We start from the raw sequence: 56,265 nt of genomic DNA on the forward strand, positions 1-56,265 counted from the left end.
CGATGCGCGCGGCGTGGTGCGCTGGAAGCATGCCGGCCCGCTGACCGATGCGATCATCCGCGACGAACTGCTGCCGGCGTTGGAGAAGGCCGAGCGCGACGCCCCGCCGACGCGCACCCAGGGCAAGGCCACGCCATGAGCCAGCACCGCCGGCCTGCGCTGCGGCTGGGCCTGCTGGCGCTGCTGGCGTGGTCCACGCTCGCTGGCGCCGAACCGGTGTCCGATCCGACCCCGCTGGCCTACCGCTCCGCCGCCGAGGAGGCGCGCTTCCATGCGCTGACCGCGGAACTGCGCTGCGTGCAATGCCAGAACCAGTCGCTGGCCGACTCGCACGCGCAGATCGCCATGGACCTGCGCCGCGAAGTGCTGGAGCTGATGCACCAGGGCAAGTCGGATGCGCAGATCAAGCAGTTCCTGGTCGATCGCTACGGCGAGTTCGTGCTGTACCGGCCGCAGCTGGAAGCGCGCACCTGGCTGCTGTGGTTCGGCCCTTTGCTGCTGCTGGCCGGCGGCGCCGTGGTGCTGATCCGGATGGTGCGGCGACGCGCGCCGGCAGCGACCGCACTGCCGCTGCAGGACGAACAGGAATGGTGAGGCGATGCTGAGTTGGGGCATGTCGGCCGCGGCGGTGGCGCTGGCGGCGCTGGTGTTCGCGGTGGTGCTGTGGCCGCTGCGCAGCCGCGGCCGCAAGGGCGCGGTGCTGGCGGTGGCGATCCTGGCACTGGGCGTGGCGACGTCGGCGCTGTATGCGCTGGTCGGCACGCCGCGCGCGCTGCAGGCGCAGAACCGCGAGGCACCACGCACGCTCGAGGACGGCGTGAAGCAATTGCAGGCGGCACTGGCGAAGGATCCCAACCGGGCCGACGGCTGGACCTTGCTCGGCCGCAGCCAGATGTCGCTGGGCCACCACGCCGAGGCCGCGGCCGCATTCGCGCGTGCGGTGCGCCTGGCGCCGGAGCAGGCGCCGCTGCTGATCGAAGCAGCAGAGGCGCGTGCGATGGCCAACCCGCAACGACAGTTCGACGACCAGGCGCTGGCCTGGCTGCAGCATGCCCTGCAATTGGCGCCGGGCAGCGAACGTGGCGCCTGGTTCCTGGGCATCGCCCAGCGCCAACGCGGCCAGGACGCCGCCGCCGCGGCCACCTGGGAAGCGCTGTTGCCGCGCGTGGACGCGGCCACCGCCGCAGCGCTGCGGCCACAGATCGATGCGGCGCGCAGCGCGGCCGGCCTGCCGGCGCTGCCCGCTGGCGGCACCGCCGCCACGGCGCAGATTGCGAAGGTGCCGGCGAGCACCGGCCTGACCGTGGCCGTGTCGCTGGACCCGGCGTTCGCCGCCCGCGTGCGCCTGCGCGGCGACGCCAGCGTGTTCGTGATCGCACGCGTACCGGGCGGCCCGCCGATGCCGGTGGCGGTGCAGAAGCATCCGCTGCAGGCGCTGCCGTTGCGGGTGACGCTGAGCGACGCGGACAGCCCGATGCCGACGCAGAAGCTCTCGCAACTCAAGCAAGTGCAGGTGGTCGCGCGGCTGTCGACCAGCGGCAACGCGATGCGCCAGGAGGGCGATCTGGAATCGGCGCCGGTGACGGTGACCCTGCCGGCGGCCGCGCCGGTGGAGCTGGTGATCGGCAAGCCCTGACCACTGCGACCTCATGCAGATGCGGTGGATGTCGACCGCCGCCAGAGGCGCCTCCAACGGCGGGAGCATCGCGTAGGAGCGGCTTCAGCCGCGACGCGCGTTACCTGCAATGCCGTCGCGGCTGAAGCCGCTCCTACGCGGCAAAAACGGTTCGTACAAGCCGGGCCGGCGTCTGCGCAGCCAGCGGCGGCCATCGCCATCGCCATGCCGCATCTCGCACCACGCATACGCCGGATGCGCGATGGCGCGGCTAGAATCGGCGCATGACCGAATTCATCCCGCCCGGCAGCCGCTTCCTCGCCCTGCCCTCGCCATTCCCGATGAAGCGTGGCGGCCAGTTGCACGACGCGCGGGTCGCTTACGAAACCTGGGGCACGCTGTCGGCCGCACGCGACAACGCGATCCTGATCGTCACCGGGCTCTCGCCCGACGCGCATGCCGCGGCCAATGCCGACGATCCTACGCCCGGCTGGTGGGAAGGCATGCTCGGCCCGGGCAAGCCGATCGACACGCAGCGCTGGTTCGTGATCTGCGTGAACTCGCTGGGCAGTTGCAAGGGTTCGACCGGCCCCGCCTCGCCGCACCCGGACGACGGCCAGCCGTACCGCCTGCGCTTCCCGGAACTGTCGATCGAGGACGGCGCCGATGCCGCAGCGCAGGTGGTGCGCGCGTTGGACATCGCGCAACTGGCCTGCGTGATCGGCAACTCGATGGGCGGCATGACCGCACTGGCGCTGCTGCACCGGCATCCCGGCCTGGCGCGCAGCCACATCAACATCTCCGGCAGCGCGCAGGCGCTGCCGTTCTCGATCGCGATCCGCTCGCTGCAGCGCGAGGCGATCCGGCTGGACCCGAACTGGAACGGCGGCGACTACGACGAGGCCACCTATCCCGAGTCGGGCATGCGCATGGCGCGCAAGCTCGGCGTGATCACCTACCGTTCGGCGCTGGAGTGGGACGGCCGCTTCGGCCGCGTGCGCCTGGATTCGGACCAGACCGACGACGACCCGTTCGGCCTGGAATTCCAGGTCGAAAGCTATCTCGAAGGCCATGCCCGCCGCTTCGTGCGCCGCTTCGATCCGAACTGCTATCTGTATCTGAGCCGCTCGATGGACTGGTTCGACCTGGCCGAGCCTGCTGGCGGCGATGTGCTCGCCGGCATCGCCACGATCCGCGTCGAGCGCGCACTGGCGATCGGCGCCAACACCGACATTCTGTTCCCGGTGCAACAGCAGCAACAGATCGCCGACGGCCTGCGCGCCGGCGGTGCACAGGCGCAGTTCCTGGGGCTGGATTCGCCGCAGGGGCACGATGCGTTCCTGGTGGATTTCGCGCGGTTTGGGCCGGCAGTGCGTGCGTTTCTGGACGCGTTGTAGCGGCTGCGCGCAATTGCACGTCCGCCATGGCGCGAGGGCGATGACGCACTTCGCTCGTCGTAGCTGATCCCACGCAAGGGAACACGCTCCGCTCCTGCACGCGCAATGGTGCGAAAAGCCAGGGGGCGTGCATCCCTGATTCCATCTCAGACCTCGGCCTGAAAGGCGCCAGATGGCGCTGTAGGAGCGGCTTCAGCCGCGACCGGCGTTCCCGGTCAGGCCGGGGCGCGGCTGAAGCCGCTCCTACAAAGCGCTGCGCAGTAGCGCTATGTTTCGACCTGCAGCCGCCCCTCCTGCAACCGATAACGCACATGCACCACGCCCTCGGGCAGCGCATCGTGGCTGATCAGCAGCAGGCTGCGCGGGCCCAGCGCTTGCGCCAGGTCGCGCAGCAGCGCTTGCGCGGTGTCCACGTCCAGGCCTTCGGTGGGTTCGTCCAGCACCAGCAGCGGTGCCTCGCGCAGCAGGGCGCGGGCCAGGGCCAGGCGCCGGGCCTGGCCGGCGGACATGGTGGCGCCGTTTTCGCCGAGCCAGGCGTCGAGGCCGCCGACTTCGTGCAGCCAAGCGTCGAGCCGCACGTCGGCCAGCACCTGCTGCAGGCGCGCATCGTCGGCCGCGGGATCGCCCAGGCGCAGGTTGTCGCGCACGCTGCCGGCGAACACCGGCGCGCCCTGCGGCAACCAGGCGATGCGTCGGTGCCACTGCGCCTCGGCCACGTCACGCAGGTCGACGCCGGCATAGCGAACGCTGCCGTGTTGCGGATCCCACAGCCGCAGCAGCAAGGCCGACAGGGTGGTCTTGCCGCTGCCGCTGTCGCCGGAGAGGGCGATGCGCTCGCCCGGCGCGATGCGCAGGGTCAAACCGTCGAGCACGCGCCGGGTCTCGCCCGGCCAGGCGAAGACGACGTGGTCGAACTGCACCTCGCCCGTGGTCGGCAGCGCCTGCGGATGCGCCGGGTCGAGCACCGGCGGTGCCTGCCCGGCGATCGCCTGCAGGCGCCGCGCGGCGACGCGGCCGGACTGCAGCGCCTGCCAGGCCAGGCCGGCCCCGGCCCAGACCTCGAGCAGGGCCACGGTCAGGAACACCAGGCCCGCCGCCTGTTCGCCGCTGATCGCATCGGCACGCGCTGCGCCCAGCGCCACCCACAGCATCGCCAGCAGGCCCAGCGCCGCGCACAGCGCGTGCAAGGCATTACCGCCGATCAGCCGCTGCCGCTGGCGTCGGTCCTCGGCACGCACGGCCTGTGCGCTGGCGTCCACGCGCGCGATCCAGGCGGCCTGCGCCTCGAGCGCGGCCAGGTCGGCGGCGCCCTCCAGGCCTTCGTAGGCCAACGTGCGCAGAGCTTCGCGCTGCTGCGCGCGCGCATGTTCGCGGGCCTCGCCGCCGCGCGCGACCACCCACGGCACACCGATCCCGATCGCCAGCGCCAGCGCGGTCAGCACCAGCGCCGCCGGCCAGTGGATCGCCGCCGCCGCGGCGATGCCGATCGCGCCGACACCGAGCAGCGCCGCCAGCGGCGCCAGCGCGCGCACCACCAGGCCGTCGACCTCGCCGATGTCCGACATCAGCCGCGCCAGCAACTCGCCGGTGCGGCTGGCGCCGAGCCGCGCCGGCGCCAGCGGCAGCGCGCGGCGGAAGAACCACACGCGCAGGTCGCGGGCGATGCGCAGGGTGGCGTCGTGCCCGACCAACTTTTCGCCATAGCGCGAGGCGATGCGGGCGAAGGTCAGTGCGCGGATGCCCGCCGAGGGTGAGAAGAAATTGAACCCGCTGCCCATGCCGACCGCGCCGGCCAGCGCCGCGGCGGTGAGGAAGCCGCCGGACAGGCCGAGCAGCCCGACTCCGGCCAGCATCGTGCACAGCACCAGCAGCGCGGTCAGCAGCAGCCGGCCGAGATGCCGGCCGAACACGCCGCGCAAGGTGTCGCGGGTGCCGCCGCTCATGACAGCGTCTCCTGCGTCGCGGTGGACGCGTCGCGTGCGGGCAGTCGCAGCAACGCATCGGCCCAGCGCATCGCCGCCTCGCTGTGGGTGGCGACGATCACGCTGCGGCCGCGGGCGAACTCCGCCAGCGTGCGCAGCAGCTCCGCTTCGGTGTCCGCATCCAGGAACGCAGTCGGTTCGTCCAGCAACAGCAGTTCCGGATCGCGCAGCAACAGCCGGGCCAGGCCGATACGGCGCGCTTCGCCGCCGGACAGGCCGAAACCGCGCTCGCCGATCGGCGTGTCCAGGCCCTGCGGCAGGCGTGCGGCGAAACGCAGCACCTGCGCCGCCTCGGCCGCTGCGTGTACCTGCGCAGCGCTGGCCTGCGGATCGGCCAAGCGCAGGTTGTCGGCGATGCTGCCGTGGAACAGATACGGGCGCTGCCCCGCGTAGCCGATGCGCAGCCCTGCGCGCACCTGCAAGGCGCCCGCACGCGGCGGCAGCCATCCGGCCAGCGCTTCCAGCAGCGTGCTCTTGCCGCTGCCGCTGGGCCCGACCAGGGCCAGGCGCTGGCCGGCGTGCAATTCGAAGTTCAGATCCTGCACCGCATCGCAACGCGCGCCCAGCGGCCGCAGATGCAGCGTGCGTGCACGCAGCAATGGCTCGGTACGCGCTGCGTCCGCTGCGGGCACGGAAAACGTCGCTGCAGTGGCATCGGTCTCGATGGGCGTCGCGGCGGCAACAGCGTTCGGTACGGCCACGCCCGCGTCGCGCGCGACCGGCGCCTCCGCATCCTGCGGCAGGCCTTCCAGCAGGCGCTCCACCTCCGCCGCCGCGGCCAGCGCATTGGCGCGGTCGTGGTAATGCGCGGCCAGGCGCCGCAGCGGCGCGTAGAACTCCGGCGCCAGCAGCAGGCAGAACACGCCGGTGCCCAGGGTCGGCACGCTGGCGTGCAGGGCGATCATGCCCAGGTAGCTCAGGCCCAGGTACAGCGCGACGATCGCCACGCTGACCGAGGCGAAGAACTCCAGCACGGTGGACGACAAAAACGCGATGCGCAGCACTTTCAGCGTGCGCTCGCGCACGCCTTCGGCGGCGGCGGCAATGCCGCGCAGTTCATCCTCGCCGCGCCCGTACAGGCGCAACAGGCCCAGGCCCTTGAGCCGGTCGGCGAAGTGTCCGCCCATCCGCGCCAGCTCGCGCAACTGACGGCGGCCGGCGGCCTCGGCGCCCCAGCCCACCAGCATCATGAAGATCGGCACCAGCGGCGCGGTGAACAACAGGATCAGGCCGACCACCCAGTCGCTCCACGCCACCGCCAGCACGATCAGCAGCGGCACCACGCTCACTTCCCAGCGCGCAGGCCGGTAGCCGGCGTAGTAACCGTCCAGCGCATCGCCATGCGCCAGCAGCAGCTCGCCCAGTTCGCCGTTGCGCTGCCCGCGCAGCCACAGCGGCCCGCGCTGCAGCAGTTGCCGGTACACGCGCCGACGCAGCGCGAGTTTGGCCGCATCGGCGACATCGCCGGCGGCACGCTGCGCAGCGGCGCCGAGCCCCGCGCGCAGGACCAGCATCAGCGCCAGCAGGCCGAAGGCCGGCAGCGCCTGCGCCAGGTCGCGCCGCTCGACCAGCAGCGCCTGCACCAGCCAGGCGATGGCGCCGGCCTGCACGATCAGCAGCGCGCCGGACACGCTGATGGCCGCTGCGGCCAGGCGCTGGCGGCCACGCGCCGCGGCGGCCAGGGCCTCCAGCCAACGCATGCGCTGCTGCCGCTGCTGCGGCGTGTCGGCGGGCAGTGCGGCGGACGGCTCGGCGGAATCGGTCAAAACGGGCTCGGCGCGGCGAACGAAGCCGCCAGTTTAGCGGGGAAGGCGCTTCCGGGCCGGAACCACCGTGGCCGCCACGATGCCGGGTACGCCGGTTCCGCACATTGATCTGAATCAAGGTCGAACGCGCTCAAGCGGCGGAAGATCGCCTCCAATCTCCCGCCACTCGGCCACCCAGATGCACATTTTCCACGAGGTAGCACAGCCATGATCGACACCACTGTCGTAGAGCTGTCGCGGCTGCAGTTCGCCATGACCGCGATGTACCACTTCCTGTTCGTCCCGCTCACCCTGGGCCTGTCCTTCATGATCGCGATCATGGAGAGCGTGTACGTCATGACCCGCAAGGACGTGTGGCGGCGCATGACCCTGTTCTGGGGCGTGCTGTTCGGCATCAACTTCGCGATGGGCGTGGCCACCGGCATCGTGATGGAGTTCCAGTTCGGCATGAACTGGTCCTACTACAGCCACTACGTCGGCGACATCTTCGGCGCGCCGCTGGCGATCGAAGGGCTGATGGCGTTCTTCCTGGAAGCGACCTTCATCGGCCTGTTCTTCTTCGGCTGGAGCAAGCTCACCCCGGTCAAGCACCTGATGGTGACCTGGCTGATGGCGCTGGGCACCAACCTGTCGGCGGTGTGGATCCTGATCGCCAACGGCTGGATGCAGAACCCGACCGGCGCGGTGTTCAACCCGGACACCATGCGCATGGAAGTGGTCGACTTCATGGCGGTGGTGTTCAACCCGGTGGCGCAGGCCAAGTTCGTGCACACGGTCAGCGCCGGCTACGTGACCGGCGCGGTGTTCGTGATGTCGATCAGCGCGCTGTACCTGCTGCGCGGCAAGCACCGCGACATCGCCCGGCGCTCGTTCGCGGTGGCCGCCGCGTTCGGCCTGGCGTCCTCGCTGTCGGTGGTGGTGCTGGGCGACGAGAGCGGCTACGCCGCCAACGAACACCAGAAGATGAAGCTGGCCGCGATCGAGGCGATGTGGGAAACCGAGCAGGCGCCGGCCGACTTCACCGCCTTCGGCATCCCCAACCAGGCCACGGGCAAGAACGACTACGCGATCAAGGTGCCGTACCTGATGGGCCTGATCGCCACGCGCTCGCTGCACACGCCGGTGCCCGGCATCCTGGAGCTGGTCAAGCGCGCCGAGCACCGCGTGCGCGGCGGGCAGATCGCCTACGGCGCGCTGCAGCGGCTCAAGGCCAACCGCAACGACGCCGAGGCGCGCGCGGTGTTCGATCGCCACTGGCAGGACCTGGGCCACGGCCTGCTGCTCAAGCGCTACCGCGAGGACATCCTCAACGCCACCCCGGAGGAGATCGCCAAGGCCGCGCTGGACACGGTGCCGCGGGTGCTGCCGCTGTTCTGGACGTTCCGGGTGATGGCCGGCCTGGGCTTCTACCTGATCGCGTTCTTCGCCGCCGCGCTGTGGTTCTCGTGCAAACACAACTTCGAGGACAAGCGCTGGTTCCTGAAGCTGGCGCTGTGGACCCTGCCGGCGCCGTGGATCGCGATCGAGTGCGGCTGGTTCGTCGCCGAGTACGGCCGCCAGCCGTGGGCGGTGGAAGGCGTGCTGCCGACCTTCTATGCGGCCTCCGGCCTGGCCCTGCACGACATCCTGATCACCCTCGCCGGCTTCGTGGCGATCTACACCACGCTGCTGATCATCGAGATCAAGCTGATGCTCAAGGCGATCCGCAAGGGACCGGACGACCTGCCCGCCCTGCTGCAACCCGCCCCGCGTCCCGTCACCCCGATCGCCGCACCTGCGGCCGCCGGCCACCTCTGATTCCGGCAGGAGACACACCATGGACTTCATTGCATTGGACTACACCACGCTGCGCGTGATCTGGTGGCTGCTGCTGGGCATCCTGCTGATCGGCTTCGCGGTGATGGACGGATTCGACCTGGGCGTCGGCGCGCTGCTGCCGTTCGTGGCCAGGAACGACGCCGAACGCCGGCTGGTGGTGAACACCATCGGCCCGGTCTGGGAGGGCAACCAGGTCTGGTTGATCCTGGGCGGCGGCGCGATCTTCGCCGCTTTCCCGCCGCTGTACGCAGTCAGCTTCTCCGGCTTCTACCTGGCGATGTTCGTGATCCTGTTCGCGCTGATCCTGCGCCCGGTCGGGTTCAAGTTCCGCGGCAAGCTGCCCGGCCAGCGCTGGCGCAACGGCTGGGACTGGGCGCTGTTCCTCGGCGGCTTCATCCCGGCGCTGATCATGGGCGTGGCGGTGGGCAACGTGCTGCTGGGCGTGCCGTTCCATTTCGACGACACCCTGCGGGTGTTCTACACCGGCAGCTTCTTCGGCCTGCTGATGCCGTTCGCCCTGCTCGCCGGCCTGCTCAGCGTGAGCATGCTGGTGGCGCACGGCGCGGCGATGCTGGTACTGAAGACCGACGGCCCGGTGGCCGAGCGCGCGGGGCGCTACGGCAGCGTCGCCGCGCTGGTGGCGTGTGCGCTGTTCGCCGGCGCCGGGGTGTGGGTGGCCACCGGCCTGCCCGGCTACGCGGTCACCTCGCAGGTGGTCACCGACGGCGCCACCAACCCGCTGCTGAAGACCGCCGTGCTCGGCGAGGTCGGCGGCTGGATGCACAACTACCAGACCATGCCGCTGACCGCCCTGGCCCCGGCCGCCGGCCTGCTCGGCCTGCTGCTCAGCGCGGTGCTGCTGCGCAAGCGCCGCGGCGGCCTGGCCTTCATCGCCTCCGGTGCGGCCATCGCCGGCATCATCCTGACCGTGGGCTTTGCGATCTTCCCGTTCCTGCTGCCGTCCTCCAGCCAGCCGGGCTCCAGCCTGACCGTGTGGGACGCCTCCAGCAGCCACCTGACCCTGTGGATCATGCTGCTGGCCACCGTGCTGTTCCTGCCGATCATCCTCGGCTACACCACCTGGGTGTACCGCGTGCTGAAGGGCAAGGTCACCGCCGCCTCCCTGGACGACAACCCCAACGCGTACTGACGCGCCCGCAAGGAGAAACGATCATGTGGTACTTCGCCTGGATTCTCGGTGTGGGCCTGGCCTCCACCGCCGCCATCCTCAACGGCATGTGGTTCGAGGCGCGCGAGCGCAACGCGGCGGATGCCGCGGACGCGGCCGCCGCGGGGGACTGAAATTTTTTTGCAAAGGCGCTTGCCGAATGCGGAAGACCTCCGTATCATGTGCGGCTCCTTCGGGGTGTAGCTCAGTCTGGTAGAGCGCTACGTTCGGGACGTAGAGGTCGCAGGTTCGAATCCTGTCTCCCCGACCAGTTTCAAGGTCACAAAAAGCCTGGAAAACCATCGTTTTCCGGGTTTTTTTGTGCCCGCAATCCGGCAGCTGCCGCGCATCGCGGCAACCGGTCGTTCGCGCCGGCTTGCCCCTCCCTTTTTTCTCTGGGCAACCGGACCTTGACGCCGTGTCTCGCCACAATGGCGACGGGGAAACCGGCGCATTCATCACGACCTGCGTCCTCGGCAACGACACGCGCCGAAGCAAGGCGGCGGGCATGTCCGTTTCGACGCTCACGGCTCAGACAAACGGACACGACACCATGAAACTGCAGGCGACGCTCTGTCTCTCACTGATCGCGCTCTACTGCGCGCCGGCGGCCGCGGTGACCGAAACCGACAAGGCGGTGGACCGCCTCGGCGTGCACGGCGGTACCGCCTACTTCAGCATCAAGGATCCGTTTTCCACCAACTGCAAGTTCGACGTCGTCTATTTCAGCATCGGCGACGATTTCGGCAAGGCCGCCTATGCGAGCCTGCTCGCCGCACAAACCTCGGGCAAGAAGCTTTCTCGCTTCGACTACGCGCAATCCGCTCCCGGCGAAACCTGCACCCTCTCGCTGGTCGAATCGCGCAGCTGACCACGCATTCGCGGCATGCCGAACGCCACACGCCGGCGCATCACGCGCCGGCGTCCGCTTCGCTCACTCCACCGGCAGGCTGATGTAGCTCGCCTGCTGCGGCGTGTGCCAGATCCGCTGCGTCGCCTTCTGGTAATCGCCCGGCTTGGCGAAATAGATGTTCGGCACGTAGGTCTGCGGGTTGCGGTCGTACAGCGGGAACAGCGTGGACTGCACCTGCACCATGATCCGGTGGCCGCGCTCGAAGGTGTGGTTGGCCGTCGGCAGGCCGAAGCGGTAGGCCAGCGGCTGGTTCGGGGTCAGCGGTGCCGGATGCTCGAAGCTCTCGCGGTAGCGGCCGCGGAAGATCGCCAGCGACACCGGCAATTCGTAGCCGCCCAGCTTCGGCTCGGAGGCCATCTGGTCCGGGTACACGTCGATCAGCTTCACCACCCAGTCGCTGTCGCTGCCGCTGGTGGACGCCTGCAGGTGCACTTCCGGCGCGCCGGCGATGCGCAGCGGCGCCTGCAGCGGTTCGCTGACGAAGGTCAGCACGTCCGGGCGGCCGTCGACGAAGCGCTGGTCGTGCACCAGCCAGGTGGTCCACATGTCGCGGTCGCCGAACACCACCGGCCGCGGCACGAACGGCACCGGCTTGGCCGGGTCGGACACGTACTCGGTGTACTCGCCCTGCCCGGCCTTGGGCGCCTCGAACGAGACGCGGCCGCCGGCCTCCAGGTACAGCGGCTTGCTCTGCGCCGGGCAGCCCTGCGCGCAGCTCAGCGGCCAGCGCTGCAGACGGTCCCAGTGGTTGGCGCCGGTGTCGTAGATCAGCACCGGCGGCGTGTCGGCCTTGGGCGCGCCATCGACCAGGTACTGGTCGAAGAACGGCTTGAGCACGTCGCGACGGAACTGCAGCGCGGTGTCGCCGTCGAACTGCAGCGCGCCCAGCGAGGCGCCCTCGTAGTTGACCTGACTGTGCCGCCACGGCCCCATCACCAGGTAGTTCTTGTCGTTGCCGGTGTCGCGCGGCTCCATCGCCTCGTAGCTGTGGATCGCGCCCCACATGTCTTCCTGGTCCCACAGCCCCTGCAGCCACATCGTCGGCACCTTCAGCGGGGTGCGCGCCATCACCTTGTCCAGCGCCTGCTCCTGCCAGAACGCATCGTAGGCCGGGTGCTCGGTGAGCTTGCGCCACCATGGCAACTGCTCCAGCCCGGCGGCCTTGGCGTAGTCGCCGGCCGAGCCGGCGCGCAGGAAGTTGCTGTAGTCGTCGTAGCCCTGGCGCGGGATGCCCTCGCCCTTGCCGCGCCGGGTCATCTGCCCGGTGAAGTAATCCAGGTTGACCTGGCGGAAGGCGCCGTAGTTGAGCCAGTCGTCGCCCATCCAACCGTCGATCATCGGGCTCTCCGGCGCGGCCACCTTCAGCGCCGGATGCGGATCGGCCAGCGCCATCACCACGGTGAAGCCCTCGTAGGACGAACCGATCATGCCGACCTTGCCGTTGGATTCGGGCACGTGCTTGACCAGCCAGTCGATGGTGTCCCAGGCGTCGGTGGCGTGGTCGACCTTGGTCGGGTTGAGCGGCCCGCGCAGCGGTCGGGTCACCACATAGTCGCCCTCCGAGCCGTACTTGCCGCGGATGTCCTGAAACACGCGGATGTAGCCGCCGTCGACGAACACCTCGTCGCCCTGCGGCAGCAGATCGCGCATGTGCGGCGAGGCCAGCCGGCTGGCGCGGCCGCTGGCGTCGTACGGCGTGCGGGTCAGCAGCATCGGCGCGCCGTGCGCGCCCTTGGGCAGCACGATCACGGTGTGCAGCTTGACCCCGTCGCGCATCGGGATCATCACCTCGCGCTTGACGTAGTCGTTGGCCGCGGTCGGCGCGACGAACGGCTTGCCGGTGATGTCCGGGGTCATCGGCGCGGTCTGCGCGTGGGCGGCCGAGGCCAGCACGGTGGCGACGACGGTGGCGAGCAAACGGGTGGCGATGGGGCGCATGAAACCTCCGGGCAGTCAGACCCCGACTGTAGGCGCAACCGCGGCCCGGGCGGAAGTGTCGAAGAGCGGCGGTGTCCGCACGCCGTCGCAGTGCGGCTGCATCCAGGACATGACGTGGAGAGATCGGAGCGCGCAACGGCCAGGCGGCCGCCAAGGTTGCGCGCGCTTGCGGCCGCGCCGCACGCCATCGGCGCAAACGCGCCGGACACTGCGCGCAACGCCTTCCCTGTAGCACGCACCGCAGGTACAACGGTGCTTCTGCCCATCGCCGCGGCCACGCGCGGGGCGCCGTCGAGACCCGCCCGATGCCCAGCTCCGATCATCCGCCTGGCAATGCCGGCCGCCGCGCCTTCCTGAAGCAAGGCGGCGTCCTGGCCGCCATGCTGCCGTTGCTCGGCCTGCCGGCGTTCGGCCGCGCGCTGGCCGCGCCGCTGCGTCCGGCCAGCTCGCCGCTGGTGCCGCCGGCCCAGGCGCTGCGGCTGCGGTACGCCAACGTGGCCAGCGAGGCCGAGGTGTTGCGGCAAGGCCTGCCGATCGGCAACGGCCGGCTCGGCGCCCTGGTCGGCGGCGCGCCCGATCGCGACTTCCTGTACCTCTCCGACGCCAGCCTGTGGACCGGAGGACGCAACGACACGCTCGACGCGCAAGGCCAGTTCGGCTACGAGAAGGACAGCTTCGGCAGCTTCGTGATGCTCGCCAGGCTGTATCTGGAACTGGACGGCCATGCGCCGGCGCAACTGCGCGACTACACGCGCGAGCTGGACCTGAGCAACGGCTGCGTGCACGTGCGCTACGCGCTGGACGCTGCGCAGTTCACCCGCACCGTCTTCGCCAGCCACCCCGACGACGCCATCGTGATCCACCTGGAACAGCGCGGTGGCGGTCTGCACAGCGGCCGGCTGCGCCTGGTCAGCGCGCACGATGCGCCCGTGCACGGCGATGCGGACGGGGGACTTGGCTGTTCCGGCGCACTGGCCAACGGCCTGCGCCACGGGGCGCACGTGCGGCTGATCGCCTCCGACGGCAGCGTGGAACTGCAGGGCGATACGCTGCACTTCCGTGACTGCCGCGCGCTGCGCATCGTGATCTGCGGCGGCAGCAACTACGTGCCCGACCTGGCCAGGAACTACCGCGATCCGGCGCTGGATCCGCAAGCGCTGGCCAGGCAGCGGTGTGCGGCGGCGGCGCAACTACCACCCGAGACGCTGCTGTACACGCACGTGGCCGACCATCGCGCGCTGTTCGATACCATGCAGGTGGAGTTCGGCCGCTCCAGCCCGGCGCAGCGCCGGCTCGCCATCGCCGAGCGGCTGCAGGCGCGCGCCGCGGCGGACACGCCCGACCCGGAACTGGAAGCGCTGTACCTGCAGTTCGGCCGCTACCTGACCATCGCCGCCTCGCGCGACGCCCTGCCGATCAACCTGCAGGGGCTCTGGCTGGAGAACAACGATCCGCCGTGGATGAGCGATTACCACAGCGACGTCAATGTGCAGATGAACTATTGGCTGACCGACGCGGCCGGGCTGGGCCCGTGCTTCAACGCCCTCGCCCGCTACTGTCTGGCGCAACTGCCATCGTGGACGCAGATCACCCTGGCGCACTTCAACGACCCGCGCAACCGCTTCCGCAACACCTCCGGCAAGGTCGCCGGCTGGGCCGTGGCGTTCTCGACCAATCCGTTCGGCGGCAGCGGCTGGTACTGGCATCCGGCCGGCAACGCCTGGCTGTGCGACAGCCTGTTCCAGCACTACGAATACAGCCAGGACCGTGCCTACCTGCAACGGATCCATCCGCTGCTCAAGGGCGCCTGCGAGTTCTGGGAGGCCCGGCTGATCGAACTGGAGGTCCCGGCTGCCGACGGATCCCGGCAGACGCGCCTGGTCGACGACCACGACTGGTCGCCCGAACACGGCCCGGAGGACGCGCGCGGCATCGCCTATGCGCAGGAGCTGGTGTGGAACCTGTTCGGGCAGTATTGCCAGGCCTGCGCGCTGCTCGATGTGGATGCGGCCCATGCCGCGACCATCGCCGGACTGCGGCAGCGCCTGTACCTGCCGCAGATCAGCCCGCGCAGCGGGCAATTGCAGGAATGGATGTCGCCCGACGACCTGGGCGAGGCGCACCACCGCCACCTGTCGCCGCTGATGGGCCTGTATCCGGGCCACCGGCTGCATCCGGACCTGGCCCCGCCCGCGCAGGTTGCCGCGGCGCGCGCGCTGCTGGACGCGCGCGGCATGCACAGCTTCGGCTGGGCCTGCGCCTGGCGCGCGCTGTGCTGGGCGCGGCTGGGCGAGGCCGAGCGCGCCTATGCGCTGGTGGCGACCAACCTCAAACCGTCGATCGTGCACAGCAACGGCACCGCCCCGAACTTCTTCGACATCTACGACCTCAGCCAGCACGGCGATCCCACGCTGGGCGGCGTGTTCCAGATCGACGCCAACTTCGGCACGCCCACTGCGATGCTGGAAATGCTGCTGTATTCGCGGCCCGGCCACATCGCGCTGTTGCCGGCGCTGCCCAAGGCCTGGGCCGCACGCGGCAAGGTCAGCGGCATCGGCGCGCGCGGCGGTTTCGTGGTGGACCTGGCATGGCGCGACGGCAAGGCGACGCGGATCGTGCTGCGCAGCGTCGGCGGCACGCGTACCGTACTCGTCTTCAACGGCACGCGGCGCACGCTGGAGCTGGCACCCGGCGAACGTGTGCGGGTGCTGTGAGCGTCGAGACGACGACAGACCTCGTAGGAGCGGCTTCAGCCGCGACGGGCGTTACCGGGAAGGCGCGTCGCGGCTGAAGCCGCTCCTACATAAAGGTGCCGCCATCGAAAGCGGCAGCGAACCTCAGTGCCGCACCTGGCCCTCGCCGCGCACCACGAAGCGCTCCACGGTCAGCGCTTCCAAGCCCATCGGGCCGTAGGCGTGCAGGCGCGTGGTGGAGATGCCGATCTCCGCGCCCAGGCCCAGTTCGCCGCCGTCGGAGAAGCGCGAGGAGGCGTTGACCATCACCACTGCAGCGCGCAGCGCCTGCACGAACGCCTCCGCGTTGGCCGCATCGGCGGTGGCGATGACTTCGGTGTGGTCGGAGCCGTAGCGGCGGATGTGCGCGATCGCCGCGTCCAGGTCGGGCACCACCGCGACCGCCAGGATCAGATCCAGATACTCGGCGGCGTAGTCGTCGTCGCTGGCGCTGTCGATGTCCGGCAGCACGGCGCGGGTGGCGGCATCGCCGCGCAGGGCGACACCGCGTTCGCGCAGCGCCTGCGCGGCCAGCGGCAGGAAGCGCGCGGCCACGTCGGCGTGCACCAGCAGCGTTTCCAGCGAGTTGCAGGCGGCCGGCCGCGTGGTCTTGCCGTCGATGAGCAGCTTCAGCGCCAGGTCCAGGTCCGCCGAGGTGTCCACGAACAGATGGCACACGCCCTTGTAGTGCTTGATCACCGGCACCCGCGCGTGTTCGGCGACGAAACGGATCAGACCTTCGCCGCCGCGCGGGATCGCCAGGTCGACGATGTCGTGGAGCTGCAGCAGTTCCAGCATGGTCTCGCGGCGCAGATCCTCGACCAGGGTCAACGCGGCCTCGCCGATGCCGGCTTCGCGCAACGCACGGCGTAGCGCCGCGGCGATGGCGGTGTTGGAATGGATCGCCTCGGAGCCGCCGCGCAGGATCACCCCGTTGCCGGCCTTGATGCACAGCGCCGCGGCGTCGGCGGTGACGTTGGGGCGCGCCTCGTAGATCATCGCCACCACGCCCAGCGGCACGCGGATCTTCTGCACGCGGATGCCGTTGGGGCGCACGTCGTCGCGGGTGACCTGTCCCACCGGGTCGGGCAGGCCCGCCACCTCGCGCAGCGCCGTGGCGATGCCGTCCAGGCGCTTGCGGTCCAGCGCCAGCCGATCGAGCATCGCGCTGCCGACGTCCTTGGCCCGCGCCGCCTCCAGATCGCGCGCATTGGCGGCGAGGATCGCTTCGGCATCCGCCTCCAGCGCCGCCGCCATCGCCTCCAGCAGCGCCTGTTTGGCCGGCGACGACAACTGCGCCAGCGCTTGCGCGGCATCGCGGCAGTGCAGGGCCTGGGTACGGATGGAGGTCATTGGGCGGCTCCGGTGGATTCGGGATTCGGGATTCGGGATTCGGGATTCGCAAAGGCTACGCGCGGCCCCGGGAAATCAGAAGCAGCGAGCGCGAGGCGCGATGCAGGTGCCTGCCTTGCGCCGCTTCGCGGCCGGCGCGGGGCTGGCGCGCTTACGCCGATTCCCCATTGCCGACTCCCGATTCCCGCACCACCACCAGATCGTCGCGATGGATCACGTTCTCGCCGTAGTTGTAGCCCAGGATCGCCTCGATGTCGCGCGAGTGGCGGCCGGCGATGCGGCGGATGTCCACCGCCGCGTACTGGCTGACCCCGCGCGCCAGGCAGCGCTCGCCGGCCGCGTCGCGCAGGCGCACCTCCACCATGTCGCCGCGGCGGAACTCGCCCACGGCGCCGGCGACGCCGCCCGGCAGCAGCGAGGCGCCCTTGTCGAGCAGTGCGGCGGCAGCGCCGGCATCGACCAGGATCGCCCCCGGTTCCACCGGCACGTGGCGCAGCCAGTACTTGCGTGCGGCGATGCGGGTGCGCGCGGCATGGATGCGCGTGCCGCGCAGGCTGTCCTGGGCCAGGCCGCGCACCACCTCGGCGCTGCGGCCGTTGAACAGATAGGTCTCGATGCCGGCGGCGCCGGCCTTGGCCGCGGCCTCCAGCTTGGTGCGCATGCCGCCGGTGCCCACGCCGCTGCCGCTGCCGCCGGCCATGGCCAGCACCGCCGCGCTCAGTTCCTGCACCTCGTGCAGCGGCTGTGCCTGCGGGTCGCGGCGCGGGTCGGCGGTGTACAGGCCATCGATGTCGGTGGCGATGAACAGCGCATCGGCGTCGACCAGGGCGGCGACGATCGCGGCGAGATTGTCGTTGTCGCCGAGCTTGAGCTCGTCCACCGAGACGGTGTCGTTCTCGTTGACCACCGGCAATGCACCCAGCCGCAACAGTTCGCCCAGCGTGGCACGCGCGTTGAGGTAGCGGCGGCGGTTGCGCAGGTCGTCGTGGGTCAGCAGCACCTGCGCCACCGGCCGCTCGAAGAAGCGCTGCCACAGCGCGATCAGCTGCGCCTGGCCGAGCGCGGCCAGCGCCTGCCGTGCCGCCAGCGCCGCACCGGCTTCGGCGGCCTTGGGCACGATGGCACGGCCGGCGGCGACCGCGCCGGAGGACACGATCACCAGTTCGCGCCCGGCCGCCAGGTTGGCCGAGACGAACTGCGCCAGGCCCAGCGCGAAGCGCGGCGTGAGGCCACCGCCGTCGGCGGCCAGCAGGCTGCTGCCGACCTTGAGCACCGCGCGCCGCCACGGCGGCAGGCGTTGTTCGACGAAGGGCGATGGCGTTTGCGAGGTCATTGGATCAGCGCGTGCTTCATTCGTGCATGTTCCATTCGTACACGGTGAGATCGGAGCAACCTTGGATCGCCAGCGGATCGGCGGCGACGATCGCCTGCGCCTGCGCCAGGTCGTCCACACCCTGCAGCAGGTAGGCGCCGCCGCTGCGGTCGCTGAAGCCGCCGGTCAGCGCCAGCAAGCCGCGTGCGCGCAGGTCGTCGAGGAAGGCCAGATGCGGCGCGACCACGCGCTCGTCGAAGCTCGGTTTGCGCATCGCCAGGACCAGGTAGTGCTTCATCGTACGGTGTTCCTTCTGCAATCGGTTTGCATGTTCGGCGTCGCAACGAATGCTTTTTGTGGGAGGGACTTCAGCCCAGACGCGTTAGCGCCGAGGCGTCGCGCCGAAGCCCTCTCCCACAGGTAATCAAGCATGCAGCGCGCGCCAACGCGTTTGCAGCTCGTCCAGGCGCAGATCGGCGGCGGCGCCCGGCGAGACCCGCGCGGCCAGGCTGCCTTCCGGCGTGCGCCCCTGCCCTGCGCTGTCGGCAGACGCGGCGGCGGCCTGGTAGGCCTCGCGGAACGGCACACCGGCCACGGCGGCTTCCACCGCCACGTCGGTGGCGTACATGCCCGAATCGATCGCCGCGCGCAGCCTGTCCTCGCGCCACTCCAGGTTGGCCAGCAGTGCCGGCAGCAGCTCCAGCGCGGCCAGGCCGCGGCCGAAGCCATGGAAGATCGCGCCCTTGCTGCTCTGCAGGTCGCGGTGATAGCCCGACGGCAACGACAGCAACTGTTCGATCTCGGTGCGCGCGGCAGCCACGCTGGCGTGGGTGGCGCGCATCAGTTCGATCACGTCGGGGTTGCGCTTGTTGGGCATGATCGAACTGCCGGTGGTGTACTGCGCCGGCAACGCCACGAAGCCGAATTCGCCGCTGGTGAACAGCGACAGGTCCCAGGCCAGGCGGCGCAGGTCCAGGGTGGCACTGCCCAGCGCTTCCAGCGCGGCCATCTCGAACTTGCCGCGCGACAGTTGCGCGTAGATCGGGCTGACCTGCAGCCGCGCGAAGCCCAGCGCGGCGGTGGTGTGGGCGCGGTCCAGCGGCAGGTTGACGCCGTAGCCGGCGGCGGTGCCCAGCGGATTGCTGTCGACCAGGCGCAGGGTATCGCGGGCGCGCACGGCATCGTCGATGAAGGCCTCGGCCCAGCCAGCCCACCACATGCCCGCCGAGGACACCACGGCACGCTGGATGTGGGTGTAGCCGGGCACCGGCAGATCGCGCTCGGCCTGCGCACGGTCCAGCGCCACCTTGGCAATCTCCGCGCTGAGCTGCGCCAGCCGCGCCAGCCTGTCCTTCAGCCACAGCCGGGTCGCGACCAGGATCTGGTCGTTGCGGCTGCGTCCGGTGTGGATCTTGCGCCCGGCATCTCCCAGGCGTTCGGTCAGCCGCGCCTCGATCGCCGAGTGGCCGTCCTCGAAGCGCGCATCCAGCACGAACGCGCCGCTGCGGAAATCCTCGGCCAGCACCGCCAGCTCGCGCTGCAGCCCGGCCAGTTCGTCGGCGGACAGGATGCCGATGCGCTGCAGGCCCTCGGCGTGCGCGCCGCTGGCGGCGATGTCGTGCAGGAAGAACTCGCGGTCCAGGAGCACGTCGTCGCCGGCCAGGAACGCCTGGATCTGCGTGTCGACGGCGACGCCGGGTTTCTGCCAGAGGAGGTTGGTCATTGGAGAGCCGGGATTGGGGATTGGGGAATCGGGATTCGGAAAGCGGCGCTGCGTCCGTGATGGATGCGGGCTGGCGTGGACGCCCTACTCCGGCGTGTGCATCGGCGGGATCGAGGTCAGTTCGTCCACGCCCAGCGCCAGGTTGAGGTTCTGCATCGCCTGGGTCGCCGCGCCCTTGAGCAGGTTGTCCAGCGTCGCCACCAGCACCAGCCGCTTGTTGCCCGGGGCCAGGGTGAAGCCGCCGAGCTGCACGCCGTGGCGGCCGGCGATGCGGCTGACCCACGGCGCCTCGTCGACTACCTCGATCAGCGGCTCATCCGCATAGCGGGCGCGATACAGCTGCTGCACCGCCTCCAACTTCAGCGGCTGCTGCAGCCACAGGTTCACGGTCATGGTGATGCCGCGGAAATGCGGCGCCACGTGCGGCATGAACTCCACCGGCACGCCGAGCTGCGCGGACACCTCGCGCTCGTGCATGTGGTCGGTCAACACGTACGGCATCAGGTTGTCGTGCAACAGCGCCGGGTTGTTCTTGTCCGACGGCGTGGTGCCGGCGCCGGAATAGCCCGACACGCCGAAGCACTGCGGCGGCCCGGCGAGCTGCTCGCGCAGCGGCGCGATCGCCAGCTGCATCGCGGTGGCGTAGCAGCCCGGGTTGCTGATGCGGCGCTGCCCGGCATAGCCGGCGCGGGTCAGTTCCGGCAGGCCGTAGTACCAGGCCGGGTCGAAGCGGTAGTCCGCGGACAGATCGACCACGATCGGGTCGGGCGCACCGGCGGCGACCGCCGCATCCAGCGCCGCCACGTAGGGCGCGGCCTTGCCGTTGGGCAGCGCCAGCACCACCACGTCGGCACGCTTGGCCGCCACCGCCTCCGGGTCGAGGTTCTCGTAGCGCAGTTCGCCTGCGTAAGCGTCGTGGTGGGCATCGACGCGTTGCCCATCCAACTCGCGCGAAGACAGGAAGGCCAGCCGCAATTGCGGGTGTGCGGCGATCAGGCGGATCAGTTCGGCGCCGGTGTGGCCACGGGCGCCAACGATGCCGATGGAATAAACGGGAGTGTTCATGCGTGCGAATCCAGGCGGAACTGCAGGTGGCGTTTCACCCCGGCCCATTCCGTATCGATGATGGAGAAGATGACGGTGTCGCGTGGGGTGCCGTCGGCGTGGCGCTTGTGGTTGCGCAGCACACCGTCCTGCTTGGCCCCCAGCCGCGCGATCGCGGTGCGCGAGGCGTGGTTGAACCAACTGGTCTCGAACACCACGCTGAGGCAGCCGAGCGTCTCGAAGGCATGCCCGAGCAGCAGCAGCTTGGCCTCGGTGTTCAGGCCGCTGCGCTGCACACGCGGCGCATACCAGGTGTAGCCGATCGACAGCGTCGGCACCTGCGGATCCAGGCCGTAGAAGCGCGTGCTGCCGACGATCTCGCCCTGCGCATCGCGCACCACGAACGGCAGCACCCGACCCAGCGCCTGCACCTCCAGCGCGGCGGCGACATAGGCGTCCATCCGCTCTGGCGCTGGCACGTTGGTGTACCACAGCGCCTCCAGGCCGCTGCCGCGTACGGCGTTGCGCAAGCCCTCGGCGTGCGCCGCCTGCAGCGGCTCCAGGCTGACGTGGCGACCGCGCAGCGTCGGCACCTGGCGCCAGGATTCGGGAAGCTCGGGATCGATGCTGGACATGGCCTGGGTTCTCTGGACGATTCCGCTCAACCCTGCAGGGTCGGCGTGCGCGTGGCGCAGTGCGCCACGCAGTGCTGGATCTGTTCGAAGGTCTCCAGGCCGTACCAGAACACCTTCCACTTCTCCTGCTTGAAGCAGCCGTCGGATTCGGCGTAGTAGAAGATGTTGACCTGGTTGTTGTGGCGCGAGCGCCAGAACAGCTGCGGCGTCTCCTCGCGCATCACGTTCCACACCGCGCGGCCCAAGCCCTCGCCCTGCGCGTCGTCGAGCACGGCGAACTTGTCCAGGTAGGTGAGCGGGCTCGATCCAAGCTGGCCCTCGTCGGTCAGGATCACCGCGGTGCGGTAGTTCTCGCTGACGTAGGCGCGCAGCAGCCTGGTGGTGTCGAAGTAGTCTGGCACCAGGGTGCGGCCGAAACTGGATTCGATCAGGGTCTTCAGCCGCGGCAGGTCCAGCTCGCTCCACGTCGTGGCGCGCAGCACCTTCTCGCCGCGCCGCACCAGGGTGCCCGAGCCCTTGTGGGTGAACAGTTCCTTGGCCAGGTCGGCCGGACGCGTGATCGACACCGACGACTCCAGCGGCAGCCGGTCCAGCAGGTCCTTGATCTGCTCGATCTTCACCTTCATGCCGCCATGGATCCACGGCTGCGCGATCAGGTGGTCGTACTCGGTGGACAGGTTGATCGAATCGATCACCCGGCCCTGTTCGTCGAGCAGGCCGCCGGTGCCGGTGAGGAAGATGATCTTGTACGGCTGCAGTTCCTGCACCAGTTCGTTGGCGGCGAAGTCGGCGTTGATGTTGAGGATCTGCCCGCTGGGGGTCTCGCCCAGGCTGGTGATGACCGGGATCGAGCCGGCCTGCAGGCTGGCCTCGATCGGCGCCAGGTTCACCGCGGTGACCTCGCCGACCAGCCCGTAGGTGTCGCGGTCCAGGTACTGCGCCTCGAACACGCCACCGGTGATCGAAGTGGCGCGCGCGCCGTTCTGCTGCAGCGCCTCGACCAGCTTGAGGTTGGAGGCCTGGAACACCCGGCGCACGATCGCCAGCGCTTCCGGCGAAGTCACCCGCAGGCCGTTGACGGTCTGCTTCTCGATGCCGGCGGCGGACAGCTCCGCATCCAGCTGCGGGCCGGCGCCGTGCAGCACGATCGGGGTCAGGCCCACTTCCTGCAGGAACGACAGCGAGGAAGTCAGCGCCTCCAGGTCGTCGCGCAGCACCGCGCCGCCGACCTTGACCACGGCGAAGCGCTTGGCGTCCAGTTGCGAGAAGCGCTTGAGGTACTGGCTGATCTCCTTCGCGCTGGCCATGCTCGAGAGCAGGCGCACGATGGTCTGGCGGGTTTGGCGGTTGGCGTGCATGGCGTGGGGCGGTGTCCGAAGGAATCCAGGGTGGAGCCGATCGCGGGATCGGTCCAGTCGACGTGGGAACGCGCGCGGCTCAGCGCGCGCCGTTGATGATGCGGTGGACCGAGTCGGCGTAGCGCTGCAGTTGCTCCAGCGTCACGAACTCGTCGGCGGTGTGCGCCTGGGCGATGTCGCCCGGGCCGTAGACCAGCGCGGTGTAGCCGCCGGCAGAGAACAGCGAGGCCTCGGTCCAGAAGTCCACCGCGTTGCCGATCGGCAGTTCCAGCGCATCGGCGACGTCGCGCGCGGCCAGGCGCTTGTCCTCGGCGCGCGCGATGTCGCCGGATGGCAGGCTCGGCCCGCGGAAGGTCTCCTCGAAATGCGCCGCGGCCGGCTCGGCGAAGCCGGCGAAGGTCGCCAGCAACGCGTCCACGTCCATCGACGGCAGCGGCCGGAAACCGAAGCGCAACTCCGCCGCCGGCGCGATCATGTTGGCCTTGATCCCGCCCTCGACGCGGCCGATGTTGAAGCGCAGCCCGGTCAGCCCGCCGAAGCGCGCGTGCGCCAGCGACTCCACATGTTCCAGTGCACGGCCGCCCCAGCGCATCGCCTGGTGCAGCGCGCTGGCCGCGGCGTCCTGCTTGCCGGAGGCATGCCCGGCGCGGCCGGCGAAACGCATCAGCACCGAACTGATGCCGCGATGCGCCAGCACCGCCTCGCTCATGGTCGGCTCGGCCACCAGCACCGCTTCATAGGGAATACCACGGGCCAGGAACGCGGCGATGCAGCGCGGGTCGTTGGCTTCCTCGTCGCTGGAGAACAGGAACGCGGCATCGCCGTCGCCGGCATTGGCCGCGGCCAGCAACGCCGCCGCCGCGCCCTTGATGTCGCACACGCCCAGACCGACCACGCGATCGTCCAGGCGCCGCATGCTGTGCGGATCGGCGCTCCAGTGCGGCGAATCCGGCACCGTGTCCAGGTGCACGTTGAACAGGTACTTCGGCGTGCCGCGCACCGCATACAGGCTGACCGCGCCGGCGCCGTGGTCGATCACCTCCACCGCGAAGCCGGGCAGCTGCGCGCGGATGTAGTCGAAGATGCCATCGGTGCCGATCGCCCGCGGCGGATTGCGGGTGTCGAAGGACACCAGTGCTTTCAGGTGGGTCAGGGTGGATTCGAGCAGGTCGGTCATGGCGGATCGGATCAGGCGGCCGTCGCCGCGGACTGGTAGATGTCGGGACGCAGCACTTCCATCAGCGTCTGCGGCCGCGCCGGCGCGGCGAAGCCGTACTGCGCATACAGCGCATGCGCATCGGAGGTGGCGAGCATGAAGCGACGCAGGCCTTGCAGCTGCGGGTGGGCCATCACCGCCGCCACCAGTTGCTTGCCGTAGCCGCGGCCGCGGTAGGCGTCGAGCACGAACACGTCGGCGAGATAGGCGAAGGTCGCGCCGTCGGTGATCACCCGGGCAAACGCCACCTGCCCCACGCCGTCGAGATGGCCGCCGAAGCACAGCGAACCGGCGATCGCCCGCTGCACCGTGTACAGCGGGATGCCCAGGCTCCAATAGGCCTGCTCGCTGAGGAAGCGATGGATCAACGGCAGATCCAGTTCCTGCTTGTCGGTGCTGATGCGCAGTGCGTGCATGGGTTCCATCGCAGTGGCCCCCTTCTCCCACTGGGAGAAGGTGCCCCCGAAGGGGGCGGATGAGGGTACGGGCGAAGCCTGGTCAAGCCTGGTGAAGCCAATCGTGCCAGCGAGATAAAGGGCGGACGAAACGCGCAGCCAACTAGTGCGAGGCTTCGCCCGGACCCTCACCCCAACCCCTCTCCCGCAGGGAGAGGGGCTTTTGCTCTTTCAGCGGTTGACCTGCGCGTACAGCGTCGAGCTCATCCCGAACAGCTTGATGAAGCCCTCGGCCTCGGCCACGCCCCAGTCCGCCGACTGCGCGTAGGTCGCGCCCTTGGCGTTGAGCAGGTGCGGCGACTTCACCGCCACCGCATCGACGCGGCCGCCGCGGGTCTCCAGCGTCACTTCGCCGTTCACCATCGCCTGCGACGACTTCAGGAACGCCTCCAGGTCGGTCTTCAGCGGATCGTGGTAGAAGCCTTCGTACACCAGCTCCACCCACTTGCGCGCCACGTCCGGCTTGAAGCGGTTCTGCTGCTTGGTCAGCACCGCGTCCTCCAGCGCGCGGTGCGCGGCCAGCAGCGACACCAGGCCCGGCGCCTCGAACACGATGCGGCCCTTCAGGCCGATCACGGTGTCGCCGGTATACACGCCACGGCCCACGCCGTAGGGCGCGAACAGCTTGTTGAGCCTGGCCAGGATCTGTTCGCCCGGCAGCGCCTTGCCGTCCAGCTCGACCGCCTCGCCCTGCACGAACTTCAGCTTCACCGTCAGCGGCTCGGTCGGCCACGCGCTGCGCGGCGCGCACCAGCCGCGGGCGCCCTCGCCCGGCGCTTCCCAGCGGTCGATCTCGCCGCCGGACATGGTCAGGCCGAGCAGGTTCTCGTTGATGGTGTAGGCCTGCTGCTTGGCACGCACGCCGAAGCCGCGCTCCTCCAGGTACTTCTGCTCGTAGGCGCGGGTCTGGGTGTGTTCCTTCTGGATCTCGCGGATCGGCGCGACGATCTCGTAGTCGCCCAGCGCCTTGACCGCCAGGTCGAAGCGCACCTGGTCGTTGCCCATGCCGGTGCAGCCGTGCGCGATGGTCTTGGTGCCCAGCTCCTCGGCGCGCTTGAGCGCGGCATCGACGATCAGGTAGCGGTCGGACACCAGCAGCGGGTACTGGCCCTGGTAGCCCTCGCCGGCCCACACGAACGGCTTGACGAAGCCGGCCCAGATCGCCGGGCCGCCGTCGACGGTGACATGGCTGGCCGCGCCCAGTTCCGCGGCGCGCTTCTCGATGAAATCGCGCTCCTCGGCATCCACGCCGCCGGTGTCGGCGAACACGGTGTGCACCGCATAGCCCTTGGCCTGCAGGTAGGGAATGCAGAAGCTGGTGTCCAGACCACCGGAGAAGGCGAGGACGATGTCCTTGGTGCCGGGATTGGGGATTGGGGAGTCGGGATTGGTGGAAGCGGTTTGCTGCGACATGGGGGAGTCTCTCTGCGGTTGACTAAGTAGGAACGAACAGGGAAGCCGCTGTGGCGAATCCCCAATCCCGAATCACGAATCCCGGCGGCCCTGGCCTGCCAGCGCCGCCATGATCGCCTTCTGCACATGCAGGCGGTTCTCGGCCTCGTCGATGGCGATGCAGTTGGGCGAATCCATCACCGCGTCGGTGGCCTTGACGTTGCGGCGCAGCGGCAGGCAGTGCGAGAACACGCCGTTGTTGGTCAGCGCCATCTTGCGTTCGTCGACGATGAAGTGCTGGTACTGGTCGCGGATCGGCTTCTCCGGGCCCCAGTTGCCGAAGAACGGCAGCGCGCCCCAGCTCTTGGCGTAGACCACGTCCGCGCCGGCATAGGCGCTGTCGATGTCGTGGCTGACGGTCAGCGAGCCGCCGCTCTCCTGCACGTTCTGCGCGGCCCAGCCCATGTAGCGCTCGTCGAGCACATAGTCCGGGGTCGGGCACAGCAGGGTCACGTCCATGCCCAGGCGGGTGGCGATGGTCAGCGCGGAATTGGCCACCGCGGTGTTCAGCGGCTTGGGATGGTAGGTCCAGGTCAGCACGTACTTCTTGCCGCGCAGGTCGCGAGTGCCGAAGTGCTCCTGCAGAGCCAGCGCGTGCGCCAGCTCCTGGCACGGATGGGTGATGGTCTCCATGTTGATCACCGGCACCGGCGAGTACTTGGCGAAGCTCTTCAGCACCACGTCCTCGCGGTCCTTGGCCCAGTCGACGAACTTCGGGAACGCGCGCACGCCGATCAGGTCCACGTAGCGGCCCAGCACCCGCGCCACCTCGGCGATGTGCTCCTCGGTGTCGCCGTCCATCACCGTGCCCAGGTCGAACTCGATCGGCCACGCGTCCTTGCCCGGCTGCAGCACCACCGCGTGGCCGCCCAACTGGAACGCGCCCAGCTCGAAGCTGGTGCGGGTGCGCATGGACGGGTTGAAGAACACCAGCGCGATCGACTTGCCCTTCAGCTCGCTGCCGAGGCGGTTGCGCTTGAACAGCGCCGCCTGGGTCAGCAGCGCGTCGAGCTCGGCGCGGCTCCAGTCCTGGGTGTTCAAGAAGTGCTTCAGAGACATCGATCGATCCTTTGCAGCGGTGGGGACGCGGGACGCGCGGGAGGTGCTGTGGGGTTGTTCTTTACGGGTGAAACTTTTCCGGCCGATGAAAACGAAAAAACCCAGCCTCGGGCTGGGTTTTCAGAACGAACGGCACGACGCTCCGGTTACCCAGCGAGAATGTGGGATTCCGGTCGACGCGCGCGCGACGTCATGCCCGAGGCCATGCGTGCGGCGCTGAGATCGTGCTGGGGCAGGTTCGCTTTCATCGGCGCGCATCCTCGCACGCGCACGCCACAGGCGCAAGCGCACGCGGCGCTCAGCGCGGCGGCACCACCACCGCGTCGGGCACGTACGGGGCCACCGAGACGCGGATGCGCAGCCGGTTGCCCGGATCTTCCGGCAGCCGCGAGCGGTACTTGGTGCCCTTGTAGACATAGTCCACGTCGTAGGCGATGGGCCGGCGGAACTCGCGGCCGACCTCGACCATCCGGCAGTTGCGGCCGCCGTTCGGCGCCGTGGCCGGCGCAGCGGCCGGGGCCGGCTCCTCGTGGCGGCGACTGAAGATGTCCTTCACCGAATCCATCAACCGGTTCAAGCGGCTGTCGTCCTCGGCCGGCTTGGGCGCCGGCGCCGCCGGGGCCGGCGCGGGGGCCGGGTCGCATTGCTGCTCGGTGCGGGTGGCGCGCAGGGTCTGGTACACCGGCTCCACATTCAGGACCTGGGCGTAGTCCAGCTTGACGTTCTCGATCACCACCACCCGGTTGCGCGCCTCGGAGTCCTGCGCCCAGGCCGGCGCCGCGGCGCAGGCAAGGAGGCCGACCAGCGGCAACAACGGGTTCAGGCGCATCGGCAGCAGCTTCGCAAGGGCAGACCCACGAGTGTAGGCATGGCGGCTTGCGTCGGGCTGAACGCGAGCCGAAAGGCGCTCCCCGCGCCCGCCCCGGGACGGCTGCCGGTAGAATCGGGCGGTTTCCCCACCGCCGATGCCGATGAGCCTGCGCCTGCACAACAACCTGACCCGCCGGGTCGACGCCTTCGAACCGCTCGATCCGGTGGCCGGCCCGACGCTCTACGTCTGCGGCCCCACCGTCTACAACTACGCGCACATCGGCAACGCCCGCGGCCCGGTGGTGTTCGACGTGCTGGCGGCGCTGCTGCGGCGCCGCTACGGCAAGCTGCGCTATGCCCGCAACATCACCGACGTGGACGACAAGATCAACGCCGCCGCGCAGGCGCAGGGCGTGCCGATCTCGGCCATCACCGACCGCTTCGCCGCCATCTACCGCCAGGACATGGCCGCGCTGGGCGTGACCCCGCCGGATATCGAGCCGGCGGCCACCGCACACATCCCGCACATCGTGGCGATGATCGAGCGGCTGATCGCCAGCGGCCATGCCTACGCCGCCGAGGGCCACGTGCTGTTCGCGGTGGCCAGCTTCGCTGATTACGGCAAGCTGTCGCGGCGCGATCCGGAGGAGATGCTGGCCGGTGCCCGCGTCGAGGTGGCCCCGTACAAGCGCGACCCGGGCGACTTCGTGCTGTGGAAGCCCTCCAGCGACGACCTGCCCGGCTGGGATTCGCCGTGGGGCCGCGGCCGCCCCGGCTGGCACATCGAGTGCTCGGCGATGGCCGCCGCGCATCTGGGCGAGACCATCGACATCCACGCCGGCGGCGTCGACCTGCAGTTCCCGCATCACGAGAACGAGATCGCACAGAGCGAATGCGCCCACGGCGGCGCGACCTTCGCCCGCGTGTGGCTGCACAACGGCATGCTGACCTTCAGCGGCGCCAAGATGAGCAAGTCGCTGGGCAACATCGAGACCGTGCACGACCTGATCGAGCGGCATCGGCCGGAGGCCCTGCGCTGCGCGCTGCTGAGCGCGCACTACCGGCAGCCCCTCGACTGGTCCGACGCCCTGATCCAGGCCCAGGTGTCCCGGCTCGACGGCCTGTACGGGACGCTGCGCGACCTGCAGGGCATCGAGGCCGAGGCCATCATTCCGGCCGAGATCGAAGACGCACTGGACGACGACCTCAACACGCCGCTGGCGCTGTCGGTGCTGTCGAGCCTGGCCACCCAGGCGCGACAGGCACTGCGCGAGGCGGCGCCGGCCGGCGGCCCCGACCCGGCCGATGCCGCGCAACGTGCCGACGCATTGCACCAGGCCAAGGCCCGCCTGCTCGGCGCCGGCCTCGCCCTGGGCCTGCTGCAGCAGGATCCGCAGGTCTGGTTCCAGGGCGCCGGCAGCGACGACGACGCCCGCATCCAGGCGCTGATCGACGCCCGCAGCGAAGCCAAGAAGGCCCGCGACTTCGCCCGCGCCGACGCCATCCGCCAGGAACTGGCCGACGCCGGCATTGTCCTGGAGGACACGCCGCAGGGTGTACGTTGGAAGCGTGGGTGACCGAGCCCTCGTAGAAAAAGGGCGCACGGCCGTTCCCTTCTCCCTTCGGGAGAAGGTGCCCCGAAGGGGCGGATGAGGGTACGGGCGAAGCCTTAGAGAGATGAGGCCGAGCGAATGGCATCGACAGTTCGCTACGCTTCGCCCGCACCCTCACCCCAACCCCTCTCCCGGAGGGAGAGGGGCTTTCCATCGCTTGATCTTGGATTGCTATGACAGATACCGACTTTCCGCTCGAACCCACGCCTGCCGACGCCCAGGCCGCCATCGCCGAGGAATTCGGCTTCTTCGGCGACTGGTCCGAGCGCTACCAGTACCTGATCGACCTGGGCCGCAAGCTGCCCGCCTTTCCCGAGCACTGGAAGACCGAGGAACATCGCCTGCACGGCTGCCAGTCGATGGTGTGGATCGTGCCCGAAGGCAATGCCGAACGCCTGGTGTTCCATGCGATCAGCGACTCGGCGATCGTCTCCGGGCTGATCTACCTGGCGCTGCGGGTCTATTCCGGACGCAGCGCCGCGGACATCCTCGCCACCGCGCCGGACTTCGTCGCCGCCATCGGCCTGGGCAAGCATCTGTCGCCGACCCGCAGCAACGGCCTGGCCGCGCTGCTGGCCTTCATCCAGGACACCGCACGCGCCCAGCAGGCATGAGCGCGCCGCTGCCCACCCCACCGCAGACCTTGCGCACGCTGCTGGCGCATCCCGGCTTCGCCCTGGTGCTGGCCTATCGCATCCTGGCGATGCTGTCCTACCAGGTCGTCGCGGTCACGGTCGGCTGGCACATCTACGAGATCACCCGCGATCCGTTCTCGCTGGGCCTGATCGGGCTGGCCGAGATCCTGCCGTTCTTCTGCATCGCCCCGTTCGCCGGCTACCTGGTCGACCACCTGCCGCGGCGCTACCTGGGCATGCTCGCCAGCGTCGGCCTGGTCGCCACCGCGGCGGTACTGCTGGCGGTGAGCCGCGGCTGGCTGTCGGCGCAGGGCGTGTGGCCGATCTACGCGGCGATCGCGCTGACCGGCGCCGCGCGCGCCTTTCTGTCGCCGGTGTACAACGCGCTGTTCGCCCGCGTCCTGCCGCGCGAGGCCTATGCGCGCGGCGCCAGCGTCGGCAGCGTGGCGTTCCAGGCCGGCATGGTGATCGGCCCGGCGCTGGGCGGCCTGCTGGTCGGCTGGGGCGGCAAGAGCCTGGCCTACGGCACCGCCATCGGCGCCTCGTCCGCGGCGCTGCTGGCGCTGTGGCTGCTGCGCGTGTCCGAGCCGGTGCACGAAGGCCCGCGCGCACCGATCTTCCGCAGCATCGCCGAAGGGGCGCAGTTCGTGTTCTCCAACCAGATCATGCTCGGCGCGATGGCCCTGGACATGTTCTCGGTGCTGCTGGGCGGCGCGGTGTCGATGCTGCCGGCCTTCATCCACGACATCCTGCACTACGGCCCCGAAGGCCTGGGCATCCTGCGCGGCGCGCCGGCGCTAGGCTCGATCCTGGTCGGCGTGTGGCTGGCGCGGCACCCGCTGCAGCGCAATGCCGGACGCGTGCTGCTGCTGGCGGTGGCCGGATTCGGCCTGTGCACCATCGCCTTCGGCCTGTCACGGCACTTCTGGCTGTCGGCGGCGATCCTGCTGGTCTACGGCATGTGCGACGGCGTCTCGGTGATCGTGCGCCAGACCATCCTGCAGTTGGCCACGCCGGACGCGATGCGCGGCCGCGTGTCCTCGATCAACGGCATCTTCATCGGTTCGTCGAACGAACTGGGCGCGTTCTACGACGGCGTGATGGCGCGATTGATCCACCTGGTGCCGGCGGTGGTGCTGGGCGGTTGCGTGACCCTGGGCGTGGTCGGCATCACCGCGTGGAAAGCGCCCAAGCTGCGCAATCTGGATCTGCGCGATCTGCAGTAGGTAGGCCCGGCTGACGGCACGCGTGCGCGTCGTCGCCTCTCGGGCGCGAAACAACGCGGCCCCTGATGCATCACGCGCCCTGGCGCCGATGCATGATCCGCACCGCGCTGCTTCCTCGATTCGCCACAACGACCACGCTCAGCGCGCGGCCGCCACCGCGCGCGCCTGCGCCTCGTCGTCGGCCCAGGCATGCGCGCAATCAGGCACGCCGGCCGGCTGCACCAGGCCGCCCTGCCCCGCCAGGAACCGGCAGGTGGCGGCGAACACCGCCGGGACGGCGTGCGAGCGGATCGGCGAGGCCAGCACGTGATTGTCCGCCCCAGGAAAGTCCACTGCCTGACGCAAGGCCGGTGGCGTTCCCAACTGCTTGAACATCGCCTGCAACGCCGCCACCGACACCGTGCGGTCCTGGTGCTGCGGGTCGCGATAGTAGTAGCCCAGGAACACCGGCACATGGATACGCGCATAGGTGGCCGACTGCATGCCGCCGCGGGTCAGCGCTGCCAGCGCGCGGTAGCCGTCCAGGTGCGTGGCGTCGGCCCAGTAGGCGCTGTCGACCGGATAGCGCAGGATCGGATCGCCGCCGTTGTGCGTCCACGCCAACAGTTGTGCGCCCCACGGCCACAGCATCGGCTGCAACTGGTCGCCGTACTCGCGTACCAGCGGCGACCACAGCACCAGCGCCTGCACCTGGCGCGGATTCGCCGCCACCGCCTGCACCGCCAGCGCGCCGCCCATCGAATTGCCGATCACCACCACCCGATCGCCGAGCACCCGCGCCACCGCCAGCGCCTCGGCCGCACCGGCAAGCAGGCGCCCGGCATCGACGCCGCGCAGCGCGTCGGCCGCAACCAGCCCGTGCCCGGGCAGACGCGGCAGATACAGATTGCAGCCGAAGCTGCGCGCCAGCCGCTCATGCGTGGGCGCGCCCTCGCCCTGGCTGGCGGTAAAGCCGTGCAGATAGACCATGGCGCACGCGCGGCGCCCCGGATGCGCCGGATCGGCCCAGACGATCCGCGCCTGGTTGTCAGGGCGCAGCCCAGGCGTGGCGCGCTCGCGCGCATCGATCCAGGCCTGCAGCGCCAGCGGATTCTGCGGCACCGCCGGCGCCGCCACCTGCGGCAGGGCCACGCTGACCCGTGGACCCAGCGCAATGACCGCGAGCAACAACAAGGCGATCAGGATCGGCAAGCGCCAGCGACGGCGGCGCGTGGGCACGGATGACTCGGCCAGGTCGGTATTGCGGTTCAAGGACGGCGCTCCATTATCGACGCAACCCCGGATACATGATTGAAATAATTTACATGAAATGACATTGATTGCCAGCAGCGACACGGCGATATACCACTTGCCGCATTATGCGACACCGTCATGACAAGCACATTTAAAACCTTTCTACCGCTATCTAAGACGCTGCAATTCCTGCACTAAACAGCTGAATTTCAAGATCAAATCAGCAACCCGCCAACACCACGATAGCGCAATTTGTAGACAAGATAAAAAGCCTTCAAACACGGAAAGGATGACGAAAGAAGCCGCCGAAATTATCTCCCACGAATTAAGTTTCAACCCGCTTTTCGGAATGGACGCGCATCGAACGCGCGACTCCTATATGAAACACGGATGGAATCAGCCGAATGGAACATTCGCTTTTTCGTGACGAGGCAGTGGACGCCCGGAGCCAGGCATGGCTGGGGACGGTACGACTGGCAACGCCGCTTTCGACCCGGGCCTGGACCTTCGTCGCCCTCGGCATGGCCACCGCCATTGTGCTGTGGCTGTTCTTTGGCCATTACACCCAGCGCGTCCATGTCACCGGACTCCTGGTCCCGCGCGCGGGCTTGATCAGCCTGACCGCCAATACGCTCGGCGTGATCGATCACGTCGGCGTCGCCGAAGGCGATCGGGTCGCGAGCGGACAGGTCCTGGTCTCGCTGTCGGGCGAGCACACCAGCAAGGCGCTCGGCAACACGGCGGCCAGCGTCAGCGCGCAGTTGCAACGCCAGGCCGGCAGCCTGCGCCAGGACATCGGCGATACCCAGCAGTTGCAGGACAAGCAGGCAGAGGACAACCGCACGCAGCAATCCGCGCTGAAGGAGCAACTGGTTCAAATCGATGCGCAGATCGCCATCGAGAAGAAGCAGATGCAGTTGGTGCAGGAGCTGGTGGACAAGTGGTCGGGCCTGGTCGCCGGTGGCTACATCCCGGCGTTGCAAGTCGAGCAGGAGCAATCGGCGTTGCTCGCCGACGAGTCGCAGCTGCGTTCTTTGCAGCAGCAACGCGCCAGTACGCAGCAGCAACTGAGCGTGCTCAACGATCAACTGACTCAACTGCCACTGGCCGTTTCCGCCAAGCTTAACGACTTGCGCCGGCAACTCGCGCAGGTCGAACAGACCCTTGCGCAGAACGAAGCGGCACGCGCCAGCGAACTGCGTGCGCCGGCCAGCGGCACCGTCTCCACCTTGCTGGTCAAACCCGGCGCTTCGGTCGCACTTGGCCAACCGCTGCTCGCCATCGTCCCGGACGGTTCGACCCTGCAGGCGCAGATCCTGGTTCCCAGCCAGGCGGTCGGCTTCGTCCATCCGGGCATCCAGGTCACCCTGCATTACCAGGCATTCCCTTACCAGAAATTCGGACTGCACCACGGCGTGGTGCGCAGCGTCTCGCGCAGCGCACTGACGCCGGGCGAAGTCACCTTGCTGCTCGGCGGCGGCAATCCGCCCTCCTCCGATCCCCTGTACCTGGCCCGCGTGGACCTGGCGGATCAGAACGTCGAAGCATACGGACGCAAGGAACCCTTGCGCCCGGGCATGGCGCTGGATGCGGACATGTTGCTGGACCGGCGCCGGATCGTCGAATGGATCTTCGAGCCGCTGTACGGCATGGGTCATCGCTGGAGCAGTGGCGCATGAAGGCGGCCCCCACGCATCACGGCACGACGGCACAGACCGCGAGCGCGCAGGACGCGCGCACCGCGAAACTGCGCTTCTGGCGTACGCGCGTCCTGCCGAACGTGCTGCAGGCCGAAGCCGCAGAGTGCGGCCTGGCCTGCATCGCGATGATCGCCGGCTATCACGGACACCATACCGATCTGCCCGCGCTGCGGCGCCGCTTCAGTCTGTCGCTGAAGGGCATGACCGCGCGACGCCTGATCGAGATCGCGCATGCGCTTGGGCTGCAATGCCGGCCACTTCGGCTGGACCTGGAAGAGCTCGGTCAGTTACAGACGCCCTGCGTGCTGCACTGGGACATGGATCACTTCGTGGTGCTGCGCAGCGTCGGCAAGCACGGGATCGTCGTGCACGACCCCGCGGTGGGCGTGCGCACCTTGAGCATGAGCGACGTCGGCAGGCACTTCACCGGCGTGGCGATCGAGTTTTCCAGAGGGCCGACCTTCCAGCGCCAGCGCGAGACGCCGCCGGTGTCGCTGCGCGCGCTCGCCGGCTCGGTGCAGGGCCTGGGCCGCGGATTGGCGCAGATCTTCGGGCTGGCCCTGGTCCTGGAAGTCTTCGCGCTCCTGGCGCCCTTGTTCATGCAACTTGTGGTGGATCAGGTGATCGCCGATGGCGACCACGACCTGCTCACGTTCCTCGGCCTGAGCTTCGCACTGCTGATCGTGCTCGAAACACTCGTCTCGGCCTTGCGCAGCTGGACCGTGATGTGGCTCAGCACGCACTTCAACCTCGGCTGGACCGGCAACGTGTTCCAGCATCTGATGCGCCTGCCGCAGTCCTACTTCGGCACGCGCCATCTCGGCGACATCGTGTCCCGCTTCGGTGCGATCGACACGATCCAGCAGACGCTCACCACCCGCGTCGTCGAGATCCTGCTCGACGGACTGCTCGCCAGCGTCACCCTGGTCGTGCTGTTCGTCTACAGCCCCTTGCTGTCGGCCATCGTCCTCGGCGCGGTCGCCGTGTATGCGGCACTTCGGCTGCTGTACTTCCGCGTCTACCGCGAGGCCAACCTCAGTCAGATCACCGTCACCGCCAAGCAGCACAGCCGATTCCTGGAGGCGGTACGCGGCGTGCAGACGATCCGCCTGAACAACCAGGAGGCCGAGCAGACCGCGCGCTACCTCAACGCTGCGACCGACACGCTGAACACGTCCATCGCCGTGCAACGCCTGGACATGCTGTTCACCGCATTGCAGAACCTGGCGGCAGGGGCCCAGCGCCTGGGCGTGCTCTGGCTGGGTGCGTGGCTGGGATTGAAAGGCCAGTTCACTGTCGGCATGTTGACCGCCTTCGTGGCCTACGGAGACCAGTTCAGCAGCCGCGTCGCCAGCCTGGTCGACTATGCGATCGAACTGCGCATGCTGCGGCTGCAGGCCGAAAGACTGGCCGACATCGTACTGACGCCACCCGAGGCGCACGCCACCAGCGAACACGCGGGTCCGTTGCCACAGCCCAGCATCACCTTCAACAAGGTCAGCTTCCGCTATGCCGAAGGCGAGCCGTGGATCCTGCGCGAGTGCAGCTTTGCGGTGCAAGCGGGCGAATCGGTCGCCATCGTCGGCCCATCGGGGTGCGGCAAGAGCACCCTGGTGAGGGTGCTGCTTGGCCTGCTCGATCCGCAGCAGGGCGCGATCGAGATCGGCGGACTCGATCTGCGCCGCCTCGGCAAGTCCCGCTATCGCGCGATCACCGGCAGCGTGATGCAGGACGACCACTTGTTCACCGGATCGATCGCCGAGAACATCAGCATGTTCGACGTCCTCGCCACGCCGCAGGACATCGAGGACGCGGCCAGCCTGGCCGGCATACACGAGGACATCATGGCCATGCCGATGGGCTACCACAGCCTGGTCGGCGACATGGGATCCTCGCTCTCCGGCGGCCAGCAGCAACGCCTGTTCCTGGCGCGCGCACTGTACCGGCGTCCACACATCCTGGTGCTCGACGAGGCGACCAGCCATCTCGATCTCGCGCTGGAGCGCCAGCTCAACCAGGCGATCAAGGCCCTGAAGATCACGCGCATCGTCATTGCGCATCGCCCCGAAACGATCGCGCATGCCGATCGCGTCATCGAATTGCACGAAGGAGCAGTCCGCACGCGCCAGCCTGCGGCGCATGCGCCAGCCGTCCCCGTCACCTCCTAGCTCGCCGCCGGCGCGACAGCCAGCTCGTCGCGCCGCCTGGTCCCGTCCCATCCCGTATCGCCAACGTGAGGTCGCCATCGTGTCAGCGTCGGAAGCGTCGTCCCTGCAAGTCGTCAACAATTTCGTCGAAGTCCAGCATCTGCCGGAACTGCTGCGCGGCCGCGGCGGCTGGTCCTACGGCCTCTATCCAGGATTGCTCGGCGACGCAGCGCCGTCCTGGCATATCCATCTGTGCGGCAGCCGCAAAGCGCACGAGCGTGCGATCCACGACGACGTCCTCGCCGCAACGCCGGGCATGGAACCGCTGCATGAACTCTGGACGCAGATCAAGGACAACCTGGCGCAGGACTACGGCCTGGTCCGCGCCTACGTCACCGGTCACACGCATGGACAGGACGGCGTGGCGCACCACTACGCCAAGCCATCGGATCAGGAACGTGTCGCCCTGCTCTACGCCAGCACCGAATGGAAGGACGACTGGGCCGGCGAAACCGTGTTCTACGACACCGCGCGCGAGTGCATCTCGATCCGCCCGCGTCCTGGCCGACTGGTGTTGTTCGACGGCGCCGTCACCCGTGCCTCGCGCGCCCCGGCACGGGAGTGCCCGACGTTGTGTTCGACCATCACCTTCCACATGCGGCGCGTCCGTCGCTGAGACCGACGCCGTGGGGAACTCCACCATGTCATCCGCCTGCCGACGCTGCCTGTTGGCCACGACTCTCCTTCTGCTCTGCGGCATGGCGCCCTGCATCGCCTCGGCGCGCGGCTTCGGCGGCACGCATGCCGACCTCGGCAAGCCACTGCAGATTCCCATCGCCGATCCGGACGGACACCCCTGGACCTTGCAGGGACGGCTGTGCCGCCCTGCCGGTGTCAGCCGCCCACGCGTGGTGGTGATCGCGCACGGCTCACCGGCGAAGGCCTCCGACCGACCCGGCATGACCCTGGAAACCTGCGATGGCGAATCGGCACGCTGGTTCCTGCGACACCACTATGCGGTGGCATTGGTCCTGCGCCTCGGCTACGGCGCTACCGGCGGCCCCTGGAGCGAGGGCTACGACGGCTGCGACCGTGCCGACTATGTCAAGGCCGGATTGGAGACCGCACGCCAACTCAAGCGCATCGTGGACGCCCTGACCGCACTGCCCGACTACAGTCCGACCGGCGCCATCGTGGTCGGACAGTCGGCCGGTGGCTGGGGCACGCTGGCATACGACAGCCTGCCGCATCCCAACGTCAGCGCATTCGTCAACATGGCCGGCGGCCGCGGCGGCCACTTCCAAGATCGGCCCAACAGCAATTGCCATGCCGACAGGTTGATCGCGGCAGCCGCCACCTTCGGCCGACAGGCCACCACCCCGATGCTGTGGATCTATACGGCCAACGACAGCTTCTTCGGACCTGACCTTGCAGCGTCGTTGCATCGCGCCTTCACCGACGCAGGCGGCCACGCGGTTCTGGTGACACCGGCCGCTTTCGGCGACGACGGTCACCATCTGTTCTTCGGCCATGGCGGTTCCGCGATCTGGGGACCGGCCGTAGACCGCTATCTCGGCTCGATGGACGCCCCGGCGTCTCCTTGACCCACCGTCACCCACATCCTCCCATTCACCCAGCAGGGCTGCACGATGACCATGCAATCGCTTCGGGACCTGATCCAGACCGTCGGCCTGCACACCAGCGCCGAGAACATCCCCCTCATCACCAAGAAGGGCGGCTCCTACCTCTGGCTGTTCGACCTGCGCCGGGTGTTCATGCGACGCGCTGCGCTCGAACAGATCGCCGCAGCGTTCTGGGAGCGCAATGCCGCACGCCCGCCTTTCCAGCTCGGCGGCCTGGAAACCGCGGCGATCCCACTACTCACCGCGCTGCTGTTGACCGCCCCGAAAGAACGCGGCCCGGTCAACGGCTTCATCATTCGCAAGGATCGCAAGACCACGGGGATGGGCAACGCCATCGAGGGCGATGTGCTCGACCTGCCCATCGTGCTGGTCGACGACTCGCTCAATTCCGGCAACAGCGCCGAGAAGGCGCGTGTGGTGATTGCGGCGGCCGGACACGCGCTCGACGAGGTGTTCGTGGTGGTCGATTTCCTGTCCAAGGCCGGCCTGCAGTGGCGCAAGACGCACGCGATCTCGGTGCAAACACTGTTCACGCTCAAGGACTTCGACCTGCCGCCGGAACAAAGCGCGCCGCCGCCCACCCAGGCGTATCGCGAACTGTGGCGGACGGCGACGCCGGGAGGCTTCGCCTTCCACGTGGTCCCCAAGTCCGCGCCGCTGCTGGTCGGCGACATGATCTACCGCGGCTGCGACGCCGCCAAGATGCAGGCGTTCTCCGCCGAGACCGGCGGGTTGGTCTGGGAATACCCGGTGACCGGTGCGGCGTACACCAAGAAGGGCATCTGGTCCTGCCCGGCCTACCATGACGGACGCCTGTACTTCGGCGCGTACAACGGCACCGTCTACTGCCTGGATGCGGCCAGCGGCGAGGAGATCTGGACACATCCGGATGGCGACTGGGTCGGGGCTTCGCCGCTGCTGGTGCCGCGCCACAAGCTGATGTACATGGGCATCGAATATGTCCGTCCATGGGCGCAGGGCAGCCTCGCCGCCTATGCGATGGACACCGGCGAAAAGATCTGGGAGCACCAGGTGCAGAAGCTGCAGCACGGATCGCCCGGCTACTGGGAAGGCGGCGACCTGGTGATCTGGGGCAGCGCGGACCATGAGACGCTCGCGCTCGACGCCAGGACAGGACGCATCGCCTGGCGCTTCAAGACGCGGCGCTCGGTGAAGTACGCGCCGGCGGTGGACGAGCGTCGCGGGCTGACCGCCTTCGCCTCGTTCGACAAGTCCATCTACGTACTGGATGTCGCCACCGGCGAAAAGCGTGGCGAGTGGCAGACAGACGAAATCTGCTACACCACGCCGCTGTTCGCCGGCAACAAGCTGTTCTGCGGCTCGGGCGACCGCCATCTGTACGTGATCGACATCGACACGATGCAACTGATCAAGAAGATCAACCTGCGCTCGCGCGTGTACGCCTCGCCCAAGCGGATCGGCAACCGGGTGATCGTCGGCAGCAACGGCGGCCGCGTCGTCGAGATCGACATCGACACGCTCGAAACCGTGGGCGTGCTGCAGTTGCCCGACGCAGTGACCAACGGTGTCGCGATCTCGCCTGACGAACGGCGCATCTACGTGTCCACCTACATGAACCATCTCTATGCCTTCGAGCGCCTGAGCGACGTGCACGCGCAGTCCGCGCGCCCCGCCCTCGTCGCATCCTGACGTGCGGCGCGCGTGACACGGATCGGTCTGCGCATGCGGCGCCTTCGTCGCGTGCGCGGATCAGCCGAAGCGAGGACGGCCTCTTCCCCGCATACCTGTTCGAGGATCACCATGAGAACGCTCGATATCATCGAAATCGATCTGGTCGCAGGCGGAACGCGCACATCGATCGGCGCACACCCGCTGTCCAGTTCGATTCACCATGCCAAGGCGCACAACAAGACGCATCACGCCAAGGCCAAGCCCCATCACCACCACGCCGCGATGCACAAGTCCGCGGCCGCGCAGATGGCGCGGATGGAAGAGGTCGAACCGATCGGTGAAGGCGGTGAGGGGGGCGAAGGCGGTGAGGGCGGTGAAGGTGGTGAAGGTGGTGAAGGTGGTGAGGGAGGAGAAGGTGGTGAGGGCGGCGAAGGCGGTGAGGGAGGCGAAGGGGGCGAAGGAGGAGAAGGCGACGGCAGCGGCGGTTACGACGACGGCGACGATGCCGACGGCAACGGCCCGGCCGATACCTCGATAGGCAGCAGCCATACCACGTCCGATGGCAGGACGGTCTCGATCACCTACCAGAACACCCAGGACGGTGCGAGCAGCAACAACCCGGTCACGTCCAAGATGGCCTCGACCCTGGGCTCGGTGCTCGACGGCGATCAGAGCGTCGACAGCATCGACATCTCGGCCACGACCAACGGCAGCCACAACCCCAATTCCGCCCACTACACGGGCAACGCCGTCGACATCAACATCATCAACGACGTCCATGTCGGGACGAGCGGCGAAGGCTTCCAGAACGCCCAGGCGCTGGAGAATGCGGCGATGGCCAATCCCAACGTCAGCTACGTGGAAGGACCCGCCGGCAATTTCATCCGGTCCAGTCCCACCGCGGACTGGACCCAGGCCAGCCGGGAAAGCGGCGATACCACCCACGTCCACATCAGCGTCTTCAAGTAACACCCCACCCTCTCCCGGGCCGGCGCACGCCAGCCCGGGAGATACTCGCCTATCGGAGCTCTCCGCATGACGTCTTTCTGGTTACCGCGCATCTGCACGGCCTTGGCGCTCACCGTCGCCGCGCAAGGATCGTCGCAGGCGAAGCAAGTCCCTTCCCAAGCCGGCGGAGAACAGGCGATCGCCTATGTGCTGAAGAACGACATCGCCCTGTCGAGGTTGTTCGGCGACTGTCCTGCGCTGAAATTCACCCGCACCGGTGCCGAAGCCGGCAAGGCCTTCCTGATCGAAGGCAACTGCGACATCAAGAACAACCCGGAGGAAGACGCGGACTGCCCCGCCTATCACGTCCATGCGAGCGGGACGATGGACACGCCGTCGCATTGGACGGTCCGTCGCCTGGACCTGACCTTGGTGTGCTCCAGCGAGGGGGCGACGACGCAGCGGATGTAGCCACCGGATCGGCGCTTGCGCCATTGCTGCGGGACGCAGTGCTGGGAACCGCACGGTGCCTGCTCACGCGGTTCGACCCCGTGTGCGCAGTCCACGCGCAGCGCAGCGTGCGACATGGCGGTGCTGTCCGTGTCGTTTGGCGCAGCAGCATGCCCCAAGTTCCATGCGTTCGAACACGTCGCCACGCGCGGCACCGGGGCCGTACGCCCTGGCCGCGCCCTGGGACGCGCCGCGCGCAGCCCGAACCGATCCGATCGTCGGCCACGCCGTGCGCACCGGATCAGCCGAAGCGGGGACGGCGTTTTTCCCGCACCTCTGTTCAAGGATCAACATGAGAACGCTCGATATCATCGAAATCGATATGGTTGCAGGCGGCACGCGCACATCCATCGGCGCGCATCCGTTGTCCAGTTCGATTCACCACGCCAAGGCGCACAAGAAAACCCACCACGCCAAAACCAAGACCCATCACCACCACCACATGGCGATGCACAAGACTGCGACGGCCCAGATGGCCATCAGCGACGAAATCGCCCCGGTCGAATCGGAGGGCGGTGGCGAGGGCGGCGAAGGCGGTGAAGGTGGTGAGGGAGGCGAAGGCGGTGAAGGTGGCGAAGGTGGCGAAGGCGGTGAGGGCGACGGTGGTGAGGGCGACGGTGGTGAGGGCGACGGTGGTGACGGTGATGGTGACGGTGGCGACGGTGATGGCAGCGATGGCGACGGTGCCGGCAGCAACGACAAGCCCGCGACGTCCGCGTCGGCCAGCGGCACCACGGTGACCTATACCGCGGCCGATGGCACCACGCAGGAAGTCACCGGCACCCACCCCAACCGCGACAACAACCCGCTCGACATCCGCTCCGGCACGTTCGCGGACAATCACGGCACGCTCGGCGACGACCGCGGCTTTGCGATCTTCTCCAGCCCACAAGCCGGTCTGGACGCCGCGGCGGCCAACATGGACCGCCTCAACAACAACGCCGGTGGCACCGCCACGCTGAGTGACCTCATCACCAGCTGGTCGCCGCCGAGCGAAAATCCGACCTCGGAGATGATCACCACGATCACCACCAATTCGGGCCTGAATCCGTCCGATCAGTGGTCATCGTTGAACAGCGACCAGCGCAACGCGTTCATCACCGCCTACGGGCACCGCGAAGGCTGGCACGGCAACTAACTCACCCTGTGGCGAGGACGGGAGCGCTCCCGTCCTCGCCACGCACTCCCCGTCACGGAGATTTCTCATGGCATCCCGGTTCTTCCCGCTGTTCGGCCTGCTCGCTCTCTGCATGGCCTACTCACAGGCCCATGCCGCCGGCAGCGATGCGGCGGCCTGCACGCATGCGCTGCATCAGGCCCTTGCAGGCACCAGCAGCGCCGCCACCCTGCCCCCGCCGTGCGCGCGTCTCGGACCAGTCGCGCTCGGCATGCGCAAACAACAGGTGCTGGCCGCACTGGGGCAGCCGGACATCACCCGCAGCGATGCGGCACATCCGGACACGCTCAGTGTGGTGTATCTGTACCCGCGCGGGTTCAACGCGCAACTGGCGCAGCAACCGCAGCCGGCGACCGCTCTCCGCTACAGCCAGTTGGCGGTGCGCTTTCGCAACGACCGGGTCACCAACCTGATCGCCTTCGCCAATGCAGATGCCCCGTTGCCGTTCGATCTGCTCGGCCAGCCGGCCGGCACGCACATCGACCGGGTATTGCAGGCCATCGGCGGGCAGCCGCAATGGAACGCCAGCCGCGACTACGTGCAGTTCGCCGCGATGCCGCTGGGACTGGAGGTCGATCCGGAGACGTCGGCGATCATCGGGCTGGACCTCGCAGCCACCAAGCAGGACCTGGACAGTTTTGCCCTCCCCGGCTTGCAGATCAGCAAGGACGCGCAAAGCGGGTTGGTCAACGGCGTGCGCTAAAGAGCGCCGTCGCTCACGCCGCGGTGTAGCCACCACGCAGCGCGGCATTCACGCAGCGGCAGGTGGCTCGTCGCACAGGATCGACCCACGGCCGAGCATCACGTCGATGCCGCGGGGCCGATTTGGGGGAGGCGGCATTGCCGACAGGCGAACTGCCTGGACCGACGATGAGGTGACCAAAACGCAAAGCCCCGCGCGAGCGGGGCCTTGCCTTGACACACTGAAGGCGAAGATCGCTCAGTCGCCCTGCTGCTTCTGCAGATGTTCCCAGCGCTCCTGCGCGTCGATGGTGCGCTCGGCGGTCAGGCGCGCCTCCAGGCGCTCCAGGCCGATCTCTTCGCCGGTATCGACGCAATAGCCGTAGTCGCCGGCGTCCAGGCGCTTGAGCGTGCTGTCGATCTTGCCGATCAGCTTGCGGTAGCGGTCGCGGGTGCGCAGTTCCAGCGAGTTCTCGGTCTCGCGGGTCGCGCGCTCGGCTTCGTCACCGATGTCGCGGACTTCGTCGCGCAGGTTCTCGATGGTCTGCTTGGATTCCTCGACCAGATCGGCGCGCCAAGTGAGCAGGCGCTGGCGGAAGTACTCCTGCTGCAGCGCGCTCATGTACTCCTCGTCCGCCGCCGGCTTGTAGCCCTTGGGCAGGATCGGGCGGCCGGTGGCCTCGTCGGTCTTGTACTCGACCACCTTGTACTTGGCCGGCTTGGCCGGCGTGTTCGACTTGGCGGTCACGGCCACGGCGACCTTGCCGGTGGGCTTGGCGACCGGCGCCTTCGGGGTGGATTCGGACTTGGTGGGGGTTTTCGCGGAGGATTTCGAAACGGACACGGGATTCTTTTGTGGCGGGGTCGACGGCGCGGCGGGCTTGGCGGCAACGGGCTTGGGGGCCGGTGCTGCGGCAGGCGCGGCGGGCTTGACCGGGACAGGCTTGGCCGCAGCCGGCTTGGGCGCCGACTTCGGTACGGAGGTGGTCACCGCGGGTGCAACGGGGGCGGTGGCCGGTTTGGATTTGGCTGGAGCGGTCGCGGCCTTGGCCACGGGCTTGGCCGCCGGTGTCTTCTTCGCTGCCGGCTTGGCCGCGGACGCGGGCTTGGCCGAGGCCTTGGCGACCGCGATCGGCTTGGCGGGCGCCTTCTTGGCCGGGGCTTTCTTGGCGGGAGCGGACTTGGCCGGCGCCGCCGCGACCGGCTTGGCCGCCGGCTTCTTGGCCACGGCCTTGCTGGCCGACTTGGCCGGGGCGACCTTGGCCGCCGGCTTCGCAGGCGCGGCTTTCTTCGGCGGTTTGCTGGCGGCGGACACCGTCGCTTTCTTGGCGACGGGCTTGGCAGGCTTCTTGGCGGCCTGGACGGCCTTCTTTGCAGGTTTTTTAGCAGCCACGAACGCTCTTCCTTGGTCTTCCCGGGGCCCGGGAAAGCGGGCCTTTATAGCCTACCCTACCCCCCGCGGCAACAACGCGGCGTATACGCCGAGCGACCCGCCTAGTCGAGCACAGTGGCATATCATGGTGGCGTGATCGCCCGCGCTCTCATCGCCCTGCTGCGCCTGTACCAGCGCTTCATCAGCCCGCTGCTCGGGCCACGCTGCCGTTTCGTGCCCAGTTGCTCGGCGTACGCGGTAACCGCCATCGCCCGTTTCGGCGCAGTGCGCGGCGGCTGGATGGCCGCCCGTCGCGTCGGCCGCTGCCACCCCTTCCATCCTGGCGGGTTCGACCCGGTGCCCGACCCCACGGCGCCGCCACCCTGCCGCTGCCAAGGAAAACACTGATGTCCGCTTCCACATTGATCGTCAACGCGCGCCTGGTCAACGAAGGCCGCGAAATCCAGGGCGACCTGCGCATCGCCGACGGCCGCATCGCCGCGATCGCCCCGCAACTGGCCGCGCGCGCGGGCGAGACCGTGGTCGACGCCGCCGGGCGCTGGCTGCTGCCCGGGATGATCGACGACCAGGTGCACTTCCGCGAACCCGGCCTGACCCACAAGGGCGACATCGCCACCGAATCGGCCGCGGCGGTGGCCGGCGGCCTGACCAGCTTCATGGACATGCCCAACACCAACCCGCCGACGCTCGACGCCGCCGCGCTGCAGGCCAAGTACGACGCAGCGCACGGCCGCGCCTGGGGCAACTACGGCTTCTACCTGGGCGCCAGCAACGACAACCTGGCCGCGATCCAGACCCTGGACCCGAAGACCGCGCCCGGCATCAAGGTGTTCATGGGCGCCTCCACCGGCAACATGCTGGTCGACAACCCGCAGACCCTGGACGCGATCTTCCGCGACGCGCCGACGCCGATCATCACCCACTGCGAAGACACCCCGACCATCGACGCGACCCTGGCCGCGTTCCGGCAGAAGTACGGCGACGCGCTGACCCCGGACATGCACCCGGACATCCGCTCGCGCGAGGCCTGCCTGAAATCCTCGCAGCTGGCGGTGTCGCTGGCGAAGAAGCACGGCACCCGCCTGCACGTGCTGCACATCTCCACCGCCGACGAACTGGCGCTGTTCACGCCCGGCCCGATCCAGGGCAAGCGCATCACCGCCGAGACCTGCATCCATTTCCTGCGCTTCGACCGCGCCGACTACGCCACGCTCGGCAACCTGATCAAGTGCAACCCGGCGATCAAGGACGCCAGCGACCGCGAGGCGCTGATCCGCGCGATCGCCGAGGACGTGATCGACGTGCTCGCCACCGACCACGCCCCGCACACCTGGGAAGAGAAGAGCAAGCCGTACGCGCAGGCGCCGTCCGGCCTGCCGCTGGTGCAGTACGCGCTGGTTGCGGCGCTGGAACTGGTCCATGAAGGCCGGCTCAGCGTGGCCCAGGTGGTGCACAAGTTCGCGCACGCGCCGGCGCTGCTGTTCGACGTGCACGAGCGCGGCTTCCTGCGTGAGGGATACCACGCCGACCTGGTGCTGATCGACGACACCGCGTTCACCGTGCGCCGCGAGGACGTGCTGTCCAAGTGCGGTTGGTCGCCGTTCGAAGGCCGCAGTTTCCGCTCCAGGATCGCCGCAACCTGGGTCAACGGCGTGCTGGCCTGGGACGGCACCCGCCTGGTCGGCAGCCCCAACGGGCAGCGCCTGGCGTTCGACCGCTGATGCGCGGCGCCCTGGTGTCCGGCGCCGCACTGGCGCTGGTCCTGCTGGCCGCACCGGTCGCCCCGGCGCTGCACGCACAGACACCGGCCGCGGCCGGCGCCGAGGCGCGCAGCGTGTTCCCGGCCAGCGCCTCGCAGGGCGCGCTGGTGATCGGCAAGGTGGCGCCGGGCAGCCGCGTGCAGTACGCCGGCCGCACCCTGCGGGTCAGCGACTACGGCAGCGTGGTGTTCGGCATCGGCCGCGACGAGCGCGGCCCGCTGCGCATCGCCGTGCAGCGCCCGGATGGCAGCAACGAGACCGTCGAGATCGCGGTGACGCCGCGCGACTGGCCTTTGGAACAGGTCAACGGCGTGCCGCCGAAGACGGTGAACCCGCCGCCGGCGATCGCCGAGCGGATCAAGCGCGAACAGGCCCAGGTCACCGCCGCGCGCGACCGCGACGATCCGCGCACCGATTTTGCCGCGCCCTTCATCTGGCCGGTGCAGGGCCGCATCAGCGGCCGCTTCGGCAATGCCCGCGTCTACAACGGCCAGCCCGGCGCCGGGCATTCCGGCATGGACATCGCGGTGCCCACCGGCACCCCGGTCAAGGCCCCGGCCGCCGGCGTCATCACCTTCGCCGCCCCCGACCTGTACCTGACCGGCGGCACCGTGCTGCTGGATCACGGCTATGGCGTCAGTTCCAACTTCCTGCATTTGTCGCGAATCGACGTGAAGGTCGGTGACCGCATCGCCCAGGGCCAGGTGATCGGCGCGGTCGGCGCCACCGGGCGCGCGACCGGGCCGCATCTGCATTGGGGGATGAATTGGTTTGATGTGCGCATCGATCCGTTGTTGGTGCTGGAGCGCACGAAGCAGCCGTAGAACGTTGGTGCGTCAGGTGGGCTGACGCGCGGCGGCGCGTTCCTCATCTGGGTCGACACACATTCGCCTGGCGCGGTTCGACGTGCGCATCGACCCGTTGTTGGTGCTGGAGCGCACGAAGCAGCCATAGAGCGCTGGCGCGCGGCGTCGCGTTCATCAGTTGCGCATGCGACACCGTTGCGTGGCGCGGTTCACTGACGCGCGGCGCGGGCGCTGTGTAGGTAGGCCGCACCCTCACCCCAACCCCTCTCCCGAGGGGAGAGGGGCAGGCGCTCTCCCTTCTCCCCTCGGGAGAAGGTGCCCCGAAGGGGCGGATGAGGGTACGGGCGTAGCCTCGCGCACTGCGCTGGCGCGCAGCCTTTCAGCTACGCCGACGTGGGCACCTCAAGCAGGCGCCCCAGCACCACATGCGAGGGGCTGTTGGCCAGGTCCAGCGGCATCACCAGCTTGGGATTGGGCTTCGGCAAGGGCGTTCCCGGCGCTTCTTCGCCGGCTTCCCGCAGCAGACTGCCGTTGTCTTCCACCTGCTCGGTGACCGGCGCCAGCGGCGGCAGGTCGAGTCCGGCGCGGACCGCGTTGGCGCGACGCAGCAAGTCGTCGTCGGCAACCGTGGTCAGCGCCGAGGCCGCCAGGCTGGCCGGTGCGCCCTCCACCGCCGCCAGGCGCTGCGCAATGTCGCCCAGGGCCTGCTGCCGCTGCGGATGCAGCAATTGCCATACTTCCTGCCACAGCGCCTTCCAGTCCAGGTGCGGGAACGGCATGTGGGTCGGCCCGCTGAGCACGATCTGCGGCGCCAGCCGGCCCGGCGGCGTCGCATCGCATTCGGCCAGCGCGCGGTACACCACTTCGCTGCACACCATGTGCGAGGGGTTGTCGCGGACCAGATGGTCCAGCGCCTCGCGCACCACGATCCGCGCCAGCCAGTGCTGCGGCCACTTGCCGCGTATGGCGACCAGCAGGCCGAGCGTGGCCAGGCTGTCCAGCGGGTACGGGACGCCTAGCAGCGACTGCGCCTTCGCCAGCACGCTGGCGCGGTCGGCATCGTCCAGCGCCACGCAGGCGTAGCTGAGCGGCCGGTAGGCGTCGATGATGAGGTAGTTGGTGGTGTCGGTCAGCCGCTGCGACAGCGGATAGCGGCGCACGCCGCTGGCCGCCGCCTCGATCAGATCGCCCTGATCGGCGACGATGGCGGCATGGCTGTAGATGCTGTCGCCGCACCAGGCGATGAGTTCGGACACCGGGCCGCAGCCCAGTTGCAACAGGATGTCGCCGACCTGCAACTGATCGGGAGCGAACGCGGGCAAATCGGTCTGCGCAGTCATGGTTGAGGCTCCTGGTGGGTGACGTGGTGGCTGGGGGTGGACACGCTGACGCGGTTGCGGCCGGCGGCCTTGCTGGCGTAGAGCGCGGCATCGGCCCGCTGCAACAGCGCCGCCACGCTCTCGCCGCGCTGCCATTGCGCCACGCCGACGCTCAGCGTGCATGACAGCGCCTGGCCTTCGCGCGGCAGCGGCTGCGCGGCGATGTGCTGGCGGATGTCCTCGGCCACGCGCCGCGCGGCCTCCAGGGTGGCGCCGGGCATCAGCAGCAACATCTCGTCGCCACCCTGGCGGCCGAGCGTGTCGCTGCTGCGCAGACGCGCCCGCGCGCAGGCGGCGACCCAGCGCAGGCAGGCGTCGCCGCCGGCGTGGCCATGGAGGTCGTTGATGCGCTTGAAATCGTCGATGTCGATGTAGGCCAGCGCCAGCGGCTGCGCGTGGCGCGCGGCGTCCTCCAGCGCCTCGGCCAGGCGCTGCTGCAGCGCCGCGCGGGTGAGCATGCCGGTGAGTTCGTCCACCATCGCCATCCGGCTGGCGCGGTCACGGTCGCGCCGCAGTTCCAGGATCTGCTCGGCCAGGCCGAAGGTCACCAGCAGGCAGGAGATCGCCAGCGCCAGGCTGATGCCGTGCGCCAGCACCGGCGCGGCCAGATCCAGCCGCAGCCAGCCGGTCAGCTCCAGGCAGCGCAGCACGCACAGCATCCACAGTGGCGTCCACGAGGCCAGCAACGGCCAGGCGTAGCGCTGCCCGCGTAAGGCCAGCAACAGGCAGCACGGCAGCAGCAGCGCCGCGCCGACGATCAGCCCGAGATTGCCGAGCAGGCTCAGCACCGCCGCATCCGACAGCAGGCAGGCCACGGCGATGCCGAGCAGATACAGCGCGCAGATCCGCAAAATCCGGTCCAGCCGCGGCAGTTGCCGCTGCATCTCCAGTTGCCGGCGCTGGAAGGTAATGATGAAGAAGCCGCCGAGCGCGGCGACGATGCGCATCGGCGTCGGCGAGGACGCGAACACGCTGGCCAGGCCCGGCACCGCGCGCGCCTCGCCGCCGAGGCCGAGCAGGTACAGCAGCACGCACATCACGTTGGCGGTGAAGTACCCATAGATCGGCTCGCGCAGGCGTGCCCACAGCGCGATCGCCAGGATCGCCAGCACCGCGGTCGAGCCGAGGATGAAGGCGCGCCAGCCGACGTAGCGCAGGTCATCGCGCTGCACCTGCGCCAGCGGCACGATGCTCACCGGCATCGGCATCGCCGCCGGTGCATGCACCCGCAGCCAGATCGAGGCATCAGCCGGCAGTCCCTTCGGCAAGGCGATCACCAGGGCGCGGGTCGAGTAGCGCAGATCGGCGTCGGCACCGTAGATCGCGCGCCGGGTCGGCGCGGTGCGGCCCGGCACCCAGGCCTCGACCCGGGTCAGGTAGGGCGCCTGCAGCACCAGCTGCGGTTGGCCCTCGCTACCGATCGCACGGTCGGCGCGGATGCGCCACCAGGTCGGTCGCTTGCTGCGCTCGTACAGGGTCGCGCCGTGGCCGGCATCGGCGAACGCGGCATCGTGGCGCCCCGCCACCACCTCCGGCGCCGGCGGGTCGGCGGCCAGCCGTTGCAACAGCAGCTCCTGCCCCAACGCCGACCCGACCATCCCCAGGCACAGCAGCAGGCAGCACCAACGGCACAGGCGCTTCAATCGATGGGCTTCCAAATGAGATCCGCATCGAGCGTAGCGCACGTCGCGGCGGCGCTCGTATCCAAATTCACGGCGCCATCACGCACGCCGCACGACCGCAAAGGTTTGCGCATGTGCATGCCGCAGTGCCGCGAAGGCGTGGCCTCCAAGGCCCTGAAACGTCGCATCCCTGGCCCTTTCGCCCCTGGAACGGGTCGCTGCCACGCGCTCGGCAGCGGCGGAGGATCCGTGATCGTGATGGAAACGACACAACCGCCCTCTGGCTGCGAGGTCGGCCGATATCGGCACGCGAACGCCCCTACTATCGCCGGTCCGCGCACGGCACCGGATCGCACGAGCGAATGACACCGGTATCATACCAAGCGCCGCCGCGGATCCCTATCCTTGAGCGGAGGCTTTCCATGACCGTATCGCGCTGGTTGCTGCTTTCCTCCACCCTCGCCCTGGCCGGCGGGGTCGTCGCCGATGCCCCGGCCCTGACCGGCACTGCGTCGCGCCCGCAACTGACCAGCAGCGAGGCGGCCAACCAGACCGTCGCCCGCCACCTGGCCCAGGCCGGCCCGATCGGCGCACTGGTCACCGACAACTGGGATCCGAGCGGCGGGGTCGCGTTGCTGCAGGCCGATTACGCGGTGGCGGCCGACGGCAGCACCCGCTACCGCACCGTGCAGGCGGCGGTGGACGCGGCGGTCGCCGCCGGCGGCAGCATGCGCCGCTACATCAGCGTGGCGCCGGGCACCTACACCGAAGTGGTCTGCGTCCCCGCCGCGGCGCCGCCGCTGACCCTGTTCGGCCTGGGCGGCAGCCCGGCCAGCACCACCATCCGCTTCGGCAATGCCAACCCGACGCCAAAGCCCACCGGCAGCGCCACCCACCCCTGCGCCAGCAACGCCGCCAGCAGCACCGTCGGCACCTCCGACAGCGGCACCGTGACCGTGCGCGCCGCGCAGTTCCAGGCGCGCAACCTGGCGATCGTCAACAGCTATGTCGAGGGCACCTACAGCGGCAGCAACCAGTCGGCGGTGGCGCTGGCGTTGCGCGGCGACAAGGCGGTGCTGGAGAACGTGGTGCTGACCGGCAACCAGGACACCCTGCTGGTCAGCGCCGGCAGCGCCAACACGGTGATCCGCGGCTATTTCAAGGGCGGCACCATCGAGGGCGACACCGACTTCATCTTCGGCTCGGGCGTGGCGGTGTTCGCCGGCAGCACCATTCGCTACACCGCCGCGCGCCGCGGCGCCAACGACGGCGGGGTGATCTTCGCGCCCAGCACCCGCCCGGGCAGCAGCTACGGCTTCCTGGCCATCGGCAGCACCTTCGATGCGGTCGGCAACCCGGGCAGCGGCACGGTCTGGCTGGGGCGGGCTTGGGACGAGAGCGTGGGCAGCCTGTCCAACTACGTCGACGGCACCTCGCCCAACGGCAAGGTGGTGATCCGCGACTCGACGCTGGGCGGACACATCCGCAAGAGCGCGCCGTGGAACGCCTCGACCATCGGCCGGCCGTACTGCAGCAGCAACTGCAGCACCTCGGCCAACCGCTTCTACGAGTACGCCAACAGCGGCGCCGGCAGCGCGCCCTGAGGCATGCCGGCGCGGTGGCGGGCTCAGCCCAGCCCGGCCCACCAGGCGCGCCACAGCGTCGCCATCTGTCCCGGCGGCTTCGGTGTGGCGGCGGCCTGCTGCACGGTGCGCGCACGCGCCAGCGCCGACAGGATGCGCCGCGGACGCGGGCCACGCACGCGGCGCGGCCACGCCTTCAGCAGCGCCTGCGCCCAGCGCTGGCGCTGCTGTGGCTCCTCGCCGCCGCGCAGCGCCAACGGCGCGGTGGCGGCGCCGCCCTCGGCCAGGCGCTGCGCCAGCACCTGCAGCGCGACCGGCACGGCGGCGCCCTCAGCCGGAGCCTCGAACAGTGCGCGCTCGACCGCGACCACCGCCTGCGCGAACGGCTCCAGCCGCTCCAGCGCATGCGCCGTGTCCGCCGCCGCCGCGCGCGCCTGCGGCAGGCTCGGCAGGGCCTCGGCCAGTTGCATCCACGGCGCGGCCACCGGTTCCAGCACCCGGCCCAGCGGATGCCGCGAGCGCTGCCCGGCCCAACTGCGCAGTTCCTCGCCCCACCACGCCAGCTTGGCGTCGGCCGGCAGCGGATCGCCGGCGATGTTGAGGATGTCGTCGAACTCCTGCAGCAGGGCGAACCAGGCCACGGTGCGGGCGCGCTGCGGCGCCGGCACGAAGGCCTCGGCCACGGCCCATTCCGGCCAGCGGCGGCGCCATTTGTCGAGGAAGGCATCCAGGGCGGACGTACTGCTCATGCGATCGGTGGATCCGGATTCAGGCGCGCGCAACAGAGAGGCCGCGCAACGCGGGAGTGAGCGCGTTGTCGCGCAGAACGCGCAGTTTACGTGCGTGATAGGTAGATGCCGAGCGGTGTCGGCGCGTCGACAGCGACACGACGGTCGCGGCTTCTGCGCGGCGTCGCTGCAAACGCGGCGATAGCGCCCGGCTTCAGGGAACGGCTGCGCTGACCGGCCAGGCCGCAGCGTCGTACAGCTCGGCCGGCGCGGCGACCATCGTGTCGGCGCGCCAGGCCAGCGGATCGTCCTCGTCCAGCCGGTAGCCCCACAGCACCGCCACCGAGGCCATGCCGGCGGCGCGCGCGGCGAGGATGTCGCGTTCGTCGTCGCCGACGTAGGCCACCTCGTGCGGCGCCACGCCCAGGCGCTGCGCGGCGACCTGCAGCGGCAACGGATGCGGCTTGCGCTCGGGCAGCGTGTCGCCGCCGATCAGCACCGCGCAGCGCCGTTCCCACTGCAACTGCGGCAGGATCAACCGGGCCAGCGCCTCGGGCTTGTTGGTGACGATGCCCCACACGCTGCCGGCGTCTTCCAGGCGTTGCAGCAGTTCCGGGATGCCGTCGAACGGCTGCGAATGGCGGCCGATCAGCGCCTCGTAGTGGCGCAGGAACGCCGGGATCAGCGCATCGCGTTCGGTCGCGGGCAGATCCGGAAAGGCGACGCCGAGCATCGCCCGCGAGCCTTTCGACACCACCGGCCGCAACTGCGCCAGGGTCAACGCCGCGCGGCCATGCTCGGCCAGCACCGCATTGGCCGCGGCCAACAGATCCGGCGCACTGTCCAGCAAGGTGCCATCCAGATCGAACAGCACCACCCGCGGGTAGCTTCGGACCGAACCGCGCTCGAGCAGCATCACGCCCACGCGCACCCGCCGTTGCCAATCCCCAATCCCCAATCCCGAATCACGGCTTCGCCGCACACGCCAGGTAATTCACCTCGGTCCGCGAGGACAGCCGCGCACGATTGCGCCACGGCTCGTAGGCCAGGCCGCTGACGTCGCGCAGCTGCAGTTCGGCCTGGCGCAACCAGGCGGCCAGTTCCGCCGGCTTGATGAAATCCTGGTAGCGGTGGGTGCCGGTGGGCAGCAACCGCGCCACGTATTCGGCACCGACGATGGCCAGGGCGAACGCGGCCGGGGTGCGGTTGAGGGTGGACAGGAACAGCTGTCCGCCCGGCTTGAGCAGGGTTGCGCAGGCACGCACGATCGCCGCCGGATCGGGCACGTGCTCGAGCATCTCCATGCAGGTGATCGCATCGAAACTGCCCGGCTGCGCCGCCGCCAGGTCCTCGACCGACTGCACGCGGTAGTCGACCTCGACCCCGGATTCGAACTGGTGCAGGCGCGCGACCTTGATCAGTTCCGGCGACAGGTCGATGGCGGTGACTTGCGCGCCCTCCTTGGCCAGCGCCTCGCTGAGCAGGCCGCCGCCGCAGCCCACGTCCAGCACCGTCGCCCCGCGCAGCGGCAGGCGCTCGGCGACGTAGCGCAGGCGCACCGGGTTGAGCGCATGCAGCGGCTTCTGCGGGCCGTCGGCATCCCACCAGCGGGTGGCCAGGGCGCCGAACTTGTCCAGTTCGGCCTGATCGAAATTGGCGGAGGCGTTGGCGGCGGAAGCGGTCATGGCGGATTCTCGTTGGGGCCGCGCGCGGCGCGGCACGGCGAACATAGCGGATCAGGCGTGGACGCTGCGGATACGTTCGCGCCATTCGCGCGCATTGGCGACCAGTGCGTCGACGTCCATGTCCACCAGCACGCGCTGGCTGAGCTTGGGCTGGCCGGCGATCCACACATCGCTGACCTGCTGCCGGCCGGTGGCGTATACCAGTTGCGACAGCACGTTGTGCAGCGGCTGGGTCTCCAGCGCCGACAGGTCCACGCAGATCAGGTCGGCCTGCTTGCCCGGCTCGATCGAGCCGATCGTCTCGCCGAAGCCCAGCGCGCGCGCGCCGCCCAGGGTGGCCGCGCGCAGCGTGCTGGCCGCGTCCAGCGCGGTGGCGTCGTTGGCCACCGCCTTGGCCAGGATCGCCGCGGTGCGGTTCTCGCTGAACATGTCCAGGTCGTTGTTGCTGGCGCAGCCGTCGGTGCCGATCGCCAGGTTCACCCCTGCCCGCTGCAGCGCACAGGCCGGGCAGAACCCGGAAGCGAGCTTGAGGTTGGATTCGGGGCAATGCACCACGCTGACCCCGCGCTCGGCGCACAGGTGGATCTCCGCGTCGGTGAGCTGGGTCATGTGCACCGCGATCAGGCGGTCGTTGACCAGGCCCAGCCGGTCCAGCCGCGCCAGCGGGCGCTGCCCGTACTGCTTGAGCGAATCGGCGATTTCCTGCGCGGTCTCGTGGGTGTGCAGGTGCACCGGCACCTCGAGCTGGTCGGACAGCATCCGCACCCGCTCGAAGTTGGCGTCGTTGACCGTGTACGGCGCATGCGGGGCGAAGGCGATGCCGACCAGCGGATCGTCGCGCCACTGGTCGTGCACCTCGCAGGCGCGGGCGAAGTACTCGTCGGAGGTCTTGGCCCAGGCGGTCGGGAAATCGATGATCACCGTGCCGACCCGCGCGCGGAAGCCGTGCTGCTTGTACACCGCGGCCTGCACGTCGGCGAAGAAGTAGTTCTCGTTGGCGCAGGTGGTGCCACCGCGCAGCATCTCGGCGATCGCCAGCGCGGTGCCGTCGGCGACGAACTCCGGGCCGATCACTGCGGTCTCCACCGGCCAGATGTGCTGCTGCAGCCACACCATCAGCGGCAGGTCGTCGGCGATGCCGCGCAGCAGGGTCATCGGGTTGTGCGTGTGCGCGTTGACCAGGCCCGGCAGCAGCGCCGCGTCCGGGCGCGAGACGGTGCGTGCGGCGGCGAAGCGCGTGCGCGCCTCGGCCGTGGGCAGCACCGCCACGATCTCGCTGCCGCGCACCGCCACCGCGTGGTCTTCCAGCACCACCGCATGCGGCTCGATCGGGACCACGTAGCCGGCTTCGATCAGCAGGTCGCAGGCTTCGGGAATGGAGGTCATCGCAGGGACTCTGGAAAAGAAAGGATCACGGTGCCGGTGCCGCCTGGGCCTGGCGGATGCGCCGCTGGTACACGCGCAGCACCAGCCACTGCAGCAGGAAGATCGCCAGGAAGCCGAAGCGGCCCAGCCAGGGCGCGACCATGCCCACCGGGATGCACAACGCGAACACCACCGGCGACACCGCCGCGCGCAGCTTCATCGCCTGCGCCTGCAGCGGGCCCAGGCGCTGCGCCAGGCCTTCCTTGCGCACCGCATAGGCATGCAGCCAGTACCCGGCCAGGCCGATCGCGGCCAGGTGCGCGCAGTACACCGAGAAGGCCTCGTGGCTGCCGAAATAGTCCGAATACAGCGCGGTGGAGAACGGCAGCAGGCCGATCAGCAGCAACTGCAGCACGTTGAGCCAGATCAGCCCGTCGTCGAACTGGCGGATGTGCCGGCACAGCTGCAGGTGCGATTTCCAGAACAACGCGGTGACCAGGAAGCTGACCGCGAAGCCGATGAACAGCGGCAGCATCCGGTGCAGGGCCGCCAGGATGCCGCCGGCGGCCTCGACCTCGGCATGGCCCGGCACCTTGATTTCCACCGCCAGCAAGGTGATGGCGATGGCGAACACCGCATCGCTGAAGAACACGACGCGGTCGTGCGGGTACTTGCTGTCGACGCTGTCGGCGTGGCTGGTGGTCACGGGAATTCCTGGGAGCGAGGTGGTCCTTCACCGCCGCGCGGCGCTCCGGCGCTTGGCGCTGCCTGGCCGCCGCACGCCAGCGCGTGCGCATGCCCGCGGCCGGCGGCGGCCGCGGGCATGCCGGCTTACTTGACGCGCGAGACGTATTCGCCCGAACGCGTGTCGACGCGGATCACTTCGTCCTGGCCCACGAACAGCGGCACGCGCACCACCGCGCCGGTCTCCAGGGTCGCCGGCTTGCCGCCGCCACCGGAGGTGTCGCCGCGCACGCCCGGGTCGGTCTCGACGATCTTCAGTTCGACGAAGTTCGGCGGGGTGACCTGGAT

The 56,265-nt window shown here is 69.3% G+C and carries 50 protein-coding genes and 1 tRNA gene (2 of these 51 running past the window's edge); 26 read left to right on the forward strand and 25 right to left on the reverse strand.

Annotated features, from left to right (window positions below; genetic code table 11):
* The 4 genes from AC1PK7_RS13320 to metX form a co-directional block, all read left to right on the forward strand.
* Positions 1-139, forward strand: the final stretch of a protein-coding gene (locus AC1PK7_RS13320) for a DsbE family thiol:disulfide interchange protein (RefSeq protein WP_420010107.1). 467 nt of this gene lie to the left of the window's left edge; only the last 139 of its 606 coding nucleotides appear in the window; its start codon lies beyond the left edge, outside the window; the stop codon is at positions 137-139.
* A complete protein-coding gene (locus AC1PK7_RS13325) occupies positions 136-594 on the forward strand; it encodes a cytochrome c-type biogenesis protein (protein ID WP_017907310.1) in 459 nt (152 codons plus the stop codon). Before AC1PK7_RS13320 ends, AC1PK7_RS13325 begins: the two co-directional genes overlap by 4 nt.
* Positions 595-598: 4 nt before the next feature.
* The gene (locus AC1PK7_RS13330) at positions 599-1,636 is read left to right on the forward strand and encodes a tetratricopeptide repeat protein (protein WP_481098439.1); all 1,038 of its coding nucleotides are present in this window, start codon (positions 599-601) and stop codon (positions 1,634-1,636) included.
* 263 nt (positions 1,637-1,899) lie between these two features.
* Positions 1,900-3,012 (forward strand): homoserine O-acetyltransferase MetX, encoded by a 1,113-nt coding sequence (metX, locus tag AC1PK7_RS13335; protein ID WP_481098440.1) that lies wholly within the window; start codon positions 1,900-1,902, stop codon positions 3,010-3,012.
* A gap of 266 nt (positions 3,013-3,278) precedes the next feature.
* On the opposite strand, the gene cydC is transcribed toward metX, so the two are convergent.
* Both cydC and cydD read right to left on the reverse strand, forming a co-directional pair.
* A complete protein-coding gene (cydC, locus tag AC1PK7_RS13340; RefSeq protein ID WP_481098441.1) occupies positions 3,279-4,955 on the reverse strand; it encodes a thiol reductant ABC exporter subunit CydC in 1,677 nt (558 codons plus the stop codon).
* Positions 4,952-6,694 carry a thiol reductant ABC exporter subunit CydD gene (cydD, locus tag AC1PK7_RS13345; protein WP_481100896.1) on the reverse strand — a complete coding sequence of 581 codons (1,743 nt, stop codon included), beginning with the start codon at positions 6,692-6,694 and terminating at the stop codon, positions 4,952-4,954. Before cydD ends, cydC begins: the two co-directional genes overlap by 4 nt.
* A gap of 273 nt (positions 6,695-6,967) precedes the next feature.
* Between cydD and AC1PK7_RS13350 the strand changes: the two genes are divergently transcribed.
* The 5 genes from AC1PK7_RS13350 (at position 6,968) to AC1PK7_RS13370 (ending at position 10,617) form a co-directional block, all read left to right on the forward strand.
* Complete coding sequence (locus tag AC1PK7_RS13350; protein WP_209246905.1) at positions 6,968-8,557, forward strand: cytochrome ubiquinol oxidase subunit I; 1,590 nt, start codon at positions 6,968-6,970, stop codon at positions 8,555-8,557.
* A 19-nt stretch (positions 8,558-8,576) separates the two neighbouring features.
* A complete protein-coding gene (gene cydB, locus AC1PK7_RS13355) occupies positions 8,577-9,728 on the forward strand; it encodes a cytochrome d ubiquinol oxidase subunit II (protein WP_481098442.1) in 1,152 nt (383 codons plus the stop codon).
* A gap of 23 nt (positions 9,729-9,751) precedes the next feature.
* Entirely contained in the window at positions 9,752-9,880 is a 129-nt protein-coding gene (gene cydX, locus AC1PK7_RS13360; RefSeq protein WP_010343450.1) for a cytochrome bd-I oxidase subunit CydX, read from the forward strand.
* Positions 9,881-9,940: 60 nt separating this feature from the next.
* Positions 9,941-10,017 (forward strand) — tRNA-Pro (locus tag AC1PK7_RS13365).
* Positions 10,018-10,164: 147 nt separating this feature from the next.
* Positions 10,165-10,617 (forward strand): hypothetical protein, encoded by a 453-nt coding sequence (locus tag AC1PK7_RS13370; RefSeq protein WP_481098443.1) that lies wholly within the window; start codon positions 10,165-10,167, stop codon positions 10,615-10,617.
* A 63-nt stretch (positions 10,618-10,680) separates the two neighbouring features.
* Here the strand turns inward: AC1PK7_RS13370 and AC1PK7_RS13375 are convergent, their stop codons facing one another.
* Complete coding sequence (locus AC1PK7_RS13375; RefSeq protein ID WP_481098444.1) at positions 10,681-12,597, reverse strand: CocE/NonD family hydrolase; 1,917 nt, start codon at positions 12,595-12,597, stop codon at positions 10,681-10,683.
* A 305-nt stretch (positions 12,598-12,902) separates the two neighbouring features.
* Here AC1PK7_RS13375 and AC1PK7_RS13380 point away from each other — a divergent pair, with 305 nt between their 5' ends.
* Positions 12,903-15,311, forward strand: coding sequence for a glycosyl hydrolase family 95 catalytic domain-containing protein (locus AC1PK7_RS13380; protein ID WP_481098445.1), 2,409 nt, complete (start codon positions 12,903-12,905; stop codon positions 15,309-15,311).
* Between the two features lie 123 nt (positions 15,312-15,434).
* On the opposite strand, the gene AC1PK7_RS13385 is transcribed toward AC1PK7_RS13380, so the two are convergent.
* The 12 genes from AC1PK7_RS13385 to AC1PK7_RS13440 all read right to left on the reverse strand — a co-directional run bounded on the left by AC1PK7_RS13385 (position 15,435) and on the right by AC1PK7_RS13440 (position 27,765).
* Positions 15,435-16,682: a glutamate-5-semialdehyde dehydrogenase gene (locus tag AC1PK7_RS13385; RefSeq protein WP_481098446.1), complete on the reverse strand. Its 1,248-nt coding sequence runs from the start codon at positions 16,680-16,682 to the stop codon at positions 15,435-15,437.
* A 151-nt stretch (positions 16,683-16,833) separates the two neighbouring features.
* Positions 16,834-18,015 (reverse strand): glutamate 5-kinase, encoded by a 1,182-nt coding sequence (gene proB, locus AC1PK7_RS13390; protein WP_153752609.1) that lies wholly within the window; start codon positions 18,013-18,015, stop codon positions 16,834-16,836.
* Between the two features lie 16 nt (positions 18,016-18,031).
* On the reverse strand, positions 18,032-18,292 hold the full coding sequence (locus tag AC1PK7_RS13395; RefSeq protein WP_481098447.1) for a YciI family protein: 261 nt from the start codon (positions 18,290-18,292) through the stop codon (positions 18,032-18,034).
* 126 nt (positions 18,293-18,418) lie between these two features.
* Positions 18,419-19,717, reverse strand: a complete 1,299-nt coding sequence (gene argH / locus AC1PK7_RS13400) for an argininosuccinate lyase (protein WP_481098448.1) — start codon at positions 19,715-19,717, stop codon at positions 18,419-18,421.
* 84 nt (positions 19,718-19,801) lie between these two features.
* The gene (argC, locus tag AC1PK7_RS13405) at positions 19,802-20,782 is read right to left on the reverse strand and encodes an N-acetyl-gamma-glutamyl-phosphate reductase (RefSeq protein ID WP_481098449.1); all 981 of its coding nucleotides are present in this window, start codon (positions 20,780-20,782) and stop codon (positions 19,802-19,804) included.
* Complete coding sequence (locus AC1PK7_RS13410; protein ID WP_481098450.1) at positions 20,779-21,396, reverse strand: GNAT family N-acetyltransferase; 618 nt, start codon at positions 21,394-21,396, stop codon at positions 20,779-20,781. Before AC1PK7_RS13410 ends, argC begins: the two co-directional genes overlap by 4 nt.
* A 26-nt stretch (positions 21,397-21,422) precedes the next feature.
* Positions 21,423-22,754, reverse strand: coding sequence for an acetylglutamate kinase (locus AC1PK7_RS13415; RefSeq protein WP_481098451.1), 1,332 nt, complete (start codon positions 22,752-22,754; stop codon positions 21,423-21,425).
* A gap of 79 nt (positions 22,755-22,833) precedes the next feature.
* Positions 22,834-23,931: an acetylornithine deacetylase gene (locus AC1PK7_RS13420; RefSeq protein ID WP_481098452.1), complete on the reverse strand. Its 1,098-nt coding sequence runs from the start codon at positions 23,929-23,931 to the stop codon at positions 22,834-22,836.
* A gap of 11 nt (positions 23,932-23,942) precedes the next feature.
* A complete protein-coding gene (locus AC1PK7_RS13425) occupies positions 23,943-24,395 on the reverse strand; it encodes a GNAT family N-acetyltransferase (protein WP_481098453.1) in 453 nt (150 codons plus the stop codon).
* A 201-nt stretch (positions 24,396-24,596) separates the two neighbouring features.
* A complete protein-coding gene (locus tag AC1PK7_RS13430) occupies positions 24,597-25,838 on the reverse strand; it encodes an argininosuccinate synthase (protein ID WP_481098454.1) in 1,242 nt (413 codons plus the stop codon).
* A gap of 72 nt (positions 25,839-25,910) precedes the next feature.
* Entirely contained in the window at positions 25,911-26,936 is a 1,026-nt protein-coding gene (locus tag AC1PK7_RS13435) for an N-acetylornithine carbamoyltransferase (RefSeq protein ID WP_481098455.1), read from the reverse strand.
* Between the two features lie 298 nt (positions 26,937-27,234).
* Positions 27,235-27,765, reverse strand: coding sequence for a hypothetical protein (locus tag AC1PK7_RS13440; RefSeq protein WP_010343560.1), 531 nt, complete (start codon positions 27,763-27,765; stop codon positions 27,235-27,237).
* 142 nt (positions 27,766-27,907) lie between these two features.
* On the opposite strand from AC1PK7_RS13440, the gene cysS reads away from it, so the two are divergent.
* From cysS to AC1PK7_RS13455, 3 genes are all read left to right on the forward strand, one after another.
* Entirely contained in the window at positions 27,908-29,323 is a 1,416-nt protein-coding gene (cysS, locus tag AC1PK7_RS13445) for a cysteine--tRNA ligase (RefSeq protein ID WP_481098456.1), read from the forward strand.
* A gap of 209 nt (positions 29,324-29,532) precedes the next feature.
* Positions 29,533-29,973 (forward strand): SufE family protein, encoded by a 441-nt coding sequence (locus AC1PK7_RS13450; protein WP_017912501.1) that lies wholly within the window; start codon positions 29,533-29,535, stop codon positions 29,971-29,973.
* Entirely contained in the window at positions 29,970-31,220 is a 1,251-nt protein-coding gene (locus tag AC1PK7_RS13455; RefSeq protein ID WP_481098457.1) for an MFS transporter, read from the forward strand. The genes AC1PK7_RS13450 and AC1PK7_RS13455 overlap by 4 nt, the downstream gene beginning before the upstream one ends.
* Positions 31,221-31,358: 138 nt before the next feature.
* Here the strand turns inward: AC1PK7_RS13455 and AC1PK7_RS13460 are convergent, their stop codons facing one another.
* Positions 31,359-32,471, reverse strand: coding sequence for an alpha/beta hydrolase (locus AC1PK7_RS13460; RefSeq protein WP_481098458.1), 1,113 nt, complete (start codon positions 32,469-32,471; stop codon positions 31,359-31,361).
* A gap of 503 nt (positions 32,472-32,974) precedes the next feature.
* On the opposite strand from AC1PK7_RS13460, the gene AC1PK7_RS13465 reads away from it, so the two are divergent.
* From AC1PK7_RS13465 to AC1PK7_RS13505, 9 genes are all read left to right on the forward strand, one after another.
* Positions 32,975-34,132 (forward strand): beta-barrel domain-containing protein, encoded by a 1,158-nt coding sequence (locus AC1PK7_RS13465; RefSeq protein ID WP_010343553.1) that lies wholly within the window; start codon positions 32,975-32,977, stop codon positions 34,130-34,132.
* On the forward strand, positions 34,129-36,321 hold the full coding sequence (locus tag AC1PK7_RS13470) for a peptidase domain-containing ABC transporter (protein ID WP_481098459.1): 2,193 nt from the start codon (positions 34,129-34,131) through the stop codon (positions 36,319-36,321). Before AC1PK7_RS13465 ends, AC1PK7_RS13470 begins: the two co-directional genes overlap by 4 nt.
* A 79-nt stretch (positions 36,322-36,400) precedes the next feature.
* The gene (locus AC1PK7_RS13475) at positions 36,401-36,976 is read left to right on the forward strand and encodes a 2OG-Fe(II) oxygenase family protein (protein ID WP_010343551.1); all 576 of its coding nucleotides are present in this window, start codon (positions 36,401-36,403) and stop codon (positions 36,974-36,976) included.
* Positions 36,977-37,058: 82 nt separating this feature from the next.
* A complete protein-coding gene (locus AC1PK7_RS13480) occupies positions 37,059-37,904 on the forward strand; it encodes a dienelactone hydrolase family protein (protein ID WP_481098460.1) in 846 nt (281 codons plus the stop codon).
* Between the two features lie 51 nt (positions 37,905-37,955).
* Positions 37,956-39,614, forward strand: a complete 1,659-nt coding sequence (locus AC1PK7_RS13485) for an outer membrane protein assembly factor BamB family protein (protein ID WP_481098461.1) — start codon at positions 37,956-37,958, stop codon at positions 39,612-39,614.
* A gap of 111 nt (positions 39,615-39,725) precedes the next feature.
* Positions 39,726-40,565: a hypothetical protein gene (locus AC1PK7_RS13490; protein ID WP_481098462.1), complete on the forward strand. Its 840-nt coding sequence runs from the start codon at positions 39,726-39,728 to the stop codon at positions 40,563-40,565.
* 66 nt (positions 40,566-40,631) lie between these two features.
* A complete protein-coding gene (locus tag AC1PK7_RS13495; RefSeq protein ID WP_481098463.1) occupies positions 40,632-41,015 on the forward strand; it encodes a hypothetical protein in 384 nt (127 codons plus the stop codon).
* A gap of 163 nt (positions 41,016-41,178) precedes the next feature.
* Positions 41,179-42,192 carry a hypothetical protein gene (locus tag AC1PK7_RS13500; protein ID WP_481098464.1) on the forward strand — a complete coding sequence of 338 codons (1,014 nt, stop codon included), beginning with the start codon at positions 41,179-41,181 and terminating at the stop codon, positions 42,190-42,192.
* Between the two features lie 67 nt (positions 42,193-42,259).
* Entirely contained in the window at positions 42,260-42,934 is a 675-nt protein-coding gene (locus AC1PK7_RS13505; protein WP_420010135.1) for a secreted signal peptide protein, read from the forward strand.
* A 237-nt stretch (positions 42,935-43,171) separates the two neighbouring features.
* On the opposite strand, the gene dksA is transcribed toward AC1PK7_RS13505, so the two are convergent.
* Entirely contained in the window at positions 43,172-44,305 is a 1,134-nt protein-coding gene (gene dksA / locus AC1PK7_RS13510; protein ID WP_481098465.1) for an RNA polymerase-binding protein DksA, read from the reverse strand.
* Positions 44,306-44,419: 114 nt separating this feature from the next.
* On the opposite strand from dksA, the gene yidD reads away from it, so the two are divergent.
* The 3 genes from yidD to AC1PK7_RS13525 are packed head-to-tail and all read left to right on the forward strand — an operon-like array spanning position 44,420 to position 46,889.
* Complete coding sequence (gene yidD / locus AC1PK7_RS13515) at positions 44,420-44,692, forward strand: membrane protein insertion efficiency factor YidD (RefSeq protein WP_010343540.1); 273 nt, start codon at positions 44,420-44,422, stop codon at positions 44,690-44,692.
* The gene (locus AC1PK7_RS13520; protein ID WP_481098466.1) at positions 44,692-46,026 is read left to right on the forward strand and encodes a dihydroorotase; all 1,335 of its coding nucleotides are present in this window, start codon (positions 44,692-44,694) and stop codon (positions 46,024-46,026) included. The genes yidD and AC1PK7_RS13520 overlap by 1 nt, the downstream gene beginning before the upstream one ends.
* On the forward strand, positions 46,026-46,889 hold the full coding sequence (locus AC1PK7_RS13525; protein WP_481098467.1) for a M23 family metallopeptidase: 864 nt from the start codon (positions 46,026-46,028) through the stop codon (positions 46,887-46,889). Before AC1PK7_RS13520 ends, AC1PK7_RS13525 begins: the two co-directional genes overlap by 1 nt.
* 365 nt (positions 46,890-47,254) lie before the next feature.
* On the opposite strand, the gene AC1PK7_RS13530 is transcribed toward AC1PK7_RS13525, so the two are convergent.
* Entirely contained in the window at positions 47,255-48,211 is a 957-nt protein-coding gene (locus AC1PK7_RS13530; protein ID WP_481098468.1) for a hypothetical protein, read from the reverse strand.
* A complete protein-coding gene (locus AC1PK7_RS13535) occupies positions 48,208-49,893 on the reverse strand; it encodes a sensor domain-containing diguanylate cyclase (RefSeq protein ID WP_481098469.1) in 1,686 nt (561 codons plus the stop codon). The genes AC1PK7_RS13530 and AC1PK7_RS13535 overlap by 4 nt, the downstream gene beginning before the upstream one ends.
* A 401-nt stretch (positions 49,894-50,294) precedes the next feature.
* Between AC1PK7_RS13535 and AC1PK7_RS13540 the strand changes: the two genes are divergently transcribed.
* Positions 50,295-51,476, forward strand: a complete 1,182-nt coding sequence (locus tag AC1PK7_RS13540) for a putative acyl-CoA thioester hydrolase (RefSeq protein ID WP_481098470.1) — start codon at positions 50,295-50,297, stop codon at positions 51,474-51,476.
* Positions 51,477-51,499: 23 nt separating this feature from the next.
* Here the strand turns inward: AC1PK7_RS13540 and AC1PK7_RS13545 are convergent, their stop codons facing one another.
* From AC1PK7_RS13545 to efp, 6 genes are all read right to left on the reverse strand, one after another.
* Positions 51,500-52,204 (reverse strand): phytoene/squalene synthase family protein, encoded by a 705-nt coding sequence (locus AC1PK7_RS13545; RefSeq protein WP_481098471.1) that lies wholly within the window; start codon positions 52,202-52,204, stop codon positions 51,500-51,502.
* Positions 52,205-52,397: 193 nt separating this feature from the next.
* Positions 52,398-53,099, reverse strand: coding sequence for a phosphoglycolate phosphatase (locus AC1PK7_RS13550; protein WP_481100897.1), 702 nt, complete (start codon positions 53,097-53,099; stop codon positions 52,398-52,400).
* Between the two features lie 49 nt (positions 53,100-53,148).
* Complete coding sequence (gene ubiG / locus AC1PK7_RS13555; protein ID WP_267123690.1) at positions 53,149-53,868, reverse strand: bifunctional 2-polyprenyl-6-hydroxyphenol methylase/3-demethylubiquinol 3-O-methyltransferase UbiG; 720 nt, start codon at positions 53,866-53,868, stop codon at positions 53,149-53,151.
* A 51-nt stretch (positions 53,869-53,919) separates the two neighbouring features.
* Positions 53,920-55,254 (reverse strand): TRZ/ATZ family hydrolase, encoded by a 1,335-nt coding sequence (locus AC1PK7_RS13560; RefSeq protein WP_481098472.1) that lies wholly within the window; start codon positions 55,252-55,254, stop codon positions 53,920-53,922.
* Between the two features lie 25 nt (positions 55,255-55,279).
* On the reverse strand, positions 55,280-55,939 hold the full coding sequence (locus tag AC1PK7_RS13565; RefSeq protein WP_481098473.1) for a TMEM175 family protein: 660 nt from the start codon (positions 55,937-55,939) through the stop codon (positions 55,280-55,282).
* A 125-nt stretch (positions 55,940-56,064) separates the two neighbouring features.
* Positions 56,065-56,265, reverse strand: the 3' portion of a protein-coding gene (gene efp / locus AC1PK7_RS13570; protein WP_043095640.1) for an elongation factor P. The gene runs 366 nt beyond the window's last position; the window shows 201 of its 567 coding nt (coding positions 367-567); its start codon lies beyond the right edge, outside the window — the gene reads right to left on this strand; its stop codon occupies positions 56,065-56,067.

It is taken from the genome of Xanthomonas sp. NCPPB 3174 (genome assembly GCF_056725205.1).

What these genes read in the sequence shown, in the direction of transcription:
- metX (WP_481098440.1), top strand. Translation starts at nt 1,900, where the DNA reads ATGACCGAATTCATCCCGCCCGGCAGCCGCTTCCTCGCCCTGCCCTCG.
- AC1PK7_RS13420 (WP_481098452.1), bottom strand. Translation starts at nt 23,931, where the DNA reads ATGACCGACCTGCTCGAATCCACCCTGACCCACCTGAAAGCACTGGTG.
- cydX (WP_010343450.1), top strand. Translation starts at nt 9,752, where the DNA reads ATGTGGTACTTCGCCTGGATTCTCGGTGTGGGCCTGGCCTCCACCGCC.
- cysS (WP_481098456.1), top strand. Translation starts at nt 27,908, where the DNA reads ATGAGCCTGCGCCTGCACAACAACCTGACCCGCCGGGTCGACGCCTTC.
- AC1PK7_RS13440 (WP_010343560.1), bottom strand. Translation starts at nt 27,765, where the DNA reads ATGCGCCTGAACCCGTTGTTGCCGCTGGTCGGCCTCCTTGCCTGCGCC.
- proB (WP_153752609.1), bottom strand. Translation starts at nt 18,015, where the DNA reads ATGACCTCGCAAACGCCATCGCCCTTCGTCGAACAACGCCTGCCGCCG.
- AC1PK7_RS13500 (WP_481098464.1), top strand. Translation starts at nt 41,179, where the DNA reads ATGCGTTCGAACACGTCGCCACGCGCGGCACCGGGGCCGTACGCCCTG.
- ubiG (WP_267123690.1), bottom strand. Translation starts at nt 53,868, where the DNA reads ATGACCGCTTCCGCCGCCAACGCCTCCGCCAATTTCGATCAGGCCGAA.
- AC1PK7_RS13550 (WP_481100897.1), bottom strand. Translation starts at nt 53,099, where the DNA reads ATGCTGCTCGAGCGCGGTTCGGTCCGAAGCTACCCGCGGGTGGTGCTG.
- AC1PK7_RS13480 (WP_481098460.1), top strand. Translation starts at nt 37,059, where the DNA reads ATGGCGCCCTGCATCGCCTCGGCGCGCGGCTTCGGCGGCACGCATGCC.
- AC1PK7_RS13450 (WP_017912501.1), top strand. Translation starts at nt 29,533, where the DNA reads ATGACAGATACCGACTTTCCGCTCGAACCCACGCCTGCCGACGCCCAG.
- AC1PK7_RS13455 (WP_481098457.1), top strand. Translation starts at nt 29,970, where the DNA reads ATGAGCGCGCCGCTGCCCACCCCACCGCAGACCTTGCGCACGCTGCTG.
- AC1PK7_RS13410 (WP_481098450.1), bottom strand. Translation starts at nt 21,396, where the DNA reads ATGTCCAGCATCGATCCCGAGCTTCCCGAATCCTGGCGCCAGGTGCCG.
- AC1PK7_RS13505 (WP_420010135.1), top strand. Translation starts at nt 42,260, where the DNA reads ATGGCATCCCGGTTCTTCCCGCTGTTCGGCCTGCTCGCTCTCTGCATG.
- AC1PK7_RS13395 (WP_481098447.1), bottom strand. Translation starts at nt 18,292, where the DNA reads ATGAAGCACTACCTGGTCCTGGCGATGCGCAAACCGAGCTTCGACGAG.
- AC1PK7_RS13540 (WP_481098470.1), top strand. Translation starts at nt 50,295, where the DNA reads ATGACCGTATCGCGCTGGTTGCTGCTTTCCTCCACCCTCGCCCTGGCC.
- AC1PK7_RS13560 (WP_481098472.1), bottom strand. Translation starts at nt 55,254, where the DNA reads ATGACCTCCATTCCCGAAGCCTGCGACCTGCTGATCGAAGCCGGCTAC.
- AC1PK7_RS13435 (WP_481098455.1), bottom strand. Translation starts at nt 26,936, where the DNA reads ATGTCTCTGAAGCACTTCTTGAACACCCAGGACTGGAGCCGCGCCGAG.
- AC1PK7_RS13490 (WP_481098462.1), top strand. Translation starts at nt 39,726, where the DNA reads ATGAGAACGCTCGATATCATCGAAATCGATCTGGTCGCAGGCGGAACG.
- AC1PK7_RS13385 (WP_481098446.1), bottom strand. Translation starts at nt 16,682, where the DNA reads ATGACCTCCATCCGTACCCAGGCCCTGCACTGCCGCGATGCCGCGCAA.
- AC1PK7_RS13520 (WP_481098466.1), top strand. Translation starts at nt 44,692, where the DNA reads ATGTCCGCTTCCACATTGATCGTCAACGCGCGCCTGGTCAACGAAGGC.
- cydD (WP_481100896.1), bottom strand. Translation starts at nt 6,694, where the DNA reads ATGCGTTGGCTGGAGGCCCTGGCCGCCGCGGCGCGTGGCCGCCAGCGC.
- AC1PK7_RS13485 (WP_481098461.1), top strand. Translation starts at nt 37,956, where the DNA reads ATGCAATCGCTTCGGGACCTGATCCAGACCGTCGGCCTGCACACCAGC.
- cydB (WP_481098442.1), top strand. Translation starts at nt 8,577, where the DNA reads ATGGACTTCATTGCATTGGACTACACCACGCTGCGCGTGATCTGGTGG.
- AC1PK7_RS13325 (WP_017907310.1), top strand. Translation starts at nt 136, where the DNA reads ATGAGCCAGCACCGCCGGCCTGCGCTGCGGCTGGGCCTGCTGGCGCTG.
- argH (WP_481098448.1), bottom strand. Translation starts at nt 19,717, where the DNA reads ATGACCAACCTCCTCTGGCAGAAACCCGGCGTCGCCGTCGACACGCAG.
- AC1PK7_RS13470 (WP_481098459.1), top strand. Translation starts at nt 34,129, where the DNA reads ATGAAGGCGGCCCCCACGCATCACGGCACGACGGCACAGACCGCGAGC.
- AC1PK7_RS13530 (WP_481098468.1), bottom strand. Translation starts at nt 48,211, where the DNA reads ATGACTGCGCAGACCGATTTGCCCGCGTTCGCTCCCGATCAGTTGCAG.
- AC1PK7_RS13545 (WP_481098471.1), bottom strand. Translation starts at nt 52,204, where the DNA reads ATGAGCAGTACGTCCGCCCTGGATGCCTTCCTCGACAAATGGCGCCGC.
- AC1PK7_RS13525 (WP_481098467.1), top strand. Translation starts at nt 46,026, where the DNA reads ATGCGCGGCGCCCTGGTGTCCGGCGCCGCACTGGCGCTGGTCCTGCTG.
- AC1PK7_RS13380 (WP_481098445.1), top strand. Translation starts at nt 12,903, where the DNA reads ATGCCCAGCTCCGATCATCCGCCTGGCAATGCCGGCCGCCGCGCCTTC.
- AC1PK7_RS13330 (WP_481098439.1), top strand. Translation starts at nt 599, where the DNA reads ATGCTGAGTTGGGGCATGTCGGCCGCGGCGGTGGCGCTGGCGGCGCTG.
- AC1PK7_RS13465 (WP_010343553.1), top strand. Translation starts at nt 32,975, where the DNA reads ATGGCCACCGCCATTGTGCTGTGGCTGTTCTTTGGCCATTACACCCAG.
- AC1PK7_RS13415 (WP_481098451.1), bottom strand. Translation starts at nt 22,754, where the DNA reads ATGCACGCCAACCGCCAAACCCGCCAGACCATCGTGCGCCTGCTCTCG.
- AC1PK7_RS13425 (WP_481098453.1), bottom strand. Translation starts at nt 24,395, where the DNA reads ATGGAACCCATGCACGCACTGCGCATCAGCACCGACAAGCAGGAACTG.
- cydC (WP_481098441.1), bottom strand. Translation starts at nt 4,955, where the DNA reads ATGAGCGGCGGCACCCGCGACACCTTGCGCGGCGTGTTCGGCCGGCAT.
- AC1PK7_RS13350 (WP_209246905.1), top strand. Translation starts at nt 6,968, where the DNA reads ATGATCGACACCACTGTCGTAGAGCTGTCGCGGCTGCAGTTCGCCATG.
- AC1PK7_RS13495 (WP_481098463.1), top strand. Translation starts at nt 40,632, where the DNA reads ATGACGTCTTTCTGGTTACCGCGCATCTGCACGGCCTTGGCGCTCACC.
- AC1PK7_RS13375 (WP_481098444.1), bottom strand. Translation starts at nt 12,597, where the DNA reads ATGCGCCCCATCGCCACCCGTTTGCTCGCCACCGTCGTCGCCACCGTG.
- argC (WP_481098449.1), bottom strand. Translation starts at nt 20,782, where the DNA reads ATGAACACTCCCGTTTATTCCATCGGCATCGTTGGCGCCCGTGGCCAC.
- AC1PK7_RS13430 (WP_481098454.1), bottom strand. Translation starts at nt 25,838, where the DNA reads ATGTCGCAGCAAACCGCTTCCACCAATCCCGACTCCCCAATCCCCAAT.